Consider the following 57,671-nt stretch of genomic DNA (forward strand, 5'->3'; position numbering starts at 1 on the left):
TGCTGGTGTATATCAAATAGTTTCTTTAACAGAAGACGAGTTAGTTCTATACGTTCCCAATAATGAAGGTGGAACTGGTTGGACCTGGGTTTTCAAACCTAAAGGATCTGGAGAGACTGATGGCGGATCAACCGGGACACTTGGACTTCCTTTAAGTTTTGATGGATCTGACGATTATGTTGGCTCCTCTTCTGGAGTTGATTTTAATGTAGTAACTAATCCTCAGCAATCTGGTATTAATCCTACTGCAATCATGGTTGGTGAAGTTATCATGCCCGGAGGTCAATATGATGCATTGACTATTTCTTTGGCTAATGCTATAGATTTTTCAGGCTCTAATAAGACTATAATAATGAAAGTTTATTCTGAAACTCCATATCCTGTATTATTTAAACTGGAAACCGGTGTAAATGGTGAAAGAGCTAATGAGGTTGAAGTCAACCATGGTGGTACGGGATGGGAAGAATTAACTTTTGATTTTAATAATGCGAGAAAAAGTTACATCGATGGTAACCAGGGAGCCGGAGAGGCATTTGTTCCAACTGGACAATATGATACTTTTTCTATTTTCTTGGATTTTGGAGGAACTACATCTGGTACCTTCTATATAGATGATATCGAACAAGATTAGAAAGAAAACACTGTTCAATATTAGAATTGTTAAGTTTTGATCATCAAAATCCTGGTAGTTAGCTACCAGGAGATGATCTTGACCAGGAGGCTAGTATGGCACATTTAAATATTTGTTGTACCGATATTAGTACCTGAGGGACAATCTTAAGAATAACCAGGTTTTAAAGTTAGCAGTTCAAAGTTCCAATAAAGAAATTCTTTCAAAACTAAGCTGCTGCCTATTGAATTATTATCCTTTTTCAGAAGGAAAGGATAGAATAAAAAAGAGGGCAACTGGCCCTCTTTTTTTTAAAAAAAATTCACCTCTCCTTCTTTTTTATTTATGGCATATGAACAGATATTTTAATGTTAGTAATCCTTTGTTTTCACTAGGTTTTTTCGTATTAATATTATTTTCCTGTGAAGCAAACACAGATGATGATCTTGCTTCATCATCAGAACCAATAATTCCCACTAATCTTACACTTGATATTAGCATTGTCGGTGCCGACAGTACTAATCCTTATGGTGATGGTACAGGTGTGATAAATATTGTAGCTAATGCAGAAAATGCGATCCGGTATGAATTTAGGTTTGGGAATGGAGTAGTGGTCACTAACACCACAGGAATTGTGCAACATACCTATACCAAAAAAGAATTACATACCTATACGGTTTCAGTCTCTGCTTACTCAAAAAACAACAGATCTGTAAGTACCTCAGAACAAATTGAAATTCTTGTTGAACGTCAGCCTTTTAATAATCTGGTTTTTTATGATGAATTTGATGTTGATGGCAGTCCAGACGATTCAAAGTGGGGTTATAATGTTGGAATTGGAAATAATGGTTGGGGTAATGGAGAAAAGCAGTACTATACTAATAGACCAGAGAATGTGAGGGTTGAAGATGGATTGCTTAAAATTACTGCTAAAAAAGAAAATTATGGAAACTCGGCTTATACCTCAGCGCGACTTCTAACAGAAGGTAAATTTGATTTTACCTATGGGAAAGTTGAAGTCAGGGCGAAATTGCCATATGGTGAAGGTACCTGGCCGGCTATCTGGATGCTTGGTTCCAACATAAGCACCGTTAGCTGGCCCGCATGTGGTGAAATTGACATTATGGAACATTGGGGTCATAATCAGGGTATAGTTCAAAGTGCTTTGCACACACCTTCTAGTTTTGGCGACACCAGAAACCACGGTTCTCAAAATATTGAGGATGTTTCAACAGCTTTTCATGTTTACGCGGTTGAATGGGACTCTGAGGAAATTATTTTTTCTGTTGATGGCGAAGTGCATTACACATATAATCCGGCGAACAAGAACAATGAGACCTGGCCTTTTAACAAAGACCAATTTTTAATTCTGAATGTAGCTATGGGTGGAAGCTGGTTTTCTATAGATCCCAACTTCGAGTCGTCAACCATGGAGGTGGACTATGTGAGAATATATCAATAGGTGAAAAAAGGGGCATGGAACCAGGCCTAATGAATATATATTATAACTACAACATTCAAGTTAGGTGTTTTTAAAATATTTGTGTGGGAGTAACCCCAACTAAACTAAAGCAATGAAAAAATTCATCTTTTCTGTCTTTCTCATAATGTCCTTTGCAGGATTCTCACAGGAAATTCCATCTTCTCAATTCCTTCACACCAGTGATCAAAAGATTGTTGATAGGAATGGCGAAAATGTACTTCTCAGAGGAATAGGACTGGGAGGACATATGCTGCAGGAAGGATACATGCTAAAAGTTCCCTTTTCGGGTCAGCAGTATGTGATCCGCGAACATATTGAGGAGCTGATAGGAGAGGAAAAGACAGAAGAATTTTATCTGGCCTGGCTAAACAATCACACCCGTAAAGTCGATATTGATTCTCTTAAGAGCTGGGGCTTTAATTCCGTACGGCTTCCAATGCACTATAACCTGTACACGCTGCCGGTAGAAGAAGAGCCGGTAAAAGGAGATAATACCTGGTTGGAAAAAGGCTTTGTCATGACTGACTCACTTCTCAGCTGGGCAGAGGCAAATGAAATGTATCTGATTCTGGACATGCACGCTGCACCGGGAGGTCAGGGACATGATGTAAATATTTCCGATCGTGATCCTTCCAAACCCTCGCTTTGGGAAAGTGATGAAAACCGGCAGAAACTGGTGGCGCTTTGGAAAAAAATTGCTGAAAGATATAAAGATGAACCATGGATTGGAGCCTATGATATTATAAATGAGCCAAACTGGACCTTCGAGGAAGGGAAGCACAAACACGGAATTGAGGATTCTCACAACGCTCCCCTTAAGAAAATAATGGTTGAGATCACAAAGGCAATTAGGGAAGTAGATAAAAATCATATAATTATCATTGAAGGAAATGGCTGGGGGAACAACTACAACGGGATTCTTCCGCCCTGGGATGATAACATGGTCATAAGCTTCCACAAATACTGGAATTACAACGACAAGGCTTCAATTCAGCAGTTTCTTGATTTCAGGGAAAAATACAACACTCCAGTGTGGCTCGGGGAAACAGGAGAAAATTCCAATGTCTGGTTTACAGATGCCATTAGGCTTATGGAAGAAAATAACATTGGCTGGGCTTGGTGGCCGCTCAAAAAATTAGGTTTTAATAATCCTCTTGAGGTCATAGTAAATCCGGGATATCAGAAGATTCTTGATTATTGGAAAGGGGAAGCCGAAAAACCTTCAGAAGCCCAGGCGTACGAAGCCTTAATGCAACTTACTGAGAACACCAGGTTAGAAAACAATTACTATCACAAAGGAGTTGTGGATGCTATGATCCGGCAGCCGCATTCAGATAAAGCCATTCCTTTTGAGGAGATTTTGGTTGAAGATGAGGTAGTTCTCAAAGCTGCCAATTATGACATGGGAGAATTGGGAATTGCTTATCATGACAATGTCGCAGGCAACTACTATATCTCTACGGGTGGTGACCGGCAGAGCTGGAACAATGGCAGAACCTACCGGAACGACGGCGTTGATATTTTTCCCATGGAACCCAGAGCAGATTATGCTGACGTCTATGTGGGGGATATGGAAGAAGGGGAATGGATGCAATACAGTTTCCGGGTATCTGAAAATAACAATTTCCAGTTCTCTTTACTAACAGCAGCCAATGCGCCGGGAAAAGCTGCGGTGGAGGTTAATGGAAAAATTTATCCTGCTTTTGTCATTCCCGCAACCGGGGAGAAATGGAAAGAAACTACTATTAAAAACATTCCTCTCAAAAAAGGGGAAAATCAGCTAAGATTTTTGGTGCACAATGGCGGCTTTAAACTGGAGCAGATCAAGATCTCCCGTCAAAACTAAATAATATAAAACTTACAAATGTTTAAATAAGATGAAAATCACACGAATTATACTAGGATTGGGGGTTCTTTTCACCACCGGCTGTGGGGTTAAAGCCCAGAACACAGCAGCCCTACCCACTACAGATGAAATTGCAGCGAGGGCAGATAAAATTTTGTCTCAAATGACTCTTGAAGAAAAGGTGGGACAAATGACACAAGTAACCCTGGATGTCATTGGTGAAGGTGAGAACCGCTATTCAAGCTATGAGCCTTTTACTTTAGACACGGAGCTGGTAAAAAAGGCTGTTGGCGAGTACTATGTTGGTTCTTTTCTAAATACTGCCAATAACAGGGCTCTTCCAAGGGAGAAATGGTATGAAGTCATAAATGGAATCCAAAACATCAACAAAGATGTTACCCGGCTAAATATTCCGGTGATCTATGGAGTGGATATGATCCATGGGGCAACCTATACTGCGGGGGCAACAATGTTTCCTCAACAGATTGGGCAGGCAGCCAGCCGAAACCGTGAATTGGTAGAGCGCGGTGCAGAGATCACAGCTTATGAAACCCGTGCCAGCGGAATTCCGTGGAATTTTTCCCCTGTACTGGATCTTGGAATGGATCCACGTTATTCCAGGATGTGGGAAACCTTTGGGGAAGACCCTTATTTAGCCTCCGTTCTTGGTGTAGCTATGATCGATGGGTACGAAGGGGAGGATAACAATATTGGACATCCGGAGCACATAGCCGCTACTTTAAAGCACTTTTTAGGATACCACGCAGTGATCTCAGGGAAAGACAGGACACCGGCTTATATTCCTGAAGATGCTTTGCGCGAATATCACCTGCCTCCATTTAAGGCGGCAGTAGATGCGGGAGCCCACACTATTATGGTGAATTCCGGAATTATTAACAGTGTTCCAGTCCATGCAAATTATGATTTGCTTACCACCCTTTTAAAAGAAGAACTTGGTTTTGATGGTTTGGTGGTAACAGATTGGGCCGACATTGAAAACCTGCACCGTAGGGATCGCGTAGCCGAGAGTGACCGGGAAGCTATAAAAATGGCTGTCAACGCAGGAATCGACATGTCGATGGTGCCTTATCAATATGAAGTTTTTGTAGATAATCTAATTGATTTAGTAAGAGATGGGGAAGTGGAAGAGTCGAGAATTGACGACGCAGTGAGAAGAATCTTAAAAGTAAAACTTGCTCTTAACCTGTTCGAAACGCCGGTGACCCACTACAGCAATTATCCAAAATTCGGGAGTGAAGAATTTGAGCAGGCTTCCTATGACATGGCTGCAGAATCTATTACCCTTCTGAAGAATGAGGACGATATCCTGCCATTGGGGAAGAACACCAGAGTACTGGTAACAGGTCCAAATGCAAATTCGATGCGCACATTAAACGGTGCCTGGACCTATTCCTGGCAGGGAGAAAAAGTCCCTGAATTCGCCGAAGATTACAATACGGTTTTGGAAGCAGTACAGAATGAAATAGGAGAGGAAAATGTCACCTACCTTCCCGGTGTAAGCTACGTAGAAGGAGGAAAATACTATGAGGAGGAAAAAGATCAATTTAATGAAGCAGTTTCCGCAGCAAAGAACGTGGATTACGTCCTCCTGGTGCTGGGCGAAAATACATATACTGAAAAGCCGGGGGATCTAAATGATCTATACCTGTCGGACGATCAAACAGAATTAGCCCGTGAACTTGCTAAGACAGGCACCCCCGTGATCCTGATTCTTAATGAAGGACGCCCCCGGATTATCAGTAAATTTGAAGAAGGAATGGATGCTATAGTTCAGGCTTATCTCCCCGGCAACTTTGGCGGGGATGCTTTGGCCGATGTCATTTTTGGCGACGTGAACCCTTCCGGGAAACTGCCTTACAACTACCCTCGCTATCCAAACGCACTCATTCCTTACATCCACAAACCTTCCGAAGAGCAGGCAAAAGCTGAAGGCGTCTATGATTATGAAGCCGATTACAATCCGCAGTTTTCTTTTGGGGACGGGCTTAGCTACACCACTTTTGAATATTCAGATTTTAATATCGATAAGAACAGCATCGGCACGAACGGAAATGTTACTGTAATGGTGGACGTGACCAACACGGGCGAGCGCCAGGGCAAAGAAGTGGTCGAACTTTACACTTCAGATCTATACGCGAGTAAAAGCACGCCAGATGTGAGGCGGCTTAGAAAGTTTGAGAAAATAGCCCTGGAACCCGGAGAAACAAAAACGGTGACTTTCATCCTTTATGCTAAAGATTTGGCTTATATAACACCGGAAGGAAAACCCTTGATTGAGCCGGGTGATTTTGAATTAATGATCGAAGACCTAATGCAAACCCTCAAAGTAACCGAATAGGAAATTTTGAAAATAAATTGATTTCGGTTTTTCAGGAACCTTTATAAAACTTGTTCAAATATATCAGAAAAATGAAAACTTATAAACTACTTCTTCTTGGGTTGTTCTGCAGCATTGTCGGCAAAGCTCAGGAAACAAATATTAAAAGTTCAGTGGAAAATGTTGAAACCAAGGTAGATTCTGTCCTGGCTTTAATGACCCTTGAAGAAAAAGTAGGTCAAATGGTGCAATACAGTGGAAGTTGGGATCTCACCGGACCTGCAACCGGCGATCAAAATCAGTACAGAGAAGATAGACTTAAGCAGGGGCTTGTAGGTTCCATGCTTAACGTTCTTTCCCCTGAAGCCACAAGAGAAGCTCAAAAGCTGGTGATGGAAAACTCCCGGTTAGGTATTCCTCTCATGATTGGGTACGATGTTATTCACGGGTATAAGACCATTTTTCCCGTCCCACTTGGTGAAACTGCAAGCTGGGACCTCGATGCGATGGAAAGATCTGCACGTATAGCTGCGATAGAGTCTGTTGCAGATGGAGTGAACTGGACCTTTTCTCCAATGATAGACATTTCCCGGGACGCAAGATGGGGAAGGATCATGGAAGGATCTGGTGAAGATCCTTTTTTGACCTCTAAAGTAGCTGTTGCTAAAATTAAAGGTTATCAGGGAGATGACCTGGCAGATCCTACCACAATTGCTGCAACTGCAAAACATTTTGTAGGATATGGTCTTGCCGAAGCAGGACGGGATTACAATACGGTACACATAGGAGAAAATGAAATGCATAATACCCTTTTACCTCCTTTTAAAGCAGCGGCCGATGCTGGGGTTGCCACGGTTATGAATGCCTTCAACGATCTTGATGGTATCCCTGCAACCGGCCATAGGATCCTGCAAAGAGATATTCTGAAAGGAGACTGGGATTGGGATGGGTTTATTGTTTCAGACTGGGGTTCTATTATTGAAATGGTAAACCATGGGTTTGCAAGAGATAGGAAACACGCTGCTGAAATAGCTGTAAAAGCCGGAAGCGATATGGATATGGAGGGCGGCGCTTACGAGAATGCTCTGGAGGAACTTGTAGAGGAAGGTGAAGTTGATGAAGAATTGATCAACGATGCTGTAAGGCGAATTCTAAGAGTCAAATTCAAAATGGGACTTTTTGAAGATCCTTACAGGTATTCCAATCCTGATTTTGCGGCTACAGTAGACTACGATGAACATAGAGAAGTCGCCAGAGAGATAGCGTCCAAATCTATCGTGCTCCTCAAAAATGAAAAAGAACTGTTACCAATAAAACCATCAGTTAAAAACATTGCCGTAATTGGTCCATTGGCAGATGATAAAGACACTCCAATAGGAAACTGGCGCGCTCAGGGAGAAGCAAATTCCGCTGTGTCACTTTTGGAGGGTATTAGAAATGCCGTAGGTCAAGATGTTAATGTGACTTATGCAAAAGGTGCCGATCTCGGAATGGGAGAGCGAAGTTTTTTAAAGCCTCTGAAGATAAATGAAACCGATACATCTGGTTTTGCTGATGCTATCGCAAAAGCAAAAGAAGCAGACCTTGTTGTTCTGGCTCTTGGAGAAGATGCTTTCCAGACCGGGGAAGGAAGAAGCCAGGTGGATATTGGATTAGCCGGAGTACAGGATGAGCTCCTTCAGGAAATATATAAGGTGAACAAGAATGTAGTTCTTGTACTGCAAAATGGGAGACCACTTGAAATTAGCTGGGCGGCCGAAAACGTGCCTGCCATAGTAGAAGCCTGGTTGCTAGGTACCGAAAGCGGAAACGCCATTGCCGATGTTCTCTTCGGAAAGTATAATCCTTCCGGAAAGCTTCCTGTATCTTTTCCCAGAGCTGTAGGTCAGGAGCCGCTTTACTATAACCAGAAAAACACAGGCCGGCCAAGTAATCCTACAGATGTGACTTATTCAGCTTACACAGATGAAGAAAAGACGGCTCTTTATCCGTTTGGTTATGGTCTTAGTTATACCACTTTCGAGTATGGGGATATCAATTTGTCTTCTAAAGAAATGACTCAGGAGGGCTCAATAGAAGTTACTGTTCCTGTTACCAATTCCGGAAGCAAAGCCGGTAGGGAAGTGGTGCAGCTTTATCTTCGGGACATGGTGGCCAGTACCACAAGACCTGTCATTGAGCTGAAAGGATTTGAACTGGTTGATTTACAGCCGGGCGAGACTAAAGAAGTTACCTTTACAATTACTAATGACCTTCTGGAATTTTACAATGCAGAAAAGAAATGGACATCAGAACCCGGGGAATTTCGGGTAATGGTAGGAGGAAACTCGCGGGACCTAAAAATGGATAGCTTTGAACTGCAATAAAAAGGGAGCCTCAAAAATGCCATTTTTGACACCTGATATTTAGTCTACCTTTTATTATTATAAGTAATTACGTTATGAAAATGTATATAAAACTATTCCAATCGGCGCTTGTGTTGTTTTTCTGCGGAATTTTGAATTCCCAGGAATTCCATGTCCCCCAAAGTGCCGACACCCTTTTCTTTGATGACTTTTCCGGAAGTTCTTTAGACAGGGACAAATGGAATGTCATGGGTACCGATTTTTGGGTGAATAATGAGCAGCAAATCTATGTGGATTCCTCGGCAACTGTTTTCACAGTAAAAGGTGCTGAGGCCGGTGGAGTTGATAATGCACTAGTACTAAAAGCTCATTACAGTCCGAATTACATAAACTACCGCGGAAATGATTTTGATTTTATTTCCGGAAGGATCAATACGCGTGATAAAGTGATGTTCACCTACGGTACCGCGGCAGCCAGGATGAAGTTACCTAAAGGTTCTGGTTACTGGCCCGCCTTTTGGGCCCTTGGTGGCGGAGATTGGCCGGAAACCGGTGAAATTGATATAATGGAATACGTCGGTGAAACAGATTGGATCGGGGTCGCCCTACACGGCCCCGGTTATTCCGGAGAAACGCCTCTTGTAAATAAGTTCTTCTTTCCTGAAGGCAAGGATGTGACCGACTGGCATGTGTATTCGGTGGACTGGACTCCCGAAGGATTTGACTTTAGAGTTGACGGCAGGTTGATCTATCGGGTAACTAAACCCATGGTTGAACATTACGGAAAATGGGCTTTTGACAACCCGAAATTCCTTATTCTCAATTTAGCTTTAGGTGGAGCCTATCCTTACAAAACGAACGGAGTGGAAGAGCCTTATAATGGCCTTCCTGCATCCACAGTTGAATTAATTAAGGCTGGAAAGGCAGAAGTGCTTGTAGATTGGGTTTTAATTACGCAGTAGAAGTATTGAATTAGCCAGAGATCCTCTTCAAAAATGACATTTTTGGAGAGGATTTTTTTTGTCGCCTTGCAACCTATTCAGGTTTCTAAACCCTGATAGGGTTTTTCCAGAAAAAAGTCTTGATTCTTGTTTCTTGCAGCGAAGCGATCTTAAATCTTTTTTCAGTTAAGATTTCTTCTTTCGATGAAAAACCTCTTCAGTAGTTCAGATGCTTCCTCCTCTAAAATGCCATTTTTCACTTTCGTTTTTGGGTGTAGTTTTCCTCCCATTTTTCGGTAACCCCTTTCAGGATCTGAAGCTCCAAAGACAAGATTAGAGATTTGGCTCCAGTACAAAGCTCCGGCGCACATTTGGCAGGGTTCCAAAGTGACATACATCGTGCAATCGAGCAGGTATTTTCCGCCCAAAAAATTTGCTGCCGAAGTGATAGCCTGCATTTCTGCGTGGGCGGTCACATCGTTCAGTAGTTCTGTAAGGTTGTGTCCGCGGGCAATGATTTGTTGTTTTGCAACGATCACCACGCCTACAGGAATTTCTCCTTTTTCATAAGCTTGTTGGGCTTCATCAAGAGCCTTCCGCATAAAATAGCTGTCGTCAAAAACTAATTGCATATTCAAAAATACAATTTCAAAATGTACCTTTGTCCTCCATGGCAAAAACTCTTCTTGATACTATCAATTCTCCTGCAGATCTGCGAAAAATTGCACCTGAAAAGCTTCCGCAGCTGGCAGCCGAATTGCGGAAATTTATAATTGAAATAGTTGCTACCAAAGAAGGGCATTTGGGTGCCAGTTTGGGGGTTGTGGAACTTACTTTGGCCTTGCATTACGTCTTTAATACTCCCCAGGATCTTTTGGTCTGGGATGTTGGGCATCAGGCCTACGGGCACAAGATCCTTACCGGTAGAAGAGATAATTTTCACACCAACCGGCAACTGGGCGGCATTAGCGGATTTCCCAAAAGAAACGAGAGCGAATTTGACACTTTTGGAGTGGGACATTCTTCAACTTCGATTTCTGCCGCTTTGGGAATGGCAATAGCTTCGAATTTGAAAGAGGACCTTCAGAAACAACATATAGCAGTAATCGGAGATGCCTCTATTGCCAGCGGGATGGCTTTTGAAGGACTAAACCATGCCGGGGTAACCGATGCTAACCTTTTGATCATTTTAAATGACAATGCGATAGGAATTGACCCCAGCGTTGGTGCCTTGAAAAATTATCTTACCAAAGCCAGGGTGGGATATAAACCGAAGCAAGATAATATTATCGAAGCACTCAATTTCAAATATTTTGGTCCGGTCGACGGTCATGATCTGGAAAGTCTTTTAAGCACGTTGGAGGAACTTAAAAAAGTAGAAGGACCCAAATTCCTTCATGTGATCACCACCAAAGGCAAAGGCCTTAAAAAAGCTGAAGAAGACCAGGTAAAGTATCATGCACCCGGAAAATTTCTTCCCGATACGGGGGAATTACTTCCTTATGATACAGAAGGGCTGCCGCTCAAATTTCAGGACATTTTTGGACTTACTCTGGTGGAGCTGGCAGAAAAGAATAAAAAAATCATTGGGATAACTCCCGCTATGCCTACGGGAAGTTCTCTTAAATACATGATCCAGGCTTTTCCCGAACGTGCCTTTGATGTTGGCATAGCCGAGCAGCACGCAGTTACTCTTGCTGCAGGAATGGCCACACAGGGCCTCATCGTTTACTGTAACATTTACTCAACCTTTCTTCAAAGAGCTTATGACCAGATCATTCACGATGTGGCACTTCAGAATCTACCCGTGATTTTCTGCCTTGATAGGGCAGGTCTCGTAGGAGAAGATGGAGCTACTCATCATGGAGCTTTTGATATTGCCTACTTGAGAGCTGTTCCAAACATGATGATCTTCGCACCTCTTGATGAAGTCGAACTGCGCAACATGCTTTATACAGCTCAAAACGGAGAATTAAAACATCCCCTGGCAATTCGGTATCCACGAGGCAGAGGTTTTGTGGAAGACTGGAAGAAACCTTTCCGGAAAATTCCTTTTGGGAAAGGGCGAATATTACAAGAAGGAAACTCTATTGCCGTTCTCAGCTTCGGTACTATAGGGAAGAACGTAGAAAAGGCATTAGAAAACCTTGAAGGATCTGAAGAAGTGGGCCATTATGATATGCGTTTTGTGAAGCCTCTTGATGCAGAGCTTTTGCATGAAGTTCTTTCCAGGAATAAAATTATTGTTACTGTCGAGGATGGGGTGATAAAAGGCGGAGCAGGATCGGCCATTATGGAGTTTGCACAGGCCAAAGACTATCATCCTAAAATCATCTCCCTGGGATTACCCGATCAATTTCTCGATCATGGAAAAGTGGAAGAATTACAAGAAATAGCAAAAATTGACGTTGAAAGTATAAAAGAATGTCTTCGCGGACTGCTTAAAAAATTGAAATCACCAAATGTATAAGTTCTTCCTTTGCCTCCTTTTTATGTCATGTACCTCTTTTGGCTTTGCGAGAGTAATAGATACCACTACGGTAGATACTACTACCGTAGTGAATGAACAGATCAATTACTGGAAGGAGACTAATAAAGTAGGTGTTAATCTTAGTGAGGTAGCTTTCGTCAACTGGAGCTCGGGAGGTAATAATTCTTTTTCAGCTTTAATGCACGGGCTTTTTGGAAGGAAATATCAAAAGGAACTTTTGAACTGGAATTCTACTCTTGTGGTAAAGTATGGATTCAATGCTCAGGAAGGTAGAGAACTTCGAAAGACGGAGGATAACCTGGAAATAAATTCTAATTTTGGTTACCGTAGGGATTCAATTTCCAACTGGTATTATTCGGCCAAATTTAATTTTAATACCCAGCTCACATACGGGTACCGATATCCTAACACCGAAGCTCCTATTTCAAAATTTATGGCTCCCGGCTACGCTTTTCTGGGAGTAGGAACAGAGTATTCGTCTCCCGAAGAAGATCTTACCATTTATATTTCACCGGTTACTCAAAAATCCACTTTTGTATTGGATCAAAGTTTGGCAAATGAAGGAATGTTTGGGGTTGCACCTGCCATTAGAGACGAGGAGGGAAACATTATAAGTGAAGGAGAAAAAGTGAGGACTGAACTTGGATTTTTAGTAAGCACCGCATTTGCGAAAAAGATTTTTGACAATATAGGATTAACCAACAGTTTGAGGTTGTACTCAGATTATCTCAACAAGTTTGGTAATATCGATGTGGACTGGGAATTAAATCTTGACCTTACTGTAAATGAATACGTCAAAGCCAATGTGGGATCACATCTAAAATATGATGACGACGTAAAATTTAAACAAGACCTTGATGGGGATGGAAACCTGGAAACAGGTGGACCAAGAGTGCAGTTCAAGCAAATTCTCGGGGTAGGCGTCATTTATTCCTTCTGAATAACATCCCTTAAATCTTAATTATTTTCTGAACTACAGTTTTTCCGGCACCTGTGATTTTAACCAGATATACTCCAGAAGCTTCAGTAAGGAGATTAACGTCTATGGGTTTATTGGCTTCTACTGACTCTTGCATAACCTGCACTACCCTTCCTTGAATATTATAAATATAAATAGCCAAGTCTTCGACATCCTCACCAGATACCAGTTCGTAATTCCCTTCAGAAATTGTGGGATAAACCGATATCATATTTTCTTCTACCAATACTTCTCCGCGTTCTTCAGCTTCTTCTCTGGCAGTTTTAAATTGGCCTGAAAATATTCCGCGTCCGTAGGAGCCGGCATAGACCACATTATTACCTTTTTTAAGATCCAAATCTGTAACTTTTACATCGCTCATGCCATTGTAAGACTGGACCCATACCGGTTGGCTGCTGGTGAAGTTCTCTGTAGCCCAAACTCCCAGTTCAGTTCCAACTATGACTTCATCTTCATTCAGTGGATTGGGGAGAATAGAGAGTACAGGTAAATCGGGGAGATTTCCTTCTTTGTTTATCCAGGTAGGATTTGTAGCATTTGCGTTAGCTGTGTACCATATACTTTTCACCCCATAATTATAAAAGGAGACATATAAATCATCCTCAGTTTCCCCATACTCAACATCAGATATACTTCCAACAAATTGAGGTCCCGTGAGCTCCTTCCATGTTGCATTTGAAGGATCACCGTGGGCATTCTCCACCTTAAGAAGTTTAGAGTTAATAAGGCCAAGAATAACCGTGCTGCTTTGGGTTGTAAAAGGAGAGACCGTAACAGCACTTATGGAGGTGTCTAAAAGAGAATTTTCAAGGGAACTTCGGGGTGCGACGGGAGCATTTTGTGTTATTCCATCGTTTCCTAAAACCTCAAGTTGGGTTAGATCATCGTATCTGTAAAGCACTCCTTCAGGACCATTTGAAAAAAGTATATCTAAGTTAGAATCAAGGGCCTGCGGATTTATAAAAAATCCATCTCTATCTTCATTATAGGCAATTAAAGCAAATCCTTCTTTTTCATAATTATAAAGAATTATTAGGTCGTTGTAAACCAGATTTGCTATAAGATACTCTGTATCTACCTGATCAAAAAAGGAATGAGCTCCGTCTCCTCCTAATATTCCAATCGAAACGGGATTTCCATTCTCGATCAATAATGTTCCGTTGTCCTGAGTTCCTCCCAAAAAATAATCTCCACTGGAAAATGATTCAGGAGCCACTGCAACAGAATAGAACTGGGTGGTAATATAATTTGTTTCGGGGGTGATAAATACTTTTGAAGTGCTTGCTGCTGCAAGATCTCGCGCAAAAGAAACTCCGCCGTCATGGCCAAAAATTGCCTGATTAGTATTGTCAGGTCTAAACTTCATCACGTGATGGTCTGCATGAACTTCTGAAACCGGAAGCTCGTCAAGGTTATCATTATCTGCCCATTTGGAAATCTGCTTCCAGGAATCACCGCTGTTGGTGGATCTAAAGAGATCTATCCCGCCGGCATAGACGATCTCATCATTTGTAGGATCAGATTCTATCATAAGATTATAAAAGGCCTGTCCTCTTGCAAAATCATATGGAGGGATGTCAAGATCGGCATCATTTGGTTCGTTAAGAGAAGAAATGGTTTGAAAGGCATCTCTGGTGATCCAGAGAGATGCTTCTTCAGATTGATCTTCGGCAAGAATGTAGAACTTTCCCGGATCTGTAGCAGAAGCTTCTATTTCTGTGCGATAAACATTAGGTACAACGGTAACCAGATTCCAGTTGGTGTCGGTTCCTTTTTCCCGCTTATATATTTTTCCTCCAAATGAATTTTCCACTCCGGGAGAATAGGTTGTGGCGGCCCATATATTTCCGGCGGCATCTGTTTCAAAATCATTAAAAGATTCATCCTCTATTGCCTTGTTCCATGAAGTCCCTCCATCTTTACTTTCGTAAAGACCTCTCTCAAAGTAGCCTAGCAAATTCTGCGGATTTCGTGCGTTGGCATAGAGGTGAGTGGTGACTCCAATAAAGATCTCGGTGCTGCTACCATTATCCCAGGCTTCGATATCGTTGATATAGTAAACTCCTCCTATAATCCGAATACTGGTTCCTCCGCCAGAATTTGAAAATTCTTCAACATCCAAAACTTTGGTCCAGGTGGTACCACCATCCATAGTTTTATAAACTCCCGTACCTACCACATCTCCACCTGTGTATTGTTCTCCGGTACCTGCATACCAAATATTTGGATTTCTTGGATCTACTGTAAGACAGGAGATATTAAGATTCGCCGGTAAGCCTTCTACCCGGCTCCAAATGGAATTTTCATTCGTGATATTATTATTAACCCAAAGGCCGCCACTAATCGCTCCGGCAAAGACTCTATTGCCCGAGGTATTATTAGGGTCGAACAGCAGCACCCTGGTGCGGCCTCCAACATTATTGGGTCCTCTGGAAATCCAGGGATGTTTTTCACTATCACCGGGTGATTTGTTGAATTCCTTGCTTTGCCTTTGTCTTAGAAGTTGTTCATGAAGTTCTCTTACCTTATATGGTTCAGGGTATCCCAAGGCTGGATTCATGGTAAGATATTCCATTTCTTCGTAATATTTCTTGGGCGGCAAAGCCCGCTTGATTCTCTCGAGACGTGAGTACCCTTTGTCTTTGGTAGGTTTCTTCTGCTTCAGAAAACTGGAATGTTTTTCCCGAACTTTTGAAATATTATGTGAAGTAAGATATTCCGGGATAAGATTTAGACCAAAAACTACGGCAAAAAGAATGACCGGAAGTATAAAATTTAAACGTTTATTCATAAAAAGGATCACTAGCTAACTTCCGAAGAAATCGATTCTGCAAAGTACGAAAATTAAATTTTCAGACCTTTAAATTTCTTGAATGAGGAAACAATATTACTGTCTGTTAACGACGAAATATAGCTACATAATTTTATGAGTTTATCATAAACCGGCAAATCCTCAAAATGTTGTGATTCCGGAACCAATTTTAGCACCAGTTTGTTGTAATTGGTTTGGTTCCCATTTGTGGGAAGTAGAGCACTGGTATAGGTATCCAGCAGGTGAGAAAGCATTTGGTAACCCGCGATTTCCTTGCTTACTACTTCCTCACTTTGGTAGATCTTTTCAATGCTAATGTCTATAATATCTGTAATTTGGGCTTCATATTTGCTTTTGTCAAATAAAGACTCATGAAATTCCCCTTTTAGAATAGCCTCTTCGTTGTCCATAAAAATTTCCACAGCTTCTGTAAGAAGAGTGTTTATTGCGAGAGCCCGTAAATAGCTGAGTCTGTCGGCACGGGTCTGCAGATTGTGGTATTTTTTGGTTATAATGGAATCTTTCACCAGATTAATCAGATATTCAAGCGCATATTCCTCCTGAATGAGCCCCAGGTTAATCCCGTCTTCGAAATCTATGATCGTATAGCAAATATCATCGGCTGCTTCCACTAGAAATGCTAATGGATGTCGGCAATAACTTATATTATTTCCTTTGCTTGTTAAAATAAGACCAAGCTCGTTTGCTACCTCTTCAAAAAAGGCTTTTTCTGACTGAAATATTCCGAATTTTTTATCGGCTATACGTGAGGTGGGTTTATGCGGAAGGGATTCCTTGGGATATTTTATAAAGGCCCCTAAAGTGGCATAAGAAAGTCTGATTCCTCCGGGTATGCCCGGCCTGTCCTCGGTAAGGATCTTGAATCCATTAGCATTACCTTCGAATTTAGTTAGATCCTGAAATTCTTCCGGTGAAAGCATTTTCTGAAACCTCTTTCCATTGCCATTGCTGAAATATTCTCCAATTGCCTTCTCTCCCGAATGTCCAAACGGCGGATTCCCAATATCGTGCGCCAAAGCAGCTGCTGCAACGATAGCTCCAAAATCATTCATTTGGTAGCCATGGGTTTTCTCCAGTTGCGGATGCTTCTCCAGGATCTTTTGTCCCGCCAATCGACCAAGGGAACGCCCTACCACCGAAACTTCCAGACTATGAGTAAGCCTCGTGTGTACAAAATCTGTCTTGGAAAGCGGAATCACCTGCGTCTTATCCTGCAGACTCCTAAAAGCTGAAGAAAAAATGATCCTGTCATAGTCCACTTCAAAACCTAACCGGGTAGCATTCTGTTCTTTTCTTAATCTCTTGTTGGTATCTCCTGCTTTCCTCAAGGAAAGCAGCTGCTCCCAGTTCATCATTTGGTAAATTTTTTCACTAAAGCTTCAAAAATAAACAATGAGTAATTAACAATTATCAATTAACAGGTAATAATGAAAATAAGCACCAAATTCCACGCACCAAATTCCAATTAGAGAAGTTTGTTGTTTTGTGTAGAAATCTCTTGAAATAACTTTCACGCAAAGATTGCGAAGAAAAATACAAAGAGCGCAGAAATAGTTTTTTGGAATAATTTCATGCGTCCTCTGCAAAATCTTTGCGCACTTTGCCAGAAATTACCCTAATAAGACATCTGCGCATAACAGCGAGATCAGCGGGAAAAAATTAGCACCAGAAAAATTTGATTCCCCTGGACAATTTCCTGAGCCCGTTTAGCCAAATAAATCTTCTGGCTTCGACTTTTCCTCCCTGCGGTCGGGCTCAGCTTGACATTACGATGATAATGGGTATTAGATTTAATACTAACTATTCAATACTATCAAGATCCGCACATCAAACAATCATCTCCTTCCGCTTCTTTGGAGCTGGCGATGAGTGCACGCAATTCCTCCGGACTTAAAGAAGTGCCTTCAGGAACCGGAACAGCTGAAGTTCTTGGCTCTTCCGCAGGAATTTCCTGCTTTTTCTCCTCTTTTGCCAGGGTAAACTTAATGGCATCCACGGCACTTTTGGTGCGCAGGTAGTACATTCCGGTTTTGAGTCCGCTTTTCCAGGCGTAGAAATGCATGGAAGTCAACTTTCCATAATTTGCATTTTCCATGAACAGGTTAAGCGATTGCGACTGATCGATAAAATATCCGCGGTGACGGGACATGTCGATGATGTCCTTCATACTCAGTTCCCAAACGGTTTTGTAGAGTTCCTTAAGATCATCAGGGATTACATCGATGTTTTGCACAGAACCATTGGATCTTAAAATGGCATTTTTGACATCCTCTGTCCACAGGTTTCTTTCCACTAAATCTTCCAGCAGGTGCTTGTTCACCACAATAAATTCTCCCGATAATACCCGGCGGGTGTAAATATTTGAAGTGTATGGTTCAAAAGCCTCATTGTTTCCAAGGATCTGAGAAGTAGACGCGGTTGGCATAGGAGCGACTAAAAGAGAGTTGCGAACGCCATTTTTGAGCACCTGCTTTCTCAGTTTTGCCCAATCCCATCTTCCGCTGAGGTCTTCATCATTTATTCCCCACAAATTAAACTGAAATTGGCCTTTGCTCATTGGGGAGCGCTCGTAAGTGGAGTAGGCGCCTTCTTCTTTTGCCATTTCCATAGATGCGGTAACCGCTGCGAAATACAAAGTTTCGAAGATCTCCTGATTTAGTTTTTTGGCGGCGTCACTTGTAAATGGCAACCTGAGTTTGATAAAAGTATCTGCCAACCCTTGAACTCCCAATCCCACAGGACGGTGCCTGAAATTCGAATTTTCAGCCTCTTTTACGGGATAGTAATTCCGGTCGATAACTTTGTTGAGGTTTCGGGTGACTCTTTTCGTGATCTTAAATAGTTCTTTGTGATCGAATTCATCTCCTTTGATGAACATGGGTAACGCAATAGAAGCGAGATTACAAACCGCCACCTCATCGTCACTGGTATATTCCAGGATCTCTGTACAAAGATTCGAAGAACGGATGGTGCCTAAATTCTGCTGATTAGATTTTCGATTTGCTGAATCTTTATACAGCATATAAGGCGTTCCGGTTTCGATCTGTGATTCCAGGATCTTTTCCCAAAGATCACGAGCTTTTATGGTTTTGCGTCCCTTTCCTTCAGTTTCATATTTTAAATAAAGTTCTTCAAATTCATCACCATGAATATTGTAAAGGTTCGGGCATTCGTGCGGACACATTAAAGTCCAATTCTCGTTTGTCTCCACCCGTTTCATAAAAAGATCGGGCACCCACATGGCGTAAAAAAGATCGCGTGCACGCATTTCTTCTTTTCCGTGGTTCTTTTTCAAATCGAGGAAATCAAATATATCAGCATGCCATGGCTCCACATAAATCGCGAAAGAACCTTTCCGTTTTCCGCCGCCCTGATCGACGTATCTTGCCGTGTCATTAAAAACCCGAAGCATGGGAACGATTCCGTTGGAAGTTCCATTAGTGCCCGAAATATAAGAACCTGTTGCTCTTACATTGTGAATTGATAATCCGATTCCGCCGGCAGATTGTGAAATCTTTGCAGTCTGCTTCAGCGTATCGTAAATCCCGTCGATGCTGTCATCCTTCATTGTTAGCAGAAAGCAAGAGGACATCTGCGGCTTCGGAGTTCCGGCGTTAAAGAGCGTAGGAGTGGCGTGAGTAAAATATTTTTTCGACATGAGCTCATAAGTCTCAATGGCGGCTTCCATATCATCCGGATGAATTCCTACGGAAACTCTCATGAGCATGTGCTGCGGCCTTTCGGCAATCTTTCCGTTTATCTTAAGTAGATATGAACGCTCCAGAGTTTTAAATCCGAAGTAATCGTACTGGAAATCGCGGTTGTAGATGATCGTGGAATCGAGCAGTTCTTTATTCTGCTGAATTACCTCATAAACATCATCGGCAATAAGAGGGGCTTTTTGATTGGTGCGTGGATTCACATATTCATAAAGATCGGTCATTACTTCAGAAAATGACTTTTTCGTATTCTTATGAAGGTTTGATACAGAAATTCTGGCTGCTAGCTTAGCATAATCCGGGTGAGAAGTGGTCATGGTTGCCGCGATCTCGGCTGCAAGATTATCAAGTTCGCTGGTGGTCACTCCATCATAAAGTCCTTCTATTACTCGCATAGCAACTTTTACAGGGTCTACAAGTTCATTGAGACCATAGCAAAGTTTTTTGATCCTTGCTGTGATCTTGTCAAACATGATGGGTTCTCTGCGGCCGTCTCTTTTTTCTACGAACATAACTGAAGGATTAAAGCCCCTCCCGACCTCCCCAAAGGGGAGGAGGTGTGGGCGATTATTTGGATGATGCTTCACCGAAGGTGAAGCGGGAGATTTATATGTTCCCCTTTTGGGGGTTAGTGGACTGGACCTAGAAGTCGGCGTCGAAGCTGATCTTATCTGAATCTTTGTCTTTGTTCATAACCCCGGCTTTCTGGTATTCTCCAACTCTTTTTTCAAAGAAGTTTGTTTTCCCCTGCAGGTTGATCATATCCATAAAGTCGAATGGATTCGCAGTGCCGTATTCTTTCTCACATTCAAGTTCAACCAGCAGTCGGTCGGCAACAAATTCCAGGTATTGGGTCATCAATTTGGAATTCATCCCAATAAGACTCACGGGAAGAGATTCGGTGATGAATTCTCGTTCGATATTCAATGCATCAACAATAATGGCTCTAATTCGCTCTTTTGGAACCTTGTTCACCAGGTGATTGTTGTGTAAGTGAACAGCGAAGTCGCAGTGAACGCCTTCATCCCTGGAGATTAATTCATTCGAGAAAGTCAGCCCCGGCATAAGTCCGCGTTTCTTCAGCCAGAAAATGGAGCAAAATGCGCCCGAAAAGAAGATGCCTTCCACCGCGGCGAAAGCAATAAGCCTTTCAGCAAAAGAATCGGATTCTATCCATTTCAAAGCCCAATTGGCCTTCTTCTGAATGGCAGGGAATACTTCAATGGCTTTAAAAAGCTGATTTTTTTCCTTCTCATCTTTAACGTAGGTGTCGATAAGCAGGGAGTAGGTTTCAGAATGGATGTTTTCCATCATGATCTGGAAACCGTAGAAGAATTTAGCTTCGGAATATTGTACTTCATTGACGAAGTTTTCAGCTAAATTTTCGTTTACAATACCATCTGATGCGGCAAAAAAGGCAAGAATGTGCTTGATGAAATACCTTTCATCTGAGGTTAATTTTTGGTTCCAGTCAGTTAGGTCCTGGTGCAGGTCAATTTCTTCTGCAGTCCAGAAACTTGCTTCCATTTTCTTGTACCAATCCCAGATGTCGTGGTGTTTTATGGGAAAAATCACGAATCTGTCCTTGTTTTCCTGTAAAATGGGTTCTAACTGGGCCATAGTATATTGAGTTTTGGTTGGTTGGTTAATCAAAAACGGTAGTAACAAATATTGGAATTTATGTAAGATTTTCTCCTACAGGAGCAGAAAGCTTTTCAACAAAGTTTTCAACATGACCATAGAAAATTGTTCCAGAAGTTTTGTTAAAACTGAGGATTAGTGAATTATAAATGAGAAGATTAGTGCCTGTTAAAGGTTTTAAGAACAGAAAAGAAGATGTGAGATCTCAACAAATTAAGAGGTGTCAAAAATGATATTTTAGGAGTACTCTATTTTGAGCTTTTTTCCACCTTGAGCAGCCGATTCGTAAATCTTTTCCAATACAATTATATCCTTTAATCCATCTTCGCCCGGGGCAATGAAAGGTTCATGTTGCATAATGGCCAGGGCATCATCATCCATTTGTACCGCCTGTTGATTTTTTCTCATAGGCTCCAGAAATTTTCCATCGCTGGTCCTTCCCTTTACACCGCTGTATGTTTGGAAAGGTTGCAGGTAATAAGAACCATTCCGGCATGTAACATCCAGTATATTCATACCTTCTCCAAAACTGGTACGACAGTGAGCCGTAATACCATCTGGAAATTCCAAAGTGAAGTCCATAGTTTCATCCACTTCCTTAAAAAGTTCGGGTCTACTTGTAGAAGATTTCGCAGAAACTGCAATTGGCTCCATACCCGTGGTATACCTGGAAGTGTTTAGAGGATAAACACCCATATCATACATCGCACCACCGCCCATTTCTTCTACTGCCCGCCAACCCGGATTTTGGCTAAAGAACCCGGCTTCGGCTGTTAATTCCTGAATGGGTCCATAAGGATGAGTTTCTGCCCACTTCATCATGATGCGGTTATTCTTTTCATGCTGAAGGCGATATCCTATTGCGAGTCTTACCTTATTTTTTTCACAGGCTGCTATCATTTCCCGACATTCTTCAGCATTCATTGCCATGGGTTTTTCACACCAAACATGCTTTCCTGCATTGGCAGCTATTATTGAATATTTGGCATGCATGGAGTTTGGCAGCACAATGTAGATCACTTCAATGTCATCATTGTTGGCGATCTCGTGCATATTGTCATAATTGTAAACATTAGCATCGGGAATTCCGTACTTTTCCTGCCATTGAGGAATTTTCTCAGGACTTCCTGTTACAATGCCCCGTAGTTCACAATACTCAGTCAGCTGAAGGGCAGGGGCAAGTTGGTTGCTGCTATATCCTCCTAATCCTACAAGAGCAACTCCCAATTTCTTTTTTCCTCCTGCAAAAAGTAGGTTGGGAATGGGAAGACTCAAGGCAGTTAATAATAAACCCGATTTTTTAATGAACGTCCGTCTGTTATTCATAAAGGTTGTTTTGACAAACTTAAATCTAAGAAATTCAGAAGGATATTTTTTAAATTACTTTTAAAAATCTCTTGCAACTTTCATTTTAAAACCAGCGAGGGAGAATTTACCTGCCTCCCATACTCATACTCTGATATTCGGAAGTGTTTATCGAAAAAGGGCTTTTTTCGATCCCGGTGCAGGTCATTGTCACATTTTTTTCCGGGTTCTTTTTATCCATCATCTCCATTGCCATCAATAGTCCGGTACTGTCCTTTATCCAATCGGCCTTTAATCCTTTTGGAACATTTTGTTGGTTTTCCTGATAAATGTCGGTAAAACTTACGCCTGCCTCGTCTGTAACATAGAATTCGAATATATTTTCGGCATTTTCAGAGCGGTAGCCCTGGCATTCATAGCCTAAGATCGTTTTAGTGCCAATTTCTTCAAATTCCATATTCTCATAAGAATTATCCGTTTCCATATCTTCTTCAGAAACATTGATTTTCGTAGCCATTACCATTTTGTTGCCTTCTGAATTCATATACATAACAGTCATATCTCTCTTGTTATCAAGGACTGTAAACATATTTTCGGCCTGCGGAACTTTTATTCCTACATAGGGTGCATCCTCTTTGATGTAATATATCATGTCCATTTCCCCTTCTGTGGTTTTCATTTGAAGAGTATATTCCCAATCAAAGTCATAGCTTTCAGGAATTTCAGAAGGGTTGACCATATCCATTCCTATTGTGAAATTAGAATTATTGAGCTGGGTTTCCCACATATTGTTTAAAGCCTTATCGGTTACATTGGCAGCCTTGTCAGAAATATTTTTTGTCGCTGCATCTTCAACTTTCTGTTCCACCTTCTTTTTAAGCTTTTTAAGAAATTGAGCTTCTGCTGTTGTGGTCCCTACCATGAAAAAAAGGATAAAACTTAAATAAATAAAATTTTTCATAACTGTAAATTTTTAGATTAGAACCTGTTTGGAACAGGCAGACTAAGATTATTTCAGTAATGAGGGAATGCTGCTTCAGGGGAAGAAATAAGCAGGAATGAAGATTAAAGTTACTATAATTTAAAAGAATTACAAAATGTAAAATTCTTATTTACAGTATAATACGGAGAAGATAAAGCGGATATTAATTTCTCTTGCTATGTTTTTAATGAAGTACGTAGTTTTTAGGATGAGAAAGGTCAGGGTTCTCAGCCCTTCAAAGAAATGGTATTCCCGGATACTAACCTTTTAAACTATTGTGAATATACCTGAGGTTTCTGGAGCACAGGGTTTATTGATGGTAAAGATAATTTGTTGGAGGTACGTCAGACTTTTGATTCGTTTAATTTTTCGGCCACTTTTTCAAGTTCGGCATACCAGTCTTCGCCGTACTTTCTAATAAGGGCATCTTTGACAAATTTATACACCGGGACCTGAAGTTCCTTTCCCAGGGTGCAGGCGTCGTCACAGATGTACCAGTGGTGGTAATTAACAGCCGAAAATTCTGAATAGTCCTGGGTACGCACAGGATAAAGATGGCAGGAGACCGGTTTCTTCCACTCGATATCTCCCTGGTTGTAGGCTTCCTCAATTCCGCATAAGGCAATTCCCTTTTGGTCAAAAGTGACATAGGCGCAATCGGCACCATCAATAAGCGGAGTTTCATATTCCCCGTCTTCTCCAATTACCGAAGTACCCTGCTTTTCAATCGCTTCAATTCCTTCTTTCCGCAAGTATGGCTTCACCAGGGGATAGATATCTTCAAGAATATGGGTTTCGGATTCTTCCAATGGTGCACCCGCATCTCCGGCAATGCAACATGCTCCTTTACAAGCCGAAAGATTACAAACAAAATCCTTTTTAAGGATCTCTTCAGAAATTATAGTTTTACCAAGCTGAAACATTCGGCAAATATAAATTTTTACAGGAGTTAAGTTAAGAGGTAAATCTGTTAAAATTTTTAAACTATAATTTGTATTCTTCTATTTCAAAGTACTTTTGCAGGCTAATTTTTAGAGATGGAATTAAACTTCAGGGAAATAGTAACCGCCAGTATGATCCTCTTCGCAGTTATCGACATTATTGGGAGTATTCCTATTATTATTGATTTGCGGAAGAAGGCAGGACATATACAGAGTGAAAAAGCTACTATAGTTGCAGGAATTCTGATGATCGCTTTTTTGTTTGTTGGAAAAGAGATTCTGAATCTTATTGGAATAGATGTAAATTCCTTTGCGGTGGCGGGTGCTTTAATTCTGTTCTTCCTGGCCTTGGAAATGATTCTGGGAATTCAACTTTATAAAGATGATGCTCCAGAAACTGCGGCGGTTGTTCCTCTGGCTTTTCCGCTTATTGCCGGTGCCGGTACAATGACCTCAATATTAGCATTACGGGCTGAGTATGCCACTGTTAATATTATTGCCGCCATTATTATTAATACTATTTTTGTTTACATCGTCCTTAAGTCTTCCCGGAAAATTGAAAGTTTTCTCGGAAAGCAGGGAATAAATGTGATCCGGAAAATTTTTGGAGTCATTCTATTGGCAATAGCCGTAAAACTTTTTGCTACAAACATTAAGAGCCTGTTTATATGAAAGCCCTAATTTACTTTTTAATTGTTTTGGCCCTTGGCCTTATTATTTACAACGCAACATTTTTAGATCTAGAAAATGCTTTTTCAGGAGATAGTAAGACTGCCTTAATTGGGATTCTGGCTTCGAGTATAGTGATTGTTCTTATGGTCATTCTTCTTATGTCCCGGGCTATTTCAGAAAAGAGTGGTGATTAGTGGGTTTTGATGCTTTAATTATTGGCGGTGGTGCGGCAGGACTTTCCTGCGCTCTTGTTTTAGGTTCCGGACTGTCTAAACCATATTGTGCAGGTAAAAAAGTTGGTATTATTGCTCACCAACGTGCTTCTCACCTTTCAAGCGCCCTTATAAATAATGCTCTGGGAATTCAAACCGGTACTTCAGGGAAGGATATTCTTATGTCAGGAATGCAAAAGCTGGAAACTTTTTATCCTGAAGTAGAGATTATTCAGAAAGAAAAGGTCCTGAAAATGGCATTTTTGGAAGATAAATTTGAAATCTGCACCAATAAAAATTGTTATACCTCCAAGCTGGTGGTCTTAGCCACAGGCTATGGAAAGCCGTTCACTATTGATGGACTGGAAAATTATCTTGTACCGCACAGTAAGTCAAAACCTTCAAAAGAAAGAATTCAGCTTACAAATAATGATCATCTTGTGATCCCAGACCTTTACGTAGCCGGAACATTGGCGGGTCATAGAAGCCAGTACGCTATTGCCTGCGGAAGTGGTGCAGCAGTTGCTACAGATATTCTGACGCTCTGGAACCAAGGAGAGCATACCAAGGTTCATGATAAAGTCAGGTAAACTATTTCCTGAAGTTTCTGTTAGCCGAGAGTTCAATTATTTTTTCAATTGCAGGATCTTCAGCATTGAGTATTTGCTCAAAGGCAGTGCTGCCAAATAACTGCTGGGCCATAGCCGCTTTCAGATATAGCTCGAGCGTTGGCCTGTATTCATTGAAACGCATTTCAAAATTTTCACGGCGCATAAATTCCCTGAATTCTTCTAAAATAGCATTTGTGATTACTTCCCTTTGCATAAATTTTTGGAAACTAAGATCATTGTAATATTTGCGATCCTTTTCAAGCACCTCAAAAATAAAGCTATCCATGTAACCGTTGCGCAGCATCAAGTTAAGACTCTGCTTTTCAAAATTGGTGTCTTTGGGAATAAAAATATCAGGGATTATCCCACCCCCACCGTAAACAACTTTGCCTTCTGGAGTTACGTAGCGTAAAGAATCAGCTACATGTATACTGTCTGCACTAGCGAGTTCTCCATTCTTATAGCGATTGAGGTAATCATTATAATATTCTTCGCTGCCATTGGTGTAGGGGCGTTGAATAGATCTCCCGGTAGGGGTGTAGTAGCGGGCTATGGTGAGCCTTACCGCACTGCCATCCCCTAATGACATTTCTCTTTGCACCAATCCTTTCCCAAAAGATCTTCGGCCAACAATTACTCCTTTATCATTGTCCTGAAGTGCTCCGGCTATGATCTCACTGGCGGACGCAGAATTCTCATTGATAAGTACGTAAATTTCCCCTTTTTCAAAATTACCTTCCCTGGTAGCAAATGTTTTCTCAATGGCTCCCTTTTTATTTTTGGTAATAAGCACCAGTTTATCCTCGGGAAGAAATTCATCTACGATTTTCGTAGCCTCGGCAAGGTAGCCTCCGGGATTGTCCCGCAGGTCAAGAACTATTTGATTTGCGCCTTCTGCTTTAAGTTTGTGAAGACCTGCCATAAACTCTTTATATGTAGATTCTGCAAAACGATTTATTTTTATGTAACCCAAATCTTCATTCAACATATAAGCGGCATCCACACTTTTAAGAGCTACCTTTCCACGCGTTATATTAAATTCCAGCAGCTTTGGAACACCTTTTCGGTGCACCTGAAGGACCACATTAGTATTTTCTTCTCCCTTTAATCTACTTGTAATGGAATCTTCATGAATATTAGCATCAAAAAGAGGTTCTCCATCTGCATATAAGATTCTGTCCCCTCCCTTAATACCCACTTTTTCGCTGGGTCCGCCTTCTATAGTCTGTATCACCGCAATGGTATCATTGATGCTTCTAAAACTCACCCCAATTCCCACAAAATCTCCCTTCATGCTTGCACTTAGATTCACATATTCCTCCTGTGGGATGTAAACTGAATGAGGATCAAGATCTGTAAGTATTCCATTGACGGTAATATCCACTATGCTGTCCATATCTACCTCGTCTACGTATTCATATTCGATATAGTCAATTAGGCGCGCAAGTTTTTCTTTTTTCTTATTGGTTTTTAGAAAAGGACCGGAGGTGTAACTGGAAAAATCCAGAGCTGCACCCAATAACACTCCCAGTGCACAGGCGAATCCCAATAGTAATGGCAAATATTTTTTATTGTAGTTTTTCAACCGTCAAGTTCAGTTATTTGTTCTATTTCAACCCCGGCTTTTTCCAAAAAACTCAATCCGGAGTTGTCCTTGTAATCTATACTGTAGACGAGACGCGTAATGCCCGACTGGTGAATGAGCTTGCTGCATTCTTTGCAGGGTGACATGGTGATGTAAAGTGTAGCTCCTTTACAGGATTGAGTGCTCCCCGCAACTTTTAAAATTGCGTTGGCTTCAGCGTGCAATACATACCATTTGGTATACCCATCTTCATCTTCACACGGATTTTCAAAACCGGTAGGGGTACCGTTATATCCGTCAGAAATTATCATTCTGTCTTTCACAATAAGCGCGCCAACCTGTTTTCTATTACAATGAGAAAGTTTCCCCCATTCTCTGGCGATCCGTAAATACGCCCGGTCAAACTTAAGTTGCTTAGTTTTTTGCATAATTCAAAAATACTTGTGCAATATAGAAAGCTTTTTAAGTCGTTGAAAATTTGAGCTTTACTAAGTTATTGCAAGACTAAAATTAATCCAATAAAGGAAAGTTAAATTTTATAATGCCAGATAATTTTCCTTAAGAATAGGTAGAATTATTCCTATTACAATAGCCGACACTACTAATATCCAGTCACGTCTTGTCACCCGTAAAACATTTTGTAGTAGAAAACCCAGTATTAGTACACACAATACAACAATAAGCTGTGCTGTCTCAATCCCTAACGCAAATTCCAGTAAGGGCAGGAAAACATTGTCAGTACCCGAGGCAATCATTTTAAAATAGGAGGAAAAGCCAAGGCCGTGAATAATTCCAAAAAAGGCGGTGGTGAAATATAATAAGTTAATATTGTTTTTGTTTTCTTTTTTTTTGGCATTAATAATATTGTACACAGCAGTGAACAGTATGGTAATTGGAATAAGAAATTCTACCCAGGCTGTGTTCACAAGCACAATTTTATATACCGAAAGAAAAAGGGAAATTGTGTGACCAAGGGTGAAAATGGTAACCAGCCAAAAAACCCTTTTCCAGGTGAGGAATGAATAGGAGGCAACCAGAACAATGAGAAAAAGAATATGATCATAAGCATTCCAGTCCAGAACATGTTCCAGGCCTAATCTAAAATATAACCAGAATTGCGACATAGGAAGAATAAGATAAGCGGCGAAATTTACGATTTCTTATGAAGATGGACAAAGGGCTAAAAGAGATGAATTTAATTAAGTTTAAAAAAAACCATCGGCTGGAATGGGTTTTTAAGTGCCTTGGGCGGAAATCGAACCCGCACGACCGAAATCACAGGGTATTCTTATAAAGATAAATATTCCGGAGACCACCTGCTAATGCTGATCCAACTCCCACTTTCGCTGATTGAGAAGTTGGTATCTTTTCTCGGACAACAATGATTATAAAAATCTGATTATAATATCTAAAAATATGAACCTGTTGTATTTTATTTTTTGTTGATGAGCAAAAACTTATCTCTACTACAATGTGGGTGGTTCTTAGCAGGAAAGCCAACGGGAGATCACTAAAAATAGATCTTCCTCCTAATTAAATTTATCCATTAAGAAGAAAAGCGCTGCCAAGGTATAGACACAAATGAATAGAAAATGGGATGACATGCCTTACCCTTCAAAACCTACCTACCAGCGTTTGAAGAGCTTTCATTTATATTTGTCCGAAGAAAAACAGGAGAAAAATAAAAAAGAAAATTTATGACCACAGTGGACTTAATACTCCTGGGAATAGTCATTGCTTCAAACAACCTGGCATTTGCGTTCGGTTTAGGGGCTCTGGGCACGAGCAAATATCATTTAAGGATATTGGTAATTTTTACTCTTACGGAATTTACCATACCTCTTGTTGGATTGCTCATTGGGCGGCTTATAAGTTCCTTAATCGCTGATCATGCCAGTATTGTAGGAAGTTTAATATTGGTTGGCCTGGGAATTTATACCATTTTCTCATCTTTAAAAGATAGAAATAAAAAAGATACATCAATAGAATATATAACTTCTATAAAAGGATTAGTTTTAATCGCTTTGGGTCTCAGTGTGGACAATTTGCTGGTAGGATTCAGCCTCGGATTAAGAGAAGTTAATCCTTTAAGGTTAGCCTTATTTATAGCTTTTTGTTCTATGGTATTTACTTTTGCAGGACTCAAAGGTGGTAAATACATCAAAAATAATGTGGGCAAATATGTTCAAGTTTTTGCCGGAATTATATTAATTGTTCTCGGAGCTTTGAACTATTTTGGTTTTCCCGCATAGGTGATCAAGAACATTTATTCTATAAATACATCCCTTTATGTAATCTCTGCTATCCTGGTAAACTGGATATGAAGAACCCTCTAGGGTGGGATCTTCATTAAGAATGATTAATGAACTGAGAGCCTGAATTAAAATAAGTTTTCTTAAAAAATAGGATCAGGTAATTTTAAAATCTCATGCCCAGCCCAAAAGTAAATCTCCATCCTTCATCACTTTTGAAGGTGCTAAATTCAGCCCCGAGAATTTCAGCAATGTTAGCTTTGAGTCCGCCACCGTAGCTGTCATGCCAGGTATCGCTCTCCTGCCCCGGATACCAGACCCTACCGATGTCATAACCACCAAATACCGATAACCACAGTGGCAGGACAGAAGTTTTAAGCGTATCAAAATTATAAATCAGGTTTCCTCCTGCAGCCGCTGCCTGTTTCCCTGAAAAGCGTTGTTGCCTGTAGCCGCGTAGGCCATTATTACCTCCGAGGGTTGCTGCCTGATAGAATTCAAAATCATTACCAAAATTTACAGTTCCCTGGATTTTGGTGTTGAGTACTAATTTTCGGTTCTTGGAAATAGCATTATAAAGCTCAAGATAAGGTTGAAAATATCCATAGATTTCATCTGTTGCGTCCACATTCATTTTTCCACCTCCGGTAAGGCTTATGTTGAGTCCGCTGGTAGGTGTCAGTTCTGAATCGTAATTTTCATATTCATAAATGGCTTTTATTCCTCCAAATAGTTGACGATCACCCGGCATGAATTCATCTGGAAGAACTTCGCTCTCCTTTTCCTCAACCTTTATACTTTCAAAAGTCGCCAGATATTTGATCTGGTGTCCATACGGAGATTGAAGGGTCCATCCTGCTTCTCCTGCTATTTCTTCAATCCTGATTCGGTTATACGGCCATCCTTGTTCTTCTGTGAAATTGGGCGTGTCATTTCCAAAGCCAAAGAAATTCCTTGTATGGCCCGGGCTGGAATAATAGGCACCTAAGTAAAAATTGTAATTTCCGGTGAAATTTTTAAATTCTCCCCCATAGTTCAAATCGAATCCTCTGGTCCTGGAAAAATAACGCACTGCGAGATCATGGCGACTAGTAAAAGGAAACTCTACAAGGTTTCCGAAGGTGTAAGTTCCACTTAGAGCCGGTACGAAACCATCATCGGGATTATAACTAAAACTGGGAACAATACTCATTCCCGTGGGATCCCTTCGGTCTGGATTATACAAATTAACATAATAATCATCTGTAAAAACTGTCCGGGCACCGCTCTTTTCCTTTACCACATTTCCCTGGGAACGATGATCATATATTTTAAGTGAGTTTCCGTTATCTATATCATAAAGATCATCATCCTGACCACCGACCAGCCTCACCAGGATATCACTTTTTCCTTCTCCTGTAACGTAAAATTGGTCATCATCGTCAAGTCCATAAACAATAACTTCTTTGGTCTGGTCTTCGTAAAAAGTTCTTTGTGCGACCACCTCGTCTCTGTCTCCATCTTTATTTCGGGAAATACGTATGTTGGTACTTCCATCTTCCAGCCTCTCAATATCTATATAATCATCTTTATCTGTACCTCTGAGGATAGCAACTTCTATTAGGTGGTCATAGTATCTTTCAGCAATGTCTACCAGATTATCTCGACGTCCTTTTACCTTTTCAATTAATTCATTGGTATTTTCACCCTGTATTTCTTCAGGTAAATTAGTAAAGGCTTCTTCTATTATCTCATCCGTTAATCTCTCCTGAAGAAAAGTAGCCTGGGAAATCCATGTTTCCTTTTCCAGGTTTTGAACAAGATTCCTATCCAGTGTTAAAGCCGAACGTGTAAAAGCCTCTAAATTCTCTATATCTTCTCCGTAGACAGAAAATTTAGCGCTAAGTCCGCCAAGGGAACGAAGGAACTTGAACAGGAGACCGTCATAATTTGAAAAGACCTGATCCCGGTCTCTTGGAATAGGTTCAAAAACTCTGTCTCCGTTTTCCAGTTCTATTTCTGCCCAGCGCCACTGATCATTATGCCGGTCCCAATCGCCAAGGAGCATATCGAATATCCTGGCTCTTATATAAGCTGGTTCATTGACACTATATTGTTCATCTCTTCTAAGACGGTCAAAAAGCCCTTCTGTGCTTTGAATATCATGATTGGGTGCGCCAAAACTTTCATACCCCAGCCAGTGTTCTTCCGGACGCTCTTCTATCATATAAAGGTCATCCCCGAGCTCAAAATTATAATTTCCAAGAAGAGGTTGTTTTGGTAAATAATATAGTTCCGGATTGGTATGCAGAACTTCCCCTGCTTCAGCCAAGGTTGGTACGGCAAGGAAACCATAAGGATGGGAGGCGGTATAAAATCCCCGGATCAAAGATTCCAGAACGGTTCCGTTGAAAAGTCCGGTTACGGGTTTGTTTTTATAGAGTGCAGCCTGAATAAATTGGAGGGGATCTTTTTTGATCTTCCTAAAGTTATATTCTCTGTTTAGGCTGTCTTTTACTCTCAGGGAATTTGTCTGAGTTCCTCCACCCATTCGCATGGGCTCTAGTCCACCGTAAAGTGTATCGAGATCGGCAGTACGAACAGTGACAGGTTCCAGGAAAAGATCCCGATATCCATCTCCCAACCATATGTTATCATATAGCTTAATTTCATCTTTTCTTTCCGGGTAAACCGACTGTTCAACCAGAGCAGGGAAAGTTTCCGGTAAGGTATCAATAGGATAGGTTCTATTAGCATCGTAGACCTCCTTTTGAAAAAGTAGAACAGGCTGATTTTGTTTTGAAGCATAAAAGCTTACCCAGGAAGAACCGTCTTCAAATACATCAAACACAGCAAATCCTTCTCCAGGATATGCAAACAAACCATTGTTTCTTAATCCTGCATAAGAAGAAGTAGAAGCAGCCCCAGTGACTATTTGTTTTACATGACCTTCTTCAAGATATTGTAAGGAGTGATCATGTCCCGATGCAAAAACAACTTTCCCCCATTTTTTCGAAATCGTTTCCAGCCGGTCTACCAGCTCGCTGTACCTTCTATTCTGAACATCCTGTGAAGAAAGTCCTCCACTGGTACGAAGCAGCATGGCCATAGATCCTATTAGAGGAACGGGAAGTTTTTTTTCCGAAGGTTTTAAATAAGGGGATAAATAGAAATTTCCGCCGTGTATCCCGTTAGAGAAGAGAGGGTGATGCAAAGCAAAGACTGTAGTTTTATTTTGATTCTTTTTTAATTCTGTTTCTATTTCAACAAGCATGGCTGCCCGTGTTTTGATCTCGGGACAGTCATCATTAATGGTGGGGTGATCATCCCAGTTGTTAATGTACCATTGAGAATCAAGAATAATTAGGTGTACTTCGTCGGAAATGTCGACAAACTGAATTGGACAGCCATTTCGCGGCATAAAAACATCCGTTTCATCAAGTTTTTCCTCCAGGTATTCTTCCTGTTTCTCCAGTCCCTCCATACCCTTCTCATCCCAATCCAGTTCTCCGGGAATAAAAACAGGTCTGGCAGATGAACCGTTTACTATCTTAATTTGTTGATCCAGGTTGTTTTTTGCACTTTGTAATTCTTCTGGATCCTCACTGGTCAGATTCTCAGCCCGAGAGTTGTCACCTAAGAAAACTACAAAATCCTCAACTGAGGAAACGGAATCCAGGTAATGTTCCAACGCCTTTAAACCGGAAGAGCTGGTATCCTCAACATTATATCCAACATCTCCTATAAGATAGAATGATTTAACCTTTTCCAGGTCTGTGGGATAATTAGTCTTATCTGGTGAGTAAGAGTCAGCGTATTTGGGTATATGTGATCCACAGGAATGAAGAATAAACATGACAAATACGAGAAGAGGATATAATCTAAAATTCATATATTTTTTTAAGTATCAGGTTTGAAATAGGAGGGAACCATAATAAAACAGGATAAAGAAGCTGGTGTTTAAAGAGATGCATGAAACAAATCTAACCAGCATATTTTATCCTCTTTATGACCTCTCATTTTCTATGAAAATAATATAGATGAAAAAGTGCAGCAAAAAGTTTAAATGCTGTTAAACAAGCTTTAGCCTTTGTGAAGACATCGTTAAATTGTGTATTTGTAAGACCTAAGTAGAATGTTAACCCAAAGAAAAAAGGCTGAGAAACAAATCTCAGCCTTTTCGTTATGTACCTTGGGTGGGAATCGAACCCACACGACCGAAGTCACTGGATTTTGAATCCAGCGCGTCTACCAATTCCGCCACCAAGGCAACTGGACGGCAAAAGTAATAATTTTTTATTTTATCCGGGAGATGGTGTGGTTAATTTTTTTGGGTAAATAGATTGCTCCGGAAAGACCAAGATCAACAAGCTTTTAAAAAATTAGTTCTATCTTTTGTTCTTTATTTCCGCTACAGTTTTTCCAAAGAAGAAAAACTGTTCCTTTTTGTTTGCGGTGAAAATCAAATAAATGATGAGATCTATATTATATAAAATTGTCGTTGGATTAAGCGCAATCGTTGTTATCCTGAGTATTTTATCTTTGATCCATGATCTAACCTATTGGTATGCTAAGATCCTGGATTTTCCCAGAACTCAATATTTAATCTTTTCCCTGGTGTGTCTCCTGTTGTTTTTAATCTTAAACAGGAAATGGAACGTCACTTCATATATCGTAGTTGCCGGACTGGTGGTAGCCATTTCTATTCATTCAATTAAGATAGGTCCCTATTATGTGGGCGAGAAAGTTGTTCCGGAAGTTTCTCAAGAAAACCTGGAATCTGCATCCAGTTTAAAGGTTCTTATTGCCAATGTTCTTATTACGAACAGAGATGCAGCCAAGCTTAGAGAAATAATTGAAAAACACCAGCCAGATATGGTTTTAGCAATGGAAGTAAACAGTTGGTGGGTGGAGCAATTGGACCAAATTGGTTATCCATTTGCCATAAAATATCCTTTGGAAAATGCCTACGGAATGGCGCTGTATTCCAAACTTCCTCTTCTGGAAAAGGATGTGAAGTTTTTTCAACATCATGATGTTCCATCAGTCCACACAGTGGTAGAACTGAAGTCTGGTCAAAAAATTAAATTTCATGGAGTCCATCCTGTGGCACCGTTTCCCAGCGATAAATATCCCGATAATGTTGGTCTGAACGAAGTGGCTTTGACCAAAGTAGGAAAATTAGTGGCGGCGGATAACCTTCCATCGATTGTAGCGGGAGATTTTAATGATGTCTCATGGTCCAGCACTACCAAATTCTTTGAAGAACATGGGAACTTAAAAAACGTAAGGTTGGGAAGAGGTCTTTACAATTCTTTTAGTGCTCAATCTTTTTGGATGCGGTGGCCTCTTGACCATTTTTTCGTGACAGAAGAGTTTGAGGCGGTTAAAGTCCAAAGGCTGGATAAATTTGGTTCAGATCATTTTCCCATGCTTACTGAACTTATTTTAAGAAAATAAAAACAGTCGGCCTCTACAGAAAAATGTAAATTCAAATATTAAAGGTTTAATATCTTTTTTCCAAAAGCTTAAACTACCACAGAACTATAACCTAAATAATGTCTAAAGGATCAACGATTATAAAAAACACATTTTTAGTAGTGGTAGGAGCTTATTTCCTACTTCAAGGTTTGGCAGCTTCCAAAGGATTTCTTGCTCCACTAGTTTTTGCAGTTGTGCTTGCTCTTATTGTTTTGCCGGCTGCCAGGAAGATGGAAAAGCTTATAAAATACAGGGGCCTTTCATCATTTCTTAGTACTCTAATGGTATTTATTTTTTCTTTGCTTTTTTTAAGTCTTTGTTCAATGCAAATACAGAACTTTTTTAATGACTGGTCGGTTATCAAAGAAGCCATGGCACCAGAAGTAGAAGAGTTCAAAACATTTTTGTTTGAGCATACTCCACTAAACAAGAATTCACTTCAGGAATATTATCCTTCGGGATCCATACCATTTGTTGGAGAAGGAGTTAATGAAGGAGCTAAGGCCTTGTCTTTTTTAAGATCTTCATTGAATTTCATGGGTTCGTATCTAATAACATTCATTTATACGTTCTTCCTTCTTTTTTACCGTAGTCACTTTAAAGAATTTCTGCTTTCTCTTTTCAAATCACAGAATCGAACTAAAGTGGCAAAAGTTATAGAGACTTCGGCAGGGACAGTACAGGATTATTTAATTGGAAGACTAATTCTAATGGGGATTTTGGCGGTTTTTTATTCTGTTGGTTTAGGTTTTTCGGGTGTAGACAACTATCTTTTGGTGGGTGTTATTGCTGCCATTCTTACTTTGATCCCCTGGATTGGTAATATTATTGGATTTGCCATGGCTATGGTTTTCGGCTACCTCACTTCCGGGGATATTAATGTTTTGTGGGGAATAGTGATCACCTTTACTGTTTCACAATTTGTAGAAAGTTATATCCTCCAGCCCTATATTGTGGGTGATAAGGTGGGACTTCATCCTTTTTTTGTTATTATTTTTGTAATGCTGGGGGGGGCAATTTGGGGACTCGTTGGAATGGTAGTGGCAATTCCGGTAATGGCCATGGCCACCGTAATATTCCAGAATGTGGAACTCTTGAAACCGCTGGGCTTTTTATTTGGTAAAAAACCTGATTGATTTTACCGACCGGACTTAAGAAAATTTCTCTTCAGACTACAAAGCAAGACCACCCTTTTAAAGGAAGGGGATAGCAATTATTTTTGCTGTTGCAGTACTAACTTTACTTCCGGGAGGAATTCATCAGGAGTTCAACCTGTTCAGAAAGTTGATCAAGGGTTTCTACATCTGCCTCATTTTTTAGAGAGCTTCTCGATTCCTGTAGCAGTCGTTTAGCCTCAATCGCTATGATATGGTGATATCCAGGGTCTTTTGTCTCTTGCCTCATTAATGAAGTGAACATTTTGATTATTTTTTGGACTACCACAATATCCTGACTACAGTACCTTCTCATGGGAGCATTTAAATTATAAAGCAATTCCTTAAAGGTCACTCCTCTCGTCTTAACGAAATTCTTACCATCTTTTGAAATGAAACTGAGATCGGACTTTTGCATTCTAATTCTCAATAAATCGGTGAGGTAATCAATGGCATTTAAGGCTGTCCCAGGATCATTAATACCCGGAGACATTGCTTTTACAACGACTTCTGTAATTTGCTTGAAAGCCAGTACATAATTGCTGGTAACAAGTTCCTCTCTTGAAAAATAAAATTTATTCAGTAAATCTTTAACTGCTTTTTCATCCAATTTCTTTTTTGACCTGAAGGCGGGTACACCCTCTAAAACAAACGCTCCTTTTATTAGCAGCACCTCAAGTAAAGTCTCATTTTTTTTGCAGAACGAGAGTAGATCATTCTGTGAAAAACTCTGAAAATAACCACTTTTAAAAGTCTCATATTCATACCAACCCTCAGTTGCCGGAAAGGTAGAAGCTACATCTTTCTCCTTCTCCAGGAGATAATAAAGTCTTTTCCGGGCATCTAAAAATATTTTTTCAAGAATATTAGTGATCTGAATGGTTTCTGAAATATTGTGAATAAAATAAATGAAAGCATATATCGACGTTACTGTAAATAGAATGCCAAGAAGGACAGAAAAACCGGGTACCTGGTACTTATCTCCTGTAGGTTGAATTGAAAAGAGGACGAAAATACAGAATAATATACTTGAAATATATATTCCAAGAATAATCTGGTGACGACGATCTGATATTAATCCCGGGAGGAGGCGTGGGGAATAGTCGCTCGCCGCCTGATTGAGGAGTACCATTACCATTGAAAAACTAAAAACCATCATTGATATTAAGCCGGTTATGCACGCACTCAAAATCGTTAATCCTGTATCGCCACTATTGACCACCAGGAGAGGAGCATTTTTAACCAAATATCCCGAAATACCCAGTTGTTCCAGGTACATCATTAGAAAAGCGAATACCAATCCTAATAGGGCGAATAGTGTAGGATAAAAAGCAATTTTTCCTTTAACGCTTCTGTACAGGGAAGAGATTTTAAGAAGAAAAAAATTCATCTTGTAGTTTGAAATTATTGGGGAAGTTAATCAAATCATGAAAATTGATAATAGAAGAGATCATATAAGAATTATATTTTCTAAAACAATTCAAACTTTTTTATAGACCAACGCAACCTTTTGAAAAAATGGAGTCATATAAGTAAACCAAGTAATTCTATTAAAAATGAAAAAAGTTTTTCTATTGCTTATGTCAATCACGGTATTAACCGGTTGTGAAATTGAAGATGATGGACCAGATTCTGTGCAGGTTTTAGCCGAAGTAATTGACACAAATCTTCCTGAGTCGTTCGAACCGGGAGAAGTTTACCAGGTCGAAATCACGTATCTTCTCCCAAACGTCTGCCATATACCTGTGGGTGTTCAGGCTGTAAGAGGTGGTGCTGAAGGTTCTGCAAGAAGGGACATTTATGTATCCGGGGTAGCTTCATATCTTCCAGGTGAGGGTGAATGTACTCTGGAAAATGAGGATCTTGAAGAAATAGATTCTTTTTCCCTTAGAGTAGATGAAGATGAACCTTATACGTTTTATCTTTGGACAGGCTTTGACGAAAACCAGGAGAGTATTTATACCCAAATAGTCGTTCCCGTAGGTGAGACTACGCCAACAACTTCTGTCAAGTAAGGATATAAGGAATTAAGAACCAAAATAATATTTGGTGGGTCTAAAGGAACTAGTTCGCCTGTGTAAAAAACAGGATAGAAAAGCGCAGGAAAAGCTTTATCGGGATTACTCCGAAAAGCTTTTTGTGCTGTGCCTTAAATATTCCGGGAATTACGAACAGGCAAAAGATCTTCTACAGGACAGTTTTATAAAGATTTTTCAGAACATTGAACAATTTGCCGGGAAGGGTTCTTTTGAAGGGTGGATGACCCGAATAGTGATCAACACTGCCATCAAAAAAAGCAAAAAGAACGGGATCTTTTTAAGTATAACGGGGGACATTTCTGAAGAGAATGAGGAAAACCTGGATGACGCACTTCTATCTCTGGATTTTTTGATAAAAATAATCCAGGAGTTGCCGGAAGCTTACCGGATGGTATTCAACCTTTATGTCATGGAAAATTATTCTCACAAAGAGATCGCGCAGATGTTGGGAATTTCTGAAGGAACTTCTAAATCGAATCTAGCCCGGGCACGCATTAAACTTAGAGAAAGAGTCAGGCAATACAACAGGGCAAATTCCCTAAAATCGATATAAAAATGCGTAAGAATATTGATAGCATTTATCGGGATAGGTTTGAAGGGGCAAAATTGCCACCACCGGCAGACTCCTGGGAAAACATTCTCTCCCAAATGCCTCGCAAAGAGGAAAAGAGATTGTTTCCTTTGTGGTTCACACTAGCCGGAGTGGCCGCTGTTTTGGCGATTATCTTTACCGCTTACCTGCAATATCCTCAGCCAGCTGCAAAGGAAAATTATGTGATTGGACCTTTTCCTAATGAAAAAGGGGATTTTAATACTTCAGAAGTTTCTGTAAAATTTAATGAATTGATGAGGGAATCGGATATACTTCTGCAGGCTTTGATCTTACAGGGCCGGGAGATTCATTCAGGGAATGAAAAGGTGGGAATTGCTGCGGGCAGGGAGGAGATTTCAGAAGTAAATGAGAATCAGTCCTCAGGATCCTCATCCTGGGTGCAGGTTCAAAACACTAAAACCGGGAAGTATGGAGAAAATCCCGTAGAGGGAAAAACGGTGGAGGTAATGGAGCCCGAGGAGGAGTTATCTGAGGCAGTTTTATTGGTTTCAAAAGAAGCACCCATTGTTGAAATATCAAAAAAGGAGGAGTTCAAAGAGAAATTTAAGGTGAGTACAAAGGTGGCACCTGTGAAAGGGTATGCCTTAAATACCAATTTTTCTCCAAAAGAAGCCTCCGGGGAAGTCACCTTTTCTTATGGTGTAAATGTGGCTTATGCAATTTCCAAAAAGGTCAATCTCCGGTCGGGCTTAAACAAGGTGGATCTTGAGTACAACACCCATGAGATTTCATTTAATGATGTGGCCAGTGCTGCTGCTTCTTTTAGTGAGAATATGATGGAGAGTACTACCCTTGCCTCCCCTTCAAATGGAACTCTAAATCAAAAAATGGGTTTTTTCGAGATCCCTCTGGAAGTTGAATACGTTCTGGTGGATAGAAAAATTGCAATAGGTATCATAGGAGGAGGAAGCGTATTATTTCTTGAGGAGAATGAACTTTTGCTGGATATACCCGGGAATAGGGCCAATTTTGAGGAGACTAACAGCATGAATTACCTTAGTTATACTACAAATCTGGGACTTAGTTTAGGCTACAATTTGTCCAGGCAATTACAATTCAACTTGGAGCCTGTGGTGAAATTTCAGATGAACACCTTCAGGGACAACAACGGACAAAATCCTTATTTCTTCGGGTTATATTCCGGCTTCAGCTATAGATTTTAATTGAATTAAAGTGTTCTGAATAATTGCAGGATTTCACCTTCCAAAAAGAACATTTTTCAGAAGGAATTATTAACTTGATTTACAGTATTCTTTACTTTTATTTTCTCAAGAAAGTATTTTTCACGGCCTCTTCCCCTCAAATTAATTTCTAAATTTGCAGGGCAACAACAAACAACACACCGAACCAATGCCTGAAGTATCTACCGCAGTTAAAATTTTTACCTGTAATCAAAGCCGTGATCTTGCCGAAAAAATAGCTGAATCCTATGGCTCCAAGCTGGGAAACGTTATTACCTCGACCTATAGTGACGGCGAATTTCAACCTTCTTTTGAAGAATCTGTAAGAGGTTCCAGGGTTTTTATTATAGGTTCCACTCATCCCGGATCGGACCACCTCATGGAAATGCTACTTATGCTAGATGCAGCCAAAAGAGCATCTGCAAGGCATATTACGGCCGTTATTCCTTACTATGGATGGGCCAGGCAGGACAGAAAAGATAAACCGCGTGTTCCAATTGCTGCGAAGCTCATTGCTAAAATGCTTGAAACTGCAGGCGCTACACGTATCATTACAATGGATCTCCATGCCGACCAGATCCAGGGATTTTTTGAAAAACCGGTAGATCATCTATTTGCTTCTACCGTATTTTTGCCGTACCTGCGCAGCCTGAATCTCGAAGATCTTACTGTTGCCTCACCAGATATGGGTGGTTCCAAAAGAGCTTATGCTTACTCCAAAACTATGGAAAGTGATGTGGTAATCTGTTATAAACAACGTGCCAAGGCAAACATAATTTCGCACATGGAATTGATTGGAAATGTTGAAGGCAGGAATGTGGTACTTGTAGATGACATGGTTGATACTGCGGGAACCCTTACGAAAGCTGCAGATTTGATGATGGAAAGAGGAGCATTGAGTGTTAGAGCTATTTGTACTCATCCGGTACTTTCGGGAGAGGCTTATGAACGAATTGAGCAATCTAAACTGCTTGAACTTATAGTCACCGATTCTATTCCACTGAAAAAAGAAAGTAAAAAAATCCGGGTTGTAACCTGTGCCGATCTTTTTGCCGATGTTATGAGCAGGGTTCACAACAACAGGTCAATAAGTTCAAAATTTATTATGTAAGCTGAAGAGGAGAGGTTAGTTTAGAAGTACGAATTTAGAAGTTATAAGTGGGGAGAGAAGACCATTTATAACTTCTGAAGTATTCAAAAATGCCATTTTCTTCCGGTTTAAAATAATTAGGCTTCAGCCTTTTAATAGCTGAAAAAAAAGATTTACTTTTGCAGCCTAAAATTTTTAACAATGAAATCAATTACGATCAACGGATCTAAAAGAGAAAGCGTAGGCAAGAAAGCTACAAAAGCCTTACGTAATGCTGGACAGGTTCCTTGCGTATTATACGGGGGAGACGAGCCATTACATTTTGCAGCAGATGAGATTGCCTTTAAAGACCTTGTATACACACCAGATGTGCATACAGTGGAAATTAAATTAAAAGACGGAGGAAAGTTTAATGCTGTTCTTCAGGACATCCAGTTCCACCCTGTAACCGATGCTATATTGCATATCGATTTCTATCAGATTTTTGAAGACAAAGAAATTTCTATGGAAATTCCGGTTCACACTAAGGGAGTACCAAGAGGTGTGAAGAATGGTGGGGTTCTACGATTTAACCTTCGCCGCATGAGAGTGAAGGGTCTTCCAGGAAATCTTCCTGACTTTATTGAAGCAGATGTTACTCCACTTAAGATAGGTAACAAGCTTTATGTTACTGCTTTGAAAAGCGAAGATTTCAAGATCATGCACCCCGATAACACTGTGGTTTGCCAGGTAAGAACTTCTCGTAACATTATCGCCGATACAGAAGATGAAGAAGAAGAAGTAGCGGCAGACGAAGTACCGGCAACTGAAGTTTCAGAAGAAGGAAATTCACAGTCAGGAGCAACCGACGATAAAGACGCTAAAGAATAGTATATTTCTTTATAAATTTTAAACATCCCATTCCGACAGGTCTGGGATGTTTTTTATTAAAGAGGTTTCAGGATCAAACTAACTGCTGCTTGAGCCAATGTTAACTTCTATGAATGAAGAGAAAGGTTTTTATTAATTTTATCTTTACCAAAACAAAAGTTATGCTTCGCTTCTTCGGAAGAATTCTCAGTAAAAAAGAAAATCAAAAAGAAAAAGAAGAAGTTTCCCCTATGAAAAAATTTCTAATTGTTGGATTGGGAAATATTGGTCCGAAATATCACAATACCCGTCATAATATTGGTTTCAAAATTCTGGATTTTTTGGCAGAAAAGGAGGATCTCACATTTGAATCCCAGAAACTGGGAGATATCGCTACCTACAAATTTAAAGGCCGCAGCTTTATTTTGCTTAAACCTTCTACATACATGAACCTAAGCGGTAAAGCAGTTAACTATTGGTTGCAAAAAGAAAAGATCCCGCTGGAGCATCTTTTAGTAATTACAGATGATCTTAATTTGGCTTTTGGTACTATTCGGGTAAAAACCAAAGGTAGTGATGGTGGCCACAATGGGTTAAAAGATATACAGTCCCAGTTAGGAACCACAAATTACAATCGCTTTCGCTTCGGAATAAGCGATGAATTCAGTAAAGGCAGGCAAGTCGATTACGTTCTTGGAGAATGGGATGAAGAGGAGGAGAAAAAATTACCGGAGAGACTGGAAAAGTCGGCGGAAGTCATCCGGTCATTTGGTACTGCAGGAATAAATAATACAATGAATACCTTTAACGGGAAATAAAGTAGCCTTGAAAGAACATAAAGGAGCACATGCTTTTAACAGCACTCATCATACAGTAGTCACTATTGGTACCTTCGACGGTGTACACATTGGACATCAAAAGATTATTGAAAGGCTTGTGAACACAGCCAAAGCAGGAAATTTGGAATCGGCCATTCTCACTTTTTTTCCGCATCCCAGGATGGTGCTGCAAAAAGATGCCGATATAAAATTGATCAATACGATTGCAGAGCGAAAGAGCATTCTGAAACAAAGTGGGGTCGATCACCTTATCGTGCACCCGTTTACTCAACAATTCTCCCGGCTTTCGGCCAGGGAATTTGTAAGGGATATTCTGGTACACAAATTAAGGGCTAAGAAGGTCATTATTGGATATGATCACCGGTTTGGACGAAACAGAACTGCCGATATTGATGATCTTCGGGAATTTGGAAGGGAATATGAATTTGAAGTTGAAGAAATTTCCAAACAGGATATTGAAGATGTCGCGGTGAGTTCTACTAAGATCAGAAAAGCCCTTTTAGAAGGTAGTGTGGAAAAGGCCAATCGCTTCCTGAGCTACCCATTTGCTTTAGCGGGTACGGTAGTAAAAGGTAAGGGCCTGGGAAAAGAATTCAATTATCCTACGGCTAATCTTGAGATAAAGGAGAATTACAAGTTAATTCCCAAAAATGGAGTTTACGTGGTTCGTTCTTTGATAGATGGACAGGTCGTATTTGGCATGATGAGCATCGGGACAAATCCTACTGTGGGTGGTACAGAAAAAACCGTTGAAACCTACTTTTTTGATTTAGAAAAAGATCTCTATGGAAAAAATCTTTCTATTGAAATGCTCACACGGATACGGGATGAGAAAAAATTTGAATCTGTTGAGGGGCTAAAAACAGCTATGAAACAGGACGAAGCATTCAGCACGCAGTACATTCGTGACAACTATGCTGAATAAATGGCTTTTCACCCGAATAGATAACTCTGCACTCATTGTGTTCAGAATTCTATTTGGATTATTGTTAGCCATAGAGGCTTTTGGAGCTATTTTTACCGGTTGGATTCAGAGGGCTTTTATTGAACCCCAATTCACCTTCAATTTTATTGGTTTTGAATTCCTGCAACCTTTGCCTGGAAATGGAATGCTGTGGTATTACGGCATAATGGGAGTGTTTGGCCTTCTTGTAATGGTAGGCTACAAATACAGGTTCAGCATCTTTATGTATGCTGTTATGTGGGCTGCAGTTTATCTAATGCAGAAATCTTCTTACAACAACCACTATTACCTGCTCATGTTGTTGTGCTTTATCATGATCTCGCTACCGGCGCACCGGTATGCTTCGGTGGACGTTCGGCAAAAGCCGGAGCTAAAGCAAATCAGTATGCCCCGGTGGGTTTGGGTGTTTATCGTGGGGCAATTATGGATCGTATACACGTATGCTGCTATTGCAAAACTATACCCAGACTGGCTGGATGGAACCCTGCCGGGAATTCTTATGGCAGCCCGTGAAGATTACTGGCTCGTTGGAGATTTTCTTCAGCAGGAATGGGTGCATTTTACTATCGCCTGGTTCGGTTTCTTTTTTGACCTGTTGATCATCCCTTTATTACTCTGGAAAAGGACGCGGATTTTCGTATTTTTGACAGCTGTATTTTTTCACCTGTTCAACAGTGTCATCTTCCAAATTGGCATCTTCCCATATCTGGCACTTGCCTTTACACTTTTCTTTTTTTCAACTGAAAATATCAACCGGTATTTTTTATGGAAAAAGCCACATTATTCAGAAGGGGAAGTGATAATTCCTGAACACAAACCTTTGATCATAAGTTTCATTAGCCTTTGGCTCCTGGTGCAACTTGTGCTGCCCGTGAGGCACTGGTTCATAAAGGATGATGTGCTTTGGACCGAAGAAGGACACAGGCTTAGCTGGCGTATGATGTTGAGATCAAAATCGGGAAAGATCCAGTATAAAGTAGTAGACAAAGCAAGACCGCAGGATACGATCTATGTTAAAAACAGCGAATATCTTTCCCCTAAACAGATGCGTGCACTCCCCTCAAAACCCGACATGATTTGGCAATTTGCGCAGCACCTGGAATCTGAATTTGGAGAATCTGGTAAAGAGGTAGAGATCTTTGTAGACAGCAAGGTCAGTGTCAACGGCCGACCTTATAAGCCTTTTATAGATCCAAAAGTGGATCTTGCGGCCGAAGAATGGAATCATTTAAGGCACCACAAGTGGATTTTACCTTCGGCTATAGACTAATGTTTTAAGGCTTTTATTATTTTTGTTCCTTTATCCGGGAAATGTCATTTCGGCAAATCTTCTAATTCCAAATTTATGTTACAGGTAGCCAACATCAGGGCGAATAAAGAGGCATATATTTTAGCCTTAAAAAAAAGAAATTTTAATGCTGAAGAAGTTTTTTCTGAAGTGCTGGAACTCGATGAAACCCGACGTTCCACACAGGCAGAGCTTGATGATAAATTAGCCGAATCCAATAGGCTTTCCAAAGAGATTGGAATGCTTTTCAAAACAGGCGAACACCTTAAGGCCAATCAACTGAAACAGCAGACCTCAGATATTAAAGAGATCACAAAAGAACTTTCAGAAAAGCTGGCCGCCACAACTATGGCTTTGAACCGGCAGCTGTACAATATTCCGAATGTTCCTAACGACCTGGTGCCTGCGGGGACCTCAGAGGAAGATAACATTGAAGTTTTTAAAGAAGGTGAGATCCCAAAATTGGATACAGATGCATTACCGCACTGGGAGCTGGCGAAGAAATATGATATCATTGATTTCGAATTGGGTAACAAGATCACCGGTGCCGGATTTCCCGTTTATAAAGGCAAGGGAGCCCGACTTCAAAGAGCATTAATTTCTTACTTTTTGGACAAAAATGTCGCCGCGGGTTATACCGAATTCCAGATGCCTCTCATGGTAAATGAAGCTTCAGGTTACGGAACAGGACAGCTACCCGATAAGGAAGGGCAGATGTACCATGTCACAGAAGATAACCTATACCTTATTCCTACTGCAGAGGTGCCAATTACGAATATGTTTCGGGATGATATGCTTTCAGAAAATGATCTGCCAATCGCCTGTACAGGTTATACGCCATGTTTCAGAAGAGAAGCAGGTTCTTATGGAGCTCATGTACGCGGACTTAACCGCCTGCATCAGTTTGACAAAGTAGAAATAGTAAGAATTGAAAAACCGGAAAATTCTTATGCAGCCCTGGATAAAATGGTTGAGCAGATAAAAGATATTTTACGGGATCTAAAATTACCATACCGCATCCTGAGATTGTGCGGCGGAGATCTTGGTTTTACCTCAACACTTACGTACGATTTCGAAGTTTTTTCTACAGCACAGGATCGTTGGTTGGAGATAAGCTCCTGCTCAAATTTCGAAACCTTTCAGGCAAATAGATTAAAATTGCGTTATAAAGATAAGGACGGTAAAAAGGAACTCTTGCATACCTTAAACGGAAGTGCCCTTGCTTTGCCTCGTGTACTGGCAGGAATTCTGGAGAATTACCAGATGCCCAACGGAATTAAAGTGCCCGATGTGCTTGTACCTTACACAGGTTTCGACATAATCAACTAAATAATTTTAAGCATGTTTTAAACCTCACAGGTTTCCAAACCTGTGAGGTTTTTCCTTTTCAGCAGAATAACATCCTCATTTTCAACTTCTAAATACCCATTTTAGTATCTTTATAAAAAATTGTTCCGGATGCGTTTTCTCTATTTCTTTCTCCTTCTTCTTTGCACCCAGTTTCCAGGCTTCGCACAGTCAGAGCAGCTTGCGAAGAACTATTTTGACAGGGGGGAATTTGAAAAGGCAGAAAATATTTATGAAAAACTACTTGATCAGGAGCCAAATAATTCTTCCTTTTTTTACGGACTTATAGCAACCTATCAACAACTGGAAAAATACGGGGAGGCAGAAAATCTTCTTAAAGACAAGGTCAACAATACAGCCAATGCGCCTCATTATCTTGTAGAACTCGGGCATAATTTTGAATTGCAGGGGGAAGATACACGAGCCAGCCAATTTTACAATGAAGCTTTAAGAGCTATAGAGTCGAGACCGAATTACGCCTTTTCTATTGCCCGTACTTTTGAAAAGTACAGCAAGCTGGATCGAGCGGTAACGGCCTATGAGCTTGGAATGAGAATGAATCCCGATGCCGAATATAACATACAACTCGCACGCCTTTATGGGGAGCAGGGGGAAATAGAAAAAATGTTCAGTAACTATCTTGATGTGCTGGGAAACAATCCCGATTTGCTGCCGGGGGTGAGCCGTATTTACGGACAGTTTATTACAGATGATCCTGCTAATGACGCAAATCTTACCTTCAGGAAGTTATTGCTTAAAAGGCTTCAGGAAGATCAGAATATCCTGTTCAACAATATTTTGAGTTGGTTATATATTCAGCAAAAAGAATATCAAAAGGCCTTTCAGCAGGAGAAAGCCATTTACCGCAGGTCAGATCAGGGACTTGGTCCTATTCTTCGCCTTACTATTATGGCAAGAGAGGAAGACCAGCAAGAAACTGCTTTGGAAATCCTGGATTTTATCATTGAGGAGGCACCAAATGAAGATCTTAAATTACAGGCTCATCAGCTAAGGCTGAATATCCTTCAGGAAACATTTCCGCCGGAGAAATTTTCTGAAATAGAACAGGGTTATAATGCCCTTTTTGACACCTATGGAAACAGTACTGCTTTGTTGTCTCTTTATATTGATTATGCAAATTTCCTGGCTTTTAAACAGAATCAGATTACTAAAGCTCGGGAGGTACTGCAGGGTTTCCTTGATCATGATCTTAAAAAATTTGAAGAAGCGGCTTTAAAAATGGCCCTGGCCGATATTCTGGTTCTCGATGAAAAATTTAACCAGGCTTTAATTTATTATTCCCAGGTGCAAAACCTGGTGGAGAATGATGTTATAGCCCAATTGGCAAGGTTTAAGGTGGCAAAAACCAGTTATTACAAGGGAGATTTTGAGTGGGCAACCATACAGTTGGATGTGCTAAAGTCGGCCACTTCACAATTGATCGCGAATGATGCCATGGAACTAAGCCTTTTGATAAGTGAAAATTCTCTGGAAGATTCCACTCAGGCTGCACTAAAAAAATATGCGAGGGCCGATTTACTGGCCTTTCAGGAAAGGGACAATCGGGCTATTGAAGTTCTTGATACTATATTATCAGAACATAAAGGTGAAAAGATTGAAGATGATGCCCTTTTAAAGCAGGCGGGACTATATGAGGAAGCCGGAAAATTTAAAAAGGCCGAAGAAAATTATCTCGCAATTATAGAACATTATCAAAACGGAGTTTTGGGAGATAATGCCCATTACTATCTCGCCGAACTGTATGCCGGGGAACTGAACCAGCCTCTAAAGGCGCAGGAGTTTTATGAAAAAATTATCTTTAATTACGCCGATAGTATTTACTTTATTGACGCCCGAAAGAAATTCAGGCAACTGCGGGGGGATGAAATCGAATAGCACTTTCAGTTTATATAAATTCCTCCCGGTTTTCTAAAGAATAAACAGCTTATGTATATCTACAATGTTACAATAAATATTCAGGAAGATGTTCACGAAAATTGGGTGGAATGGATGAAAAATGAACATATCCCCGAGATGCTCAACACCGGGAAATTCATTAAGGCTCTAATGACCAGGGTAATGGTTAAGGAGGAAATGGGTGGCGTGACCTATTCTGTTCAATATACAGCCCAAAACAAAGAAATGCTGAAGCGCTATTATGAAGAAGATGCTCAAAAACTAAGAGGAAAAACTGCCATTTTTGAAGGGAAATTTGTGGCCTTCAGGACCGAGTTGGAGGTAGTAAGCGAACAGTAAAAATCCCTTTTTCCATGAAAAAGAATTACAACAAGAAAGGCGGAAACCGCCACAATCCTTCTGTGCCTCATCAGGATGGTGACGTTCAGGCTAAAAAACACCTGGGGCAACATTTCCTGACCGATGAATCTGTGGCGGAAAGAATAGGAGATACTTTAAGCTATTCGGGTTATTCTCATATCCTGGAAATAGGGCCGGGGATGGGAGTGCTGACAAAATATCTGCTGAAGAAAGATACAGATCTTCACGTGATTGAAATTGACAGGGAAAGTGTTGCTTATTTAAAAGAACATTATCCTGCTCTTGAAGGAAAGATCCACGAAAAGGACTTTTTGAAGTATGACATTAGCGAAATTTTTGGGCAGGATCAATTTGCCATTATAGGGAACTTTCCGTACAATATCTCCACCCAAATTGTATTTAAGATGCTCGCGCTTCGGGAATATATTCCGGAATTTTCGGGTATGTTTCAGAAGGAGGTAGCACAACGCATTTGCGAAAAAGAAGGTAACAAGACCTACGGAATCCTTTCGGTCCTGGTACAGGCTTTTTACGAAGCTGAATATCTTTTTACCGTGCCACCTTCAGTATTTAATCCGCCGCCAAAAGTTGACAGTGGGGTACTGCGTTTCACTCGGAAAGATGATTTTTCCCTGCCTGTAGATGAGAAATTATTTTTCCGGGTGGTGAAAACCGCTTTTCAGCAGCGAAGAAAAACATTGCGGAACAGTCTTAAGATCTTTGACCTGCCCGATAATATTAAAGAAGATAGTATATTTGATCTCCGTCCGGAGCAGTTGAGTACCGGGCGTTTCATAGAACTTACGCAAAAAATTCAGCCTTATGCAATTTGAGGTAACCGAAGAATATATCGAGCATATTCAACTCCTCATTGAGGAGAATCGTGACGCCGAGCTTCTGCAGTTGCTGGATGAGGTGCACCCTGCCGATATTGCCGAGATCATAGATGAACTGGATCTCGACGAGGCTACCTATATCATAAAGTTGCTTGACAGCACAAAAACTTCCGAAGCTCTTATGGAGCTGGAGGAAGACGTACGGGAACGTATTCTCGATAATCTTTCGGCCAAAGAAATTGCCGAGGAGCTTGAGAACATGGATACCGATGATGCTGCCGATATCATGTCAGAACTTTCTGAAGAACGAAAGCAGGAGGTTATCCAGGAGATCTCAGATGAGGAGCACGCCGAGCATATCGTGGAGCTGTTGCGCTACGATGAGAATTCTGCCGGTGGACTAATGGCCAAGGAGCTTGTAAAGGTGAATGAGAACTGGAGTGTTACCGGTTCGTTGGCCGAAATGAAGGCGCAGGGTGAGAATGTTACCCGAGTGCATTCTATTTACGTGGTTGACGACAAGGGAAAATTAAAAGGAAGACTTTCCCTCAAAGATCTTCTCACCGCTTCCAGTAAGGCTAATATTAGTGATGTTTATATTGATAAAGTAGATTACGTTACTGTCCACACAAAAGGGGAAGAAGTTGCCAGGATCATGCAGAAATATGACCTTGAAGCCATTCCCGTTGTTGATGAGATGGGCAGGTTGGTTGGGCGTGTAACTGTTGATGATATCCTGGATTTCGTAAGGGATGAAGCCGAAAGAGATTACCAGCTCGCTGCCGGTATTTCTGAAGACGTGGAGGCAGATGACTCCATTCTGCGCCATACCCGTGCAAGGTTGCCCTGGCTTACGCTGGCACTTTTGGGTGGTTTCGTCTCTGTAACTGTTTTGGGTACTTTCGATGCCGCCATGCAACAACATGCCGCGCTATTCTTTTTCGTGCCGCTAATTGCCGCGATGGCGGGAAATGTAGGCGTTCAATCTTCGGCCATTGTATTACAGGGTCTGGCAAATCAAAGCCTTAGCGGTTCCCTTTGGAATCGTCTTATCAAAGAGGTCCTTCTAAGTTTACTGAATGGTACCGCTCTTGCTCTGTTACTACTTGTGGGGGGAATATTTCTACTTGGATTCGATTTCTGGTTTGGCCTTACAGTAGGAATATCTTTAATTTCGGTCATCATAATGGCTTCCCTCATTGGAACTTTTGTACCAATTATTCTGGACAAATTTGGAATAGATCCTGCCATGGCTACGGGTCCGTTTATTACAACCAGTAATGACATTTTCGGGATCCTTATTTACTTTAGTATAGCAAAGCTCATTTTAGGATTTTAGATTCACAAGGTTTACACAGCAGCTGATTTTCTTCCTGTTGAATTTGAGAGTTGGAATTTGGAATTTGATTTTTGATATGGGGGCTGCTGCGCACCGGGCTTTCCGCTGTATTTTTTTGCCTCCCAAAAAAGGCAAAAAAGATGCCGCTTCAATCCCTGCCCCGACTTCGATTTCGTAATTTAGTTTATCCATATAATATTCTTCAAAAATGTCATTTATGAAACCCATTAACCCAAAAGAAAAACTAACAAAGTTCAGTAACCACTGGCATCCGAGACAAATTGGAGTTGTAAATGACATGCAGGTGCTTGTGGCAAAGGTGAAGGATGAATTTGTGTGGCATCAGCACGATGAGGAAGATGAGCTGTTCCAGATTGTAAAAGGAACCTTGTATTTGCAGTTTGAGGATCGTACCGAAATAGTGAAGGAGGGGGAAATTATAATTGTTCCAAAAGGAGTAAAGCATTGTCCCATGACTAAGAACGGAGAGGAAGTGCATATCATGCTGTTTGAAAAGCTGAGCACCAAACACACCGGAAACGTGCAGGACAGCCTCACCCAATCTGATTATCCAAAAATCTGATTTTTTATGATCATTCTTCACGCCGACTCCAATCATCCTACTCTTTTAAAACAACTGGAAGCCGCCGGGCATTATAATGTTGAGGCCTATGAGCAAAGTCCGCAGGAAATCCTGGAAAATCAGCATCTCTATGATGGAATTGTCATACGGAGTCGGTTCAAAATAGATAAAGTATTTCTCGATGCCGCTCCTAATCTTAAATTTATCGCCCGTGTAGGCGCCGGACTCGAAAGCATTGATGTTGAATATGCTGAAAAGCGGGGCGTCACACTTTTTTCTGCCCCCGAAGGGAACCGAAATGCTGTGGGAGAACATGCCTTAGGAATGTTACTCTCACTTTTCAATAAACTTAATAAGGCCGACAGGCAGGTTCGGGAAGGACTTTGGTACAGGGAGGCGAACCGCGGAGTAGAACTGGAAGGAAAAATTGTTGGCATCATTGGTTATGGAAACATGGGAAGATCTTTTGCTAAAAAGCTGAAGGGATTTGAAGTAGAAGTGCTCTGTTATGACATTTTAGAAAGGGTAGGAGATCATTATGCCCGGCAGGTTTCTCTTGAAGAATTCCGAAGGGAGTGTGATGTGGTGAGTTTGCACACTCCCTGGACCCCTTTAACAAACAAAATGATAGACAGGAAATTCATTAATGCTTTTGCAAAACCTTTCTGGTTGATTAACACCGCCCGCGGAAAAAGTGTAGTGACCGAAGATCTTGTAGCGGCACTTCAGGAGAAGAAGATTTTGGGAGCTGGACTTGATGTGCTGGAGTACGAAAAAGGTTCTTTTGAAAGCCTTTTTTCAGAAGACGCCGAAATGCCGAAGGCCTTGCAGGAACTGCTAATAATGTCAAACGTGCTGCTAAGCCCGCACATTGCAGGCTGGACTGTGGAATCCCACCGGAAGCTGGCAGATACTATAGCTCAAAAGATCATTGAGCATTTTAAGGACCTTTGATCCGTATCGCACAGACGCACTTCAGGTTGTCTCCACCAATTTAAATTCTATTGTACGGTCAGCCCATGGGCTGACCCTTCACGAAAACCTTATATTTTAAATTTATCCTAAACTGCTGCTAACTTTTTCCCTGCCGGAATAAGGCCATACCTTTGCAGGCTCAAAAATGGCATTTTGAAAGACTATTTTTATTTCCTTAAAGGTAATTTCAGAACCGTAGGGTTTGGCTGGCTGCTCACGCTGCTTTCAGGTTTTGGACAAACTTTTCTTATCTCTCTTTATGTACCCGAGATCATAAGGTCCTTCAGCATTTCTGAAGGTGCTTTTGGAGCCATTTATGCCGGTTGTACTGTGGCTGCCTCATTTATTATGCTCACCGTGGGTCATACAGTTGATCATAAGCCGGTAAAAAAGGTTACGGCTTTTACTGTTGCCGGGCTGGCTCTGTCGAGTATCCTGCTGGGAGCTTCTCAAAATATAGTTATGCTTATTGTGGCCATCACGGGGCTACGACTTGCCGGGCAGGGACTTCTTACTCACATTAGCATGACCATCATGTCCAAACAATATGCCGCCGATCGTGGAAAGGCGCTTAGTTTTTCATCTCTCGGTTTTTCCGTTGGGGAAGCTGTTTTTCCACTGATCATCGCTTTTTTAATAAGTTGGTTTGACTGGCGGATTGCGGCAATTGCAAGTGGCGCAGCTTTGCTGCTCTATCTCATTAGGCTAAAATTTAATCGGCTCGAAAATTTTGATGAGAAGCTTTCCCAGGAGGGAAGCCCCTCTCCCTGGTCGCTTTTGAAGGATTATAAAACAGTAGTTTTTGACCGGAGATTCGGAGTAATGATGCCTGCGAGTTTCATCCTGAGTTTTGCGGCGACAGCCATTTTCTTTTATCAGTACGTTTTTGTTGAAAATAAAGGTTGGTCTGTTCAGCTCTATGCTACCTTCTTTACGATTTACGCTATAACCAGGTTTTTATTCTCCCTGTTTGGAGGAATTTGGGTGGATAAGTATACCGCCAGTAAATTATTCCGGTATTATTTGATCCCGGTCAATCTGGGGCTTTTACCTTTTGCTTTTATGGAAAGTATTATCGGAGCATTCTTATTCCTGGTGACCGCAGGAATAACCATGGGAGTTTCCGGAACTGTAAAAACAGCCTTGATCGCTGAACTCTACGGCACCGAAAAAATGGGAGTTATAAGGAGCGTCTTTACCATGTTCTCAGTAATAAGTACGGCCCTGGGGCCATTGGTAGTTGGTCTATTGATGGATGCCGGGGTCACCTTTGAAAATATAATGGTAGGTATGTTCGTGCTAATGATGTTAATAATTTTAAATAGTCAGCGTATCAGCTCTTATGAGAAAGGAACTGTCGAAGCCTCTTCATAATTGATCATTGCTCATTGATCATGCGAGCGCATCTTCTATCTTCTGCACTCTTCCCACTTCCCCTGTTTCCAGTCTAACCTTGATTCCGTGAGGATGCATCGGAGATTTGGTAAGAATGTCCTGCACTACACCTTCAGTTAACCTGCCGGTTCGCTGGTCCTGTTTCTGTACTAGGCTCACCCGGGTTCCGGGAGTGATATCCTTTCTTGTTGGTTTCATAATTTTAATTAGAATGACCCGGAATATTTACAAATAAAGACCGGTTTTCCACCTCCTGCATCGCAGTGTTAAATGCGCACCTCTAAATTCGTAATTCAAACTTCCTAATTTCCCCTGCTCAATTCGATCATAGCCGATTTAATGGGTTCTTCCCCTTCTATAGCCTCAAAGGTCATATTTTTCACCAAAGGATCTGCAAGGGACATGATGAGCAGAAAAGCCACATCATCCCGAGGGATTTCTCCGCTGTTTTCCAGTTTTTCAGCCAGTTGAACTTTTCCCATTCCTAAATCATCGGTCAGGGCACCAGGACGAATAATAGTATAATCGAGTCCGCTGTCGCGAAGATGCTGGTCGGCAGTAGCTTTGGCCTTGAGATAATGTTCCAGCTTCTTGTGTTTGGAAGGCTCATCGGCGCCCATGGAACTCAGCATGATGAACTTTTTCACCTTTGCTTTTTTGGCAGCATCAATGATCTTGATAGCACCTTTTTCATCTACTTCGGTAGTTTTTTCGGGTCCTGTCTCCCCGCCGGAACCTGCAGTGAAAATGACCTTTTCAATACCCTTAAGTGCAGGGCTTAGATCTCCCTGTTCCAGGTCGGCCAACACCCACTGCACCTCCATATCTTCAAAAATGTTCTTCTGCTCTTCCTTTCTTATCATGGCCACCGGCTCAAAACTTTGACTGTTGTTGAGGATCTCAATGATCCTTTTTCCCGTGCTTCCGGTTGCTCCTACAATTAATATCTTTTCCATTTTCTTATTTTTAATTTCTGAAACAGCAAGATAAGCATCAAAAAAGCCAATTCCAACCTGCTTTTTATTCCGAAGGCTTATTCCTGGGGGATATTCTGTGCGTTTTTACGCATTTCGGTCACCTTTCGCTCCAGTTCCTGCTGAAATTCTTCCATCACAGGGCGCACGGTACTTTCGGGCAGATCTGAAATCCGAATATACATCAACCCATCCACGGCGTCGTTAAATAAAGGATCTACGTTAAAGGCTATCACCTTCGCATTCTGCTTGATGTATTTTTTGATAAGTACGGGAAGCCTCATGCTCCCAGGTTCCACCTCGTCTATAATCCTATCAAACTTGTTGAGGTCAGCCTGGGTTTCATCAAAAATAAAGTCTTTGTCACCATCCTTCAGCTTCACTTTAAATTCTTTTTTTGGCCTGATGTATTGAGCGACATAAGGATCGTAGTAATGAGAACGCATGAATTCGATCATCAGTGACTTCGAAAAATTGGAGAATTTGTTACTTATGCTCACCCCGCCAATAAGGAACTTGTGCTTTGGGAATCTAAGCGTACAGTGGACAATCCCTTTCCAGAGCAGAAATAGCGGCATGGGACGCTGCTGATATTCTTTAATAATAAATGCCCGACCCATTTCAATGGATTCGCTCATCATTTTATGTAACTCGGGTTCAAATCTAAAAAGGTCCTGCAGGTAAAATCCGTTGATCCCGTATTGCTCATAAATTTCGGCTCCCATTCCCATCCTGTATGCACCTGCGATCTTATTGGCTTCATGATCCCACAGGAACATGTGGTAATAGTAATCATCAAATTTATCTAGATCTGTAGACAAATTGGTGCCCTCTCCAATCGCCCTGAAGGTAATCTCCCGTAGGCGACCAATTTCGTTCAGGATGTTTGGGATGATCTCCTTTTTGGCAAGAAAGACTTCGTAGTTTTTGCTTTCAAGAAGACGCTTGTCGAGTTTCCGGCAGGTTTCTACCTCTGCCATCATAAGTTCCAGTTGCGTCTCATCAATTATTTTTTTGGGAGGCTTCTGAATTTTAAAATTCTTTGGAATACCTTTTAAAAATGGTTTTTTTTCAAAAGCATTTGCCAGCATATAAGTTTTCCGGCGCAAAAAGGCCGTAAGCGATTCTACGGTAGAGATCTCCTGTATATCCTGCGGATTAATGGCATTTCCAATTCTCACTTTGATCTTTCGCTTCTTTTGGGAGAGCATTTCACTAGGCAGCTTTGCAGTACGCAAAATATCACTAACCGAAGCCAGCCTGTAAAAGAAAGGGCTGTTCTTGGCATGAAAGTAAATTGGAATTACCGGTACTTTTGCTTTCTGAATAAGCTTCATGGCTGCAGGATCCCAGGGACGGTCCACTATGGTGCGTTCATCCCGATAAGTAGAGACTTCCCCTGCAGGAAAAATGCCCAGCGGTTTCCCGTCCCTCAGGTGCATAATGGCTTCTTTGATGCCTTTGGTGCTGCTCTGGGCCTCCTTGTGCTCTTCAAAAGGATTAACGGGCATTATGTAAGGCTGTAGAGGCTCAATACGTTGCAGCAGGAAGTTGGCGATCACCTTAAAATCCTCCCGCTGGGAAAGTAACAATTTCATGAGGATCATTCCGTCAATTCCTCCCAATGGATGATTGGAAATAGTAATAAAAGCTCCCGTTTTTGGAATTCTTTTAAGATCCTCTTCAGGAATTTGAAAGTCGATTTCAAAGGCTTTCAGGATAGAATCTATAAATTGCGGCGCCGTCATGTGCCTGCGTTTATCGTATTCTTTATTGATCACCGAAAGTTTGGTGGTTCGCAGAACTATCCATCCCATGGAAGTTCCTAAAAAACCGAATTTGTCCAAATTCATGACTTTGGCAACTTCTTTTGCACTTACAATTCCCATTCAATTCTGTTTAAGTTTAAACTAGGGTATGGCTACAAGTTGTACCGTTTCCCGGGTGATTTGTTTAAGGAGCACCTTTTTGTCTTTCTCCAGCGCTGCCACTGCTTTCTCATCAAAATGTCTTATGGTGTAAAGAGATACGCCGGTGTTGTAATTTACCCTGAACGTTGCCTTTAAATGGCTTAACAACTTTTCTAAATTATTAAATTTATTATCAATACAAACCGAAAAACTAATGGCCGAATTCTGAATGAGATCAACTTTTATTTGATATTTATGGAATAAGCTAAAGATCTCACTAATATTTTTTTCCAGAATAAAAGAGAAATCCAGGGAAGATAAGGAAATGAGTACCTGATCCTTTTTGACTATGAAACAAGGGATCTTCGGAAGAATGGGCTGTCCTTTCTTTACTGCAGTTCCGGGATTTGAAGGATTCAGAAATGACTTCACAAATAGCGGGATCTCTTTTCTCTGCAAAGGCTGAAGCGTCTTTGGATGAATTACAGAAGCGCCGTAAAATGCTAGTTCAATAGCCTCTTCATAGGAAATATGTTCCAATAGCTGCGGATTTTCAAAAACCCGGGGATCTGCGTTGAGTACGCCGGGGACATCTTTCCAGATGGTGACATTTTCAGCATTGAGGCAGTAGGCGAATATTCCGGCAGTATAATCACTTCCTTCCCGTCCCAGGGTGGTGGAGAAATTGTTTTCATCTGCTCCAATAAAGCCTTGTGTTACCGTAAGATTTTCCCGGTTCACCTGCGAAAGGATCTGGGCCTGGGTTTCTTTC

At 40.9% G+C, this 57,671-nt stretch carries 47 protein-coding genes and 1 tRNA gene (2 of these 48 only partly in view); 30 read left to right on the forward strand and 18 right to left on the reverse strand.

The window, feature by feature from the left end:
* From H148_RS18735 to H148_RS0108625, 6 genes are all read left to right on the forward strand, one after another.
* Positions 1 to 631, forward strand: the final stretch of a protein-coding gene (locus tag H148_RS18735; protein ID WP_211222984.1) for a hypothetical protein. 692 nt of this gene lie to the left of the window's left edge; the window shows 631 of its 1,323 coding nt (coding positions 693-1,323); its start codon lies off the left edge, out of view; it ends in the stop codon at positions 629 to 631.
* A gap of 331 nt (positions 632 to 962) precedes the next feature.
* Positions 963 to 2,072, forward strand: a complete 1,110-nt coding sequence (locus H148_RS0108605) for a family 16 glycosylhydrolase (protein ID WP_083961627.1) — start codon at positions 963 to 965, stop codon at positions 2,070 to 2,072.
* Positions 2,073 to 2,184: 112 nt separating this feature from the next.
* On the forward strand, positions 2,185 to 3,939 hold the full coding sequence (locus H148_RS0108610) for a cellulase family glycosylhydrolase (RefSeq protein ID WP_029034442.1): 1,755 nt from the start codon (positions 2,185 to 2,187) through the stop codon (positions 3,937 to 3,939).
* A gap of 31 nt (positions 3,940 to 3,970) precedes the next feature.
* Positions 3,971 to 6,298: a glycoside hydrolase family 3 N-terminal domain-containing protein gene (locus tag H148_RS0108615; protein WP_029034443.1), complete on the forward strand. Its 2,328-nt coding sequence runs from the start codon at positions 3,971 to 3,973 to the stop codon at positions 6,296 to 6,298.
* 71 nt (positions 6,299 to 6,369) lie between these two features.
* The gene (bglX, locus tag H148_RS0108620; RefSeq protein ID WP_037324873.1) at positions 6,370 to 8,643 is read left to right on the forward strand and encodes a beta-glucosidase BglX; all 2,274 of its coding nucleotides are present in this window, start codon (positions 6,370 to 6,372) and stop codon (positions 8,641 to 8,643) included.
* Between the two features lie 74 nt (positions 8,644 to 8,717).
* Positions 8,718 to 9,584 carry a glycoside hydrolase family 16 protein gene (locus H148_RS0108625; RefSeq protein ID WP_029034445.1) on the forward strand — a complete coding sequence of 289 codons (867 nt, stop codon included), beginning with the start codon at positions 8,718 to 8,720 and terminating at the stop codon, positions 9,582 to 9,584.
* A 161-nt stretch (positions 9,585 to 9,745) separates the two neighbouring features.
* Here H148_RS0108625 and H148_RS0108630 read toward each other — a convergent pair whose 3' ends face one another.
* Positions 9,746 to 10,195, reverse strand: coding sequence for a nucleoside deaminase (locus H148_RS0108630; protein WP_029034446.1), 450 nt, complete (start codon positions 10,193 to 10,195; stop codon positions 9,746 to 9,748).
* 38 nt (positions 10,196 to 10,233) lie between these two features.
* Here H148_RS0108630 and H148_RS0108635 point away from each other — a divergent pair, with 38 nt between their 5' ends.
* Both H148_RS0108635 and H148_RS0108640 read left to right on the forward strand, forming a co-directional pair.
* Positions 10,234 to 12,033 (forward strand): 1-deoxy-D-xylulose-5-phosphate synthase, encoded by a 1,800-nt coding sequence (locus H148_RS0108635; protein WP_029034447.1) that lies wholly within the window; start codon positions 10,234 to 10,236, stop codon positions 12,031 to 12,033.
* Positions 12,026 to 12,994: a DUF3078 domain-containing protein gene (locus H148_RS0108640; protein WP_051286321.1), complete on the forward strand. Its 969-nt coding sequence runs from the start codon at positions 12,026 to 12,028 to the stop codon at positions 12,992 to 12,994. The genes H148_RS0108635 and H148_RS0108640 overlap by 8 nt, the downstream gene beginning before the upstream one ends.
* A 10-nt stretch (positions 12,995 to 13,004) precedes the next feature.
* On the opposite strand, the gene H148_RS0108645 is transcribed toward H148_RS0108640, so the two are convergent.
* The 7 genes from H148_RS0108645 to H148_RS0108675 all read right to left on the reverse strand — a co-directional run bounded on the left by H148_RS0108645 (position 13,005) and on the right by H148_RS0108675 (position 24,436).
* Positions 13,005 to 15,824, reverse strand: coding sequence for a T9SS type A sorting domain-containing protein (locus tag H148_RS0108645; RefSeq protein ID WP_029034449.1), 2,820 nt, complete (start codon positions 15,822 to 15,824; stop codon positions 13,005 to 13,007).
* 53 nt (positions 15,825 to 15,877) lie between these two features.
* Complete coding sequence (locus H148_RS0108650; RefSeq protein ID WP_029034450.1) at positions 15,878 to 17,218, reverse strand: deoxyguanosinetriphosphate triphosphohydrolase; 1,341 nt, start codon at positions 17,216 to 17,218, stop codon at positions 15,878 to 15,880.
* Positions 17,219 to 17,679: 461 nt separating this feature from the next.
* Positions 17,680 to 20,097, reverse strand: a complete 2,418-nt coding sequence (locus H148_RS0108655; protein WP_029034451.1) for a ribonucleoside-diphosphate reductase subunit alpha — start codon at positions 20,095 to 20,097, stop codon at positions 17,680 to 17,682.
* 130 nt (positions 20,098 to 20,227) lie between these two features.
* Entirely contained in the window at positions 20,228 to 21,205 is a 978-nt protein-coding gene (locus H148_RS0108660; protein ID WP_029034452.1) for a ribonucleotide-diphosphate reductase subunit beta, read from the reverse strand.
* A gap of 258 nt (positions 21,206 to 21,463) precedes the next feature.
* The gene (locus H148_RS0108665) at positions 21,464 to 22,552 is read right to left on the reverse strand and encodes a Gfo/Idh/MocA family protein (protein ID WP_029034453.1); all 1,089 of its coding nucleotides are present in this window, start codon (positions 22,550 to 22,552) and stop codon (positions 21,464 to 21,466) included.
* 106 nt (positions 22,553 to 22,658) lie between these two features.
* Positions 22,659 to 23,492: a DUF4412 domain-containing protein gene (locus tag H148_RS0108670; protein ID WP_029034454.1), complete on the reverse strand. Its 834-nt coding sequence runs from the start codon at positions 23,490 to 23,492 to the stop codon at positions 22,659 to 22,661.
* 365 nt (positions 23,493 to 23,857) lie between these two features.
* Positions 23,858 to 24,436 (reverse strand): DUF3109 family protein, encoded by a 579-nt coding sequence (locus tag H148_RS0108675; protein ID WP_029034455.1) that lies wholly within the window; start codon positions 24,434 to 24,436, stop codon positions 23,858 to 23,860.
* A gap of 114 nt (positions 24,437 to 24,550) precedes the next feature.
* On the opposite strand from H148_RS0108675, the gene H148_RS0108680 reads away from it, so the two are divergent.
* From H148_RS0108680 to H148_RS0108690, 3 genes are read left to right on the forward strand one after another with little or no spacing between them, the layout of a single operon-like run.
* Positions 24,551 to 25,126: a MarC family protein gene (locus H148_RS0108680; protein WP_029034456.1), complete on the forward strand. Its 576-nt coding sequence runs from the start codon at positions 24,551 to 24,553 to the stop codon at positions 25,124 to 25,126.
* On the forward strand, positions 25,123 to 25,320 hold the full coding sequence (locus H148_RS0108685) for a hypothetical protein (RefSeq protein ID WP_029034457.1): 198 nt from the start codon (positions 25,123 to 25,125) through the stop codon (positions 25,318 to 25,320). Before H148_RS0108680 ends, H148_RS0108685 begins: the two co-directional genes overlap by 4 nt.
* A complete protein-coding gene (locus H148_RS0108690) occupies positions 25,320 to 25,928 on the forward strand; it encodes an FAD-dependent oxidoreductase (RefSeq protein ID WP_029034458.1) in 609 nt (202 codons plus the stop codon). Before H148_RS0108685 ends, H148_RS0108690 begins: the two co-directional genes overlap by 1 nt.
* 1 nt (position 25,929) lies before the next feature.
* On the opposite strand, the gene H148_RS0108695 is transcribed toward H148_RS0108690, so the two are convergent.
* The 3 genes from H148_RS0108695 to H148_RS0108705 form a co-directional block, all read right to left on the reverse strand.
* A complete protein-coding gene (locus tag H148_RS0108695; protein ID WP_029034459.1) occupies positions 25,930 to 27,534 on the reverse strand; it encodes a S41 family peptidase in 1,605 nt (534 codons plus the stop codon).
* Positions 27,531 to 27,962 carry a deoxycytidylate deaminase gene (locus tag H148_RS0108700; protein ID WP_029034460.1) on the reverse strand — a complete coding sequence of 144 codons (432 nt, stop codon included), beginning with the start codon at positions 27,960 to 27,962 and terminating at the stop codon, positions 27,531 to 27,533. The genes H148_RS0108695 and H148_RS0108700 overlap by 4 nt, the downstream gene beginning before the upstream one ends.
* A gap of 108 nt (positions 27,963 to 28,070) precedes the next feature.
* Entirely contained in the window at positions 28,071 to 28,658 is a 588-nt protein-coding gene (locus H148_RS0108705; protein ID WP_029034461.1) for a HupE/UreJ family protein, read from the reverse strand.
* Between the two features lie 573 nt (positions 28,659 to 29,231).
* Here H148_RS0108705 and H148_RS0108715 point away from each other — a divergent pair.
* On the forward strand, positions 29,232 to 29,786 hold the full coding sequence (locus tag H148_RS0108715; protein WP_029034462.1) for a manganese efflux pump MntP: 555 nt from the start codon (positions 29,232 to 29,234) through the stop codon (positions 29,784 to 29,786).
* Positions 29,787 to 29,952: 166 nt separating this feature from the next.
* Here the strand turns inward: H148_RS0108715 and H148_RS0108720 are convergent, their stop codons facing one another.
* Both H148_RS0108720 and H148_RS0108725 read right to left on the reverse strand, forming a co-directional pair.
* On the reverse strand, positions 29,953 to 33,657 hold the full coding sequence (locus H148_RS0108720) for a metallophosphoesterase family protein (protein ID WP_029034463.1): 3,705 nt from the start codon (positions 33,655 to 33,657) through the stop codon (positions 29,953 to 29,955).
* Positions 33,658 to 33,953: 296 nt separating this feature from the next.
* A tRNA-Leu gene (locus H148_RS0108725) sits at positions 33,954 to 34,035 on the reverse strand.
* Positions 34,036 to 34,235: 200 nt separating this feature from the next.
* Here H148_RS0108725 and H148_RS0108735 point away from each other — a divergent pair.
* Positions 34,236 to 35,225 carry an endonuclease/exonuclease/phosphatase family protein gene (locus H148_RS0108735; RefSeq protein ID WP_037324876.1) on the forward strand — a complete coding sequence of 330 codons (990 nt, stop codon included), beginning with the start codon at positions 34,236 to 34,238 and terminating at the stop codon, positions 35,223 to 35,225.
* 98 nt (positions 35,226 to 35,323) lie between these two features.
* Complete coding sequence (locus tag H148_RS0108740) at positions 35,324 to 36,382, forward strand: AI-2E family transporter (RefSeq protein ID WP_029034465.1); 1,059 nt, start codon at positions 35,324 to 35,326, stop codon at positions 36,380 to 36,382.
* 103 nt (positions 36,383 to 36,485) lie between these two features.
* Here the strand turns inward: H148_RS0108740 and H148_RS0108745 are convergent, their stop codons facing one another.
* A complete protein-coding gene (locus H148_RS0108745; protein ID WP_029034466.1) occupies positions 36,486 to 37,790 on the reverse strand; it encodes a DUF2254 domain-containing protein in 1,305 nt (434 codons plus the stop codon).
* Positions 37,791 to 37,956: 166 nt separating this feature from the next.
* Between H148_RS0108745 and H148_RS0108750 the strand changes: the two genes are divergently transcribed.
* The 16 genes from H148_RS0108750 to H148_RS0108840 all read left to right on the forward strand — a co-directional run bounded on the left by H148_RS0108750 (position 37,957) and on the right by H148_RS0108840 (position 53,994).
* Positions 37,957 to 38,415 (forward strand): hypothetical protein, encoded by a 459-nt coding sequence (locus H148_RS0108750; protein ID WP_156877231.1) that lies wholly within the window; start codon positions 37,957 to 37,959, stop codon positions 38,413 to 38,415.
* A 34-nt stretch (positions 38,416 to 38,449) separates the two neighbouring features.
* Positions 38,450 to 38,992, forward strand: coding sequence for an RNA polymerase sigma factor (locus H148_RS0108755; RefSeq protein WP_037324933.1), 543 nt, complete (start codon positions 38,450 to 38,452; stop codon positions 38,990 to 38,992).
* 2 nt (positions 38,993 to 38,994) lie between these two features.
* The gene (locus tag H148_RS0108760; RefSeq protein ID WP_029034469.1) at positions 38,995 to 40,215 is read left to right on the forward strand and encodes a hypothetical protein; all 1,221 of its coding nucleotides are present in this window, start codon (positions 38,995 to 38,997) and stop codon (positions 40,213 to 40,215) included.
* Between the two features lie 187 nt (positions 40,216 to 40,402).
* Positions 40,403 to 41,344, forward strand: a complete 942-nt coding sequence (locus H148_RS0108770) for a ribose-phosphate pyrophosphokinase (RefSeq protein ID WP_029034470.1) — start codon at positions 40,403 to 40,405, stop codon at positions 41,342 to 41,344.
* Positions 41,345 to 41,524: 180 nt separating this feature from the next.
* Positions 41,525 to 42,193 carry a 50S ribosomal protein L25/general stress protein Ctc gene (locus H148_RS0108780; RefSeq protein WP_029034471.1) on the forward strand — a complete coding sequence of 223 codons (669 nt, stop codon included), beginning with the start codon at positions 41,525 to 41,527 and terminating at the stop codon, positions 42,191 to 42,193.
* Between the two features lie 161 nt (positions 42,194 to 42,354).
* Positions 42,355 to 42,990, forward strand: a complete 636-nt coding sequence (pth, locus tag H148_RS0108785; protein WP_029034472.1) for an aminoacyl-tRNA hydrolase — start codon at positions 42,355 to 42,357, stop codon at positions 42,988 to 42,990.
* 7 nt (positions 42,991 to 42,997) lie between these two features.
* Positions 42,998 to 43,936: a bifunctional riboflavin kinase/FAD synthetase gene (locus H148_RS0108790; RefSeq protein WP_029034473.1), complete on the forward strand. Its 939-nt coding sequence runs from the start codon at positions 42,998 to 43,000 to the stop codon at positions 43,934 to 43,936.
* The gene (locus H148_RS0108795) at positions 43,926 to 45,245 is read left to right on the forward strand and encodes an HTTM domain-containing protein (RefSeq protein WP_029034474.1); all 1,320 of its coding nucleotides are present in this window, start codon (positions 43,926 to 43,928) and stop codon (positions 45,243 to 45,245) included. The genes H148_RS0108790 and H148_RS0108795 overlap by 11 nt, the downstream gene beginning before the upstream one ends.
* A 75-nt stretch (positions 45,246 to 45,320) precedes the next feature.
* Positions 45,321 to 46,592: a serine--tRNA ligase gene (serS, locus tag H148_RS0108800; protein ID WP_029034475.1), complete on the forward strand. Its 1,272-nt coding sequence runs from the start codon at positions 45,321 to 45,323 to the stop codon at positions 46,590 to 46,592.
* A gap of 129 nt (positions 46,593 to 46,721) precedes the next feature.
* Positions 46,722 to 48,506 carry a tetratricopeptide repeat protein gene (locus H148_RS0108805; protein ID WP_029034476.1) on the forward strand — a complete coding sequence of 595 codons (1,785 nt, stop codon included), beginning with the start codon at positions 46,722 to 46,724 and terminating at the stop codon, positions 48,504 to 48,506.
* A 51-nt stretch (positions 48,507 to 48,557) separates the two neighbouring features.
* Positions 48,558 to 48,866 (forward strand): DUF4286 family protein, encoded by a 309-nt coding sequence (locus tag H148_RS0108810; protein WP_029034477.1) that lies wholly within the window; start codon positions 48,558 to 48,560, stop codon positions 48,864 to 48,866.
* 14 nt (positions 48,867 to 48,880) lie between these two features.
* Positions 48,881 to 49,720, forward strand: a complete 840-nt coding sequence (rsmA, locus tag H148_RS0108815; protein ID WP_029034478.1) for a 16S rRNA (adenine(1518)-N(6)/adenine(1519)-N(6))-dimethyltransferase RsmA — start codon at positions 48,881 to 48,883, stop codon at positions 49,718 to 49,720.
* The gene (gene mgtE / locus H148_RS0108820; protein ID WP_029034479.1) at positions 49,710 to 51,062 is read left to right on the forward strand and encodes a magnesium transporter; all 1,353 of its coding nucleotides are present in this window, start codon (positions 49,710 to 49,712) and stop codon (positions 51,060 to 51,062) included. The genes rsmA and mgtE overlap by 11 nt, the downstream gene beginning before the upstream one ends.
* A gap of 217 nt (positions 51,063 to 51,279) precedes the next feature.
* Entirely contained in the window at positions 51,280 to 51,645 is a 366-nt protein-coding gene (locus H148_RS0108830; RefSeq protein ID WP_029034481.1) for a cupin domain-containing protein, read from the forward strand.
* Positions 51,646 to 51,651: 6 nt separating this feature from the next.
* Complete coding sequence (locus H148_RS0108835; protein WP_029034482.1) at positions 51,652 to 52,599, forward strand: 2-hydroxyacid dehydrogenase; 948 nt, start codon at positions 51,652 to 51,654, stop codon at positions 52,597 to 52,599.
* Between the two features lie 174 nt (positions 52,600 to 52,773).
* A complete protein-coding gene (locus H148_RS0108840; RefSeq protein WP_029034483.1) occupies positions 52,774 to 53,994 on the forward strand; it encodes an MFS transporter in 1,221 nt (406 codons plus the stop codon).
* 18 nt (positions 53,995 to 54,012) lie between these two features.
* Here the strand turns inward: H148_RS0108840 and H148_RS0108845 are convergent, their stop codons facing one another.
* The 4 genes from H148_RS0108845 to H148_RS0108860 form a co-directional block, all read right to left on the reverse strand.
* The gene (locus H148_RS0108845; RefSeq protein ID WP_029034484.1) at positions 54,013 to 54,213 is read right to left on the reverse strand and encodes a YwbE family protein; all 201 of its coding nucleotides are present in this window, start codon (positions 54,211 to 54,213) and stop codon (positions 54,013 to 54,015) included.
* Positions 54,214 to 54,317: 104 nt separating this feature from the next.
* Positions 54,318 to 54,971 (reverse strand): SDR family oxidoreductase, encoded by a 654-nt coding sequence (locus H148_RS0108850; RefSeq protein ID WP_029034485.1) that lies wholly within the window; start codon positions 54,969 to 54,971, stop codon positions 54,318 to 54,320.
* A 77-nt stretch (positions 54,972 to 55,048) separates the two neighbouring features.
* A complete protein-coding gene (locus H148_RS0108855) occupies positions 55,049 to 56,878 on the reverse strand; it encodes a GNAT family N-acyltransferase (RefSeq protein WP_029034486.1) in 1,830 nt (609 codons plus the stop codon).
* Between the two features lie 21 nt (positions 56,879 to 56,899).
* Positions 56,900 to 57,671, reverse strand: partial view of an aspartate kinase gene (locus H148_RS0108860; RefSeq protein ID WP_029034487.1) — the 3' portion only. 479 nt of this gene lie beyond the right edge of the window; 772 of the gene's 1,251 nt are visible here — the last part of the coding sequence; the start codon falls outside the window, past its right edge; it ends in the stop codon at positions 56,900 to 56,902.

This window comes from Salinimicrobium terrae DSM 17865, assembly GCF_000424665.1.
Lineage (GTDB): Bacteria > Bacteroidota > Bacteroidia > Flavobacteriales > Flavobacteriaceae > Salinimicrobium > Salinimicrobium terrae.

Excerpts from the sequence above, each read along its gene's own strand:
- H148_RS0108605 (WP_083961627.1), top strand. The coding sequence starts at position 963 with ATGAACAGATATTTTAATGTTAGTAATCCTTTGTTTTCACTAGGTTTT.
- H148_RS0108610 (WP_029034442.1), top strand. The coding sequence starts at position 2,185 with ATGAAAAAATTCATCTTTTCTGTCTTTCTCATAATGTCCTTTGCAGGA.
- H148_RS0108615 (WP_029034443.1), top strand. The coding sequence starts at position 3,971 with ATGAAAATCACACGAATTATACTAGGATTGGGGGTTCTTTTCACCACC.
- bglX (WP_037324873.1), top strand. The coding sequence starts at position 6,370 with ATGAAAACTTATAAACTACTTCTTCTTGGGTTGTTCTGCAGCATTGTC.
- H148_RS0108625 (WP_029034445.1), top strand. The coding sequence starts at position 8,718 with ATGAAAATGTATATAAAACTATTCCAATCGGCGCTTGTGTTGTTTTTC.
- H148_RS0108630 (WP_029034446.1), bottom strand. The coding sequence starts at position 10,195 with ATGCAATTAGTTTTTGACGACAGCTATTTTATGCGGAAGGCTCTTGAT.
- H148_RS0108635 (WP_029034447.1), top strand. The coding sequence starts at position 10,234 with ATGGCAAAAACTCTTCTTGATACTATCAATTCTCCTGCAGATCTGCGA.
- H148_RS0108640 (WP_051286321.1), top strand. The coding sequence starts at position 12,026 with ATGTATAAGTTCTTCCTTTGCCTCCTTTTTATGTCATGTACCTCTTTT.
- H148_RS0108645 (WP_029034449.1), bottom strand. The coding sequence starts at position 15,824 with ATGAATAAACGTTTAAATTTTATACTTCCGGTCATTCTTTTTGCCGTA.
- H148_RS0108650 (WP_029034450.1), bottom strand. The coding sequence starts at position 17,218 with ATGAACTGGGAGCAGCTGCTTTCCTTGAGGAAAGCAGGAGATACCAAC.
- H148_RS0108655 (WP_029034451.1), bottom strand. The coding sequence starts at position 20,097 with ATGTTCGTAGAAAAAAGAGACGGCCGCAGAGAACCCATCATGTTTGAC.
- H148_RS0108660 (WP_029034452.1), bottom strand. The coding sequence starts at position 21,205 with ATGGCCCAGTTAGAACCCATTTTACAGGAAAACAAGGACAGATTCGTG.
- H148_RS0108665 (WP_029034453.1), bottom strand. The coding sequence starts at position 22,552 with ATGAATAACAGACGGACGTTCATTAAAAAATCGGGTTTATTATTAACT.
- H148_RS0108670 (WP_029034454.1), bottom strand. The coding sequence starts at position 23,492 with ATGAAAAATTTTATTTATTTAAGTTTTATCCTTTTTTTCATGGTAGGG.
- H148_RS0108675 (WP_029034455.1), bottom strand. The coding sequence starts at position 24,436 with ATGTTTCAGCTTGGTAAAACTATAATTTCTGAAGAGATCCTTAAAAAG.
- H148_RS0108680 (WP_029034456.1), top strand. The coding sequence starts at position 24,551 with ATGGAATTAAACTTCAGGGAAATAGTAACCGCCAGTATGATCCTCTTC.
- H148_RS0108685 (WP_029034457.1), top strand. The coding sequence starts at position 25,123 with ATGAAAGCCCTAATTTACTTTTTAATTGTTTTGGCCCTTGGCCTTATT.
- H148_RS0108700 (WP_029034460.1), bottom strand. The coding sequence starts at position 27,962 with ATGCAAAAAACTAAGCAACTTAAGTTTGACCGGGCGTATTTACGGATC.
- H148_RS0108705 (WP_029034461.1), bottom strand. The coding sequence starts at position 28,658 with ATGTCGCAATTCTGGTTATATTTTAGATTAGGCCTGGAACATGTTCTG.
- H148_RS0108715 (WP_029034462.1), top strand. The coding sequence starts at position 29,232 with ATGACCACAGTGGACTTAATACTCCTGGGAATAGTCATTGCTTCAAAC.
- H148_RS0108720 (WP_029034463.1), bottom strand. The coding sequence starts at position 33,657 with ATGAATTTTAGATTATATCCTCTTCTCGTATTTGTCATGTTTATTCTT.
- H148_RS0108735 (WP_037324876.1), top strand. The coding sequence starts at position 34,236 with ATGATGAGATCTATATTATATAAAATTGTCGTTGGATTAAGCGCAATC.
- H148_RS0108740 (WP_029034465.1), top strand. The coding sequence starts at position 35,324 with ATGTCTAAAGGATCAACGATTATAAAAAACACATTTTTAGTAGTGGTA.
- H148_RS0108745 (WP_029034466.1), bottom strand. The coding sequence starts at position 37,790 with ATGAATTTTTTTCTTCTTAAAATCTCTTCCCTGTACAGAAGCGTTAAA.
- H148_RS0108750 (WP_156877231.1), top strand. The coding sequence starts at position 37,957 with ATGAAAAAAGTTTTTCTATTGCTTATGTCAATCACGGTATTAACCGGT.
- H148_RS0108760 (WP_029034469.1), top strand. The coding sequence starts at position 38,995 with ATGCGTAAGAATATTGATAGCATTTATCGGGATAGGTTTGAAGGGGCA.
- H148_RS0108770 (WP_029034470.1), top strand. The coding sequence starts at position 40,403 with ATGCCTGAAGTATCTACCGCAGTTAAAATTTTTACCTGTAATCAAAGC.
- H148_RS0108780 (WP_029034471.1), top strand. The coding sequence starts at position 41,525 with ATGAAATCAATTACGATCAACGGATCTAAAAGAGAAAGCGTAGGCAAG.
- pth (WP_029034472.1), top strand. The coding sequence starts at position 42,355 with ATGCTTCGCTTCTTCGGAAGAATTCTCAGTAAAAAAGAAAATCAAAAA.
- H148_RS0108795 (WP_029034474.1), top strand. The coding sequence starts at position 43,926 with ATGCTGAATAAATGGCTTTTCACCCGAATAGATAACTCTGCACTCATT.
- serS (WP_029034475.1), top strand. The coding sequence starts at position 45,321 with ATGTTACAGGTAGCCAACATCAGGGCGAATAAAGAGGCATATATTTTA.
- H148_RS0108805 (WP_029034476.1), top strand. The coding sequence starts at position 46,722 with ATGCGTTTTCTCTATTTCTTTCTCCTTCTTCTTTGCACCCAGTTTCCA.
- H148_RS0108810 (WP_029034477.1), top strand. The coding sequence starts at position 48,558 with ATGTATATCTACAATGTTACAATAAATATTCAGGAAGATGTTCACGAA.
- rsmA (WP_029034478.1), top strand. The coding sequence starts at position 48,881 with ATGAAAAAGAATTACAACAAGAAAGGCGGAAACCGCCACAATCCTTCT.
- mgtE (WP_029034479.1), top strand. The coding sequence starts at position 49,710 with ATGCAATTTGAGGTAACCGAAGAATATATCGAGCATATTCAACTCCTC.
- H148_RS0108830 (WP_029034481.1), top strand. The coding sequence starts at position 51,280 with ATGAAACCCATTAACCCAAAAGAAAAACTAACAAAGTTCAGTAACCAC.
- H148_RS0108835 (WP_029034482.1), top strand. The coding sequence starts at position 51,652 with ATGATCATTCTTCACGCCGACTCCAATCATCCTACTCTTTTAAAACAA.
- H148_RS0108845 (WP_029034484.1), bottom strand. The coding sequence starts at position 54,213 with ATGAAACCAACAAGAAAGGATATCACTCCCGGAACCCGGGTGAGCCTA.
- H148_RS0108850 (WP_029034485.1), bottom strand. The coding sequence starts at position 54,971 with ATGGAAAAGATATTAATTGTAGGAGCAACCGGAAGCACGGGAAAAAGG.
- H148_RS0108855 (WP_029034486.1), bottom strand. The coding sequence starts at position 56,878 with ATGGGAATTGTAAGTGCAAAAGAAGTTGCCAAAGTCATGAATTTGGAC.